Source organism: Acinetobacter sp. YH12100, assembly GCF_013419135.1.
Lineage (GTDB): Bacteria > Pseudomonadota > Gammaproteobacteria > Pseudomonadales > Moraxellaceae > Acinetobacter > Acinetobacter pseudolwoffii.
Genome location: NZ_VPAQ01000005.1, coordinates 1 through 57,671, shown reverse-complemented (window position 1 = coordinate 57,671; position 57,671 = coordinate 1). Strand labels below are relative to the sequence as shown.

The 57,671-nt window shown below is 43.2% G+C and carries 49 protein-coding genes and 1 pseudogene; 28 read left to right on the top strand and 22 right to left on the bottom strand.

Features of this window, described 5'->3' with window-relative positions:
• Positions 1–23: 23 nt before the first annotated feature.
• Complete coding sequence (purL, locus tag FTU40_RS05040; RefSeq protein WP_180040041.1) at positions 24–3,857, bottom strand: phosphoribosylformylglycinamidine synthase; 3,834 nt, start codon at positions 3,855–3,857, stop codon at positions 24–26.
• Between the two features lie 1,355 nt (positions 3,858–5,212).
• Between purL and FTU40_RS05035 the strand changes: the two genes are divergently transcribed.
• The 5 genes from FTU40_RS05035 (at position 5,213) to ruvB (ending at position 10,460) form a co-directional block, all read left to right on the top strand.
• On the top strand, positions 5,213–6,850 hold the full coding sequence (locus FTU40_RS05035) for a hypothetical protein (protein ID WP_005170049.1): 1,638 nt from the start codon (positions 5,213–5,215) through the stop codon (positions 6,848–6,850).
• An 11-nt stretch (positions 6,851–6,861) separates the two neighbouring features.
• On the top strand, positions 6,862–6,993 hold the full coding sequence (locus FTU40_RS15115; protein ID WP_005097597.1) for a putative transporter small subunit: 132 nt from the start codon (positions 6,862–6,864) through the stop codon (positions 6,991–6,993).
• Between the two features lie 173 nt (positions 6,994–7,166).
• The gene (locus tag FTU40_RS05030; RefSeq protein ID WP_005097598.1) at positions 7,167–8,507 is read left to right on the top strand and encodes a deoxyguanosinetriphosphate triphosphohydrolase; all 1,341 of its coding nucleotides are present in this window, start codon (positions 7,167–7,169) and stop codon (positions 8,505–8,507) included.
• Positions 8,508–8,627: 120 nt separating this feature from the next.
• Positions 8,628–9,230 carry a Holliday junction branch migration protein RuvA gene (ruvA, locus tag FTU40_RS05025; RefSeq protein WP_005097599.1) on the top strand — a complete coding sequence of 201 codons (603 nt, stop codon included), beginning with the start codon at positions 8,628–8,630 and terminating at the stop codon, positions 9,228–9,230.
• A 222-nt stretch (positions 9,231–9,452) separates the two neighbouring features.
• A complete protein-coding gene (ruvB, locus tag FTU40_RS05020; protein WP_005097600.1) occupies positions 9,453–10,460 on the top strand; it encodes a Holliday junction branch migration DNA helicase RuvB in 1,008 nt (335 codons plus the stop codon).
• A 13-nt stretch (positions 10,461–10,473) separates the two neighbouring features.
• On the opposite strand, the gene FTU40_RS05015 is transcribed toward ruvB, so the two are convergent.
• Positions 10,474–11,211: a hypothetical protein gene (locus tag FTU40_RS05015; protein ID WP_257223519.1), complete on the bottom strand. Its 738-nt coding sequence runs from the start codon at positions 11,209–11,211 to the stop codon at positions 10,474–10,476.
• Positions 11,212–11,406: 195 nt separating this feature from the next.
• Positions 11,407–11,676 (bottom strand): annotated as a pseudogene (locus FTU40_RS05010) (acetamidase); the annotation flags it as partial.
• A 249-nt stretch (positions 11,677–11,925) separates the two neighbouring features.
• Between FTU40_RS05010 and FTU40_RS05005 the strand changes: the two are divergent.
• The 7 genes from FTU40_RS05005 (at position 11,926) to pal (ending at position 18,549) form a co-directional block, all read left to right on the top strand.
• Positions 11,926–13,269, top strand: coding sequence for an amidohydrolase (locus FTU40_RS05005; protein WP_180040107.1), 1,344 nt, complete (start codon positions 11,926–11,928; stop codon positions 13,267–13,269).
• 266 nt (positions 13,270–13,535) lie between these two features.
• Entirely contained in the window at positions 13,536–13,943 is a 408-nt protein-coding gene (gene ybgC / locus FTU40_RS05000) for a tol-pal system-associated acyl-CoA thioesterase (RefSeq protein WP_004731733.1), read from the top strand.
• A 26-nt stretch (positions 13,944–13,969) separates the two neighbouring features.
• Positions 13,970–14,668 (top strand): protein TolQ, encoded by a 699-nt coding sequence (gene tolQ, locus FTU40_RS04995; protein ID WP_004279111.1) that lies wholly within the window; start codon positions 13,970–13,972, stop codon positions 14,666–14,668.
• Positions 14,668–15,117 carry a protein TolR gene (gene tolR, locus FTU40_RS04990; RefSeq protein ID WP_005170046.1) on the top strand — a complete coding sequence of 150 codons (450 nt, stop codon included), beginning with the start codon at positions 14,668–14,670 and terminating at the stop codon, positions 15,115–15,117. Before tolQ ends, tolR begins: the two co-directional genes overlap by 1 nt.
• Positions 15,118–15,120: 3 nt before the next feature.
• Complete coding sequence (gene tolA / locus FTU40_RS04985; protein ID WP_180040039.1) at positions 15,121–16,434, top strand: cell envelope integrity protein TolA; 1,314 nt, start codon at positions 15,121–15,123, stop codon at positions 16,432–16,434.
• A 204-nt stretch (positions 16,435–16,638) separates the two neighbouring features.
• Complete coding sequence (gene tolB / locus FTU40_RS04980; RefSeq protein WP_171255748.1) at positions 16,639–17,922, top strand: Tol-Pal system beta propeller repeat protein TolB; 1,284 nt, start codon at positions 16,639–16,641, stop codon at positions 17,920–17,922.
• 54 nt (positions 17,923–17,976) lie between these two features.
• Positions 17,977–18,549 (top strand): peptidoglycan-associated lipoprotein Pal, encoded by a 573-nt coding sequence (pal, locus tag FTU40_RS04975; RefSeq protein WP_005097609.1) that lies wholly within the window; start codon positions 17,977–17,979, stop codon positions 18,547–18,549.
• 75 nt (positions 18,550–18,624) lie between these two features.
• Here pal and FTU40_RS04970 read toward each other — a convergent pair whose 3' ends face one another.
• Positions 18,625–18,810, bottom strand: a complete 186-nt coding sequence (locus FTU40_RS04970) for an NF038105 family protein (protein WP_005097610.1) — start codon at positions 18,808–18,810, stop codon at positions 18,625–18,627.
• 181 nt (positions 18,811–18,991) lie between these two features.
• On the opposite strand from FTU40_RS04970, the gene FTU40_RS04965 reads away from it, so the two are divergent.
• The 5 genes from FTU40_RS04965 to FTU40_RS04945 all read left to right on the top strand — a co-directional run bounded on the left by FTU40_RS04965 (position 18,992) and on the right by FTU40_RS04945 (position 22,294).
• On the top strand, positions 18,992–19,966 hold the full coding sequence (locus FTU40_RS04965; protein WP_180040038.1) for a class 1 fructose-bisphosphatase: 975 nt from the start codon (positions 18,992–18,994) through the stop codon (positions 19,964–19,966).
• 52 nt (positions 19,967–20,018) lie between these two features.
• Positions 20,019–20,795 (top strand): RNA methyltransferase, encoded by a 777-nt coding sequence (locus tag FTU40_RS04960; RefSeq protein ID WP_180040036.1) that lies wholly within the window; start codon positions 20,019–20,021, stop codon positions 20,793–20,795.
• A gap of 167 nt (positions 20,796–20,962) precedes the next feature.
• On the top strand, positions 20,963–21,577 hold the full coding sequence (locus FTU40_RS04955) for an RNA polymerase sigma factor (RefSeq protein ID WP_005097615.1): 615 nt from the start codon (positions 20,963–20,965) through the stop codon (positions 21,575–21,577).
• Entirely contained in the window at positions 21,574–21,891 is a 318-nt protein-coding gene (locus FTU40_RS04950; RefSeq protein ID WP_005097616.1) for a hypothetical protein, read from the top strand. The genes FTU40_RS04955 and FTU40_RS04950 overlap by 4 nt, the downstream gene beginning before the upstream one ends.
• On the top strand, positions 21,881–22,294 hold the full coding sequence (locus tag FTU40_RS04945) for a DUF3106 domain-containing protein (protein WP_005097618.1): 414 nt from the start codon (positions 21,881–21,883) through the stop codon (positions 22,292–22,294). Before FTU40_RS04950 ends, FTU40_RS04945 begins: the two co-directional genes overlap by 11 nt.
• A gap of 333 nt (positions 22,295–22,627) precedes the next feature.
• Here the strand turns inward: FTU40_RS04945 and FTU40_RS04940 are convergent, their stop codons facing one another.
• The 4 genes from FTU40_RS04940 to cxpE form a co-directional block, all read right to left on the bottom strand.
• The gene (locus FTU40_RS04940; RefSeq protein ID WP_180040034.1) at positions 22,628–25,051 is read right to left on the bottom strand and encodes a CSLREA domain-containing protein; all 2,424 of its coding nucleotides are present in this window, start codon (positions 25,049–25,051) and stop codon (positions 22,628–22,630) included.
• A gap of 9 nt (positions 25,052–25,060) precedes the next feature.
• Positions 25,061–26,860 carry a rhombotarget A gene (gene rbtA / locus FTU40_RS04935; protein ID WP_180040032.1) on the bottom strand — a complete coding sequence of 600 codons (1,800 nt, stop codon included), beginning with the start codon at positions 26,858–26,860 and terminating at the stop codon, positions 25,061–25,063.
• Positions 26,861–26,980: 120 nt separating this feature from the next.
• A complete protein-coding gene (hda, locus tag FTU40_RS04930; protein ID WP_005097624.1) occupies positions 26,981–27,685 on the bottom strand; it encodes a DnaA regulatory inactivator Hda in 705 nt (234 codons plus the stop codon).
• A gap of 14 nt (positions 27,686–27,699) precedes the next feature.
• Positions 27,700–28,920: a chloramphenicol efflux transporter CxpE gene (cxpE, locus tag FTU40_RS04925; RefSeq protein ID WP_005097625.1), complete on the bottom strand. Its 1,221-nt coding sequence runs from the start codon at positions 28,918–28,920 to the stop codon at positions 27,700–27,702.
• 135 nt (positions 28,921–29,055) lie between these two features.
• Between cxpE and purM the strand changes: the two genes are divergently transcribed.
• On the top strand, positions 29,056–30,126 hold the full coding sequence (gene purM / locus FTU40_RS04920) for a phosphoribosylformylglycinamidine cyclo-ligase (RefSeq protein ID WP_100357838.1): 1,071 nt from the start codon (positions 29,056–29,058) through the stop codon (positions 30,124–30,126).
• Between the two features lie 6 nt (positions 30,127–30,132).
• Positions 30,133–30,762 carry a phosphoribosylglycinamide formyltransferase gene (gene purN, locus FTU40_RS04915; protein ID WP_180040030.1) on the top strand — a complete coding sequence of 210 codons (630 nt, stop codon included), beginning with the start codon at positions 30,133–30,135 and terminating at the stop codon, positions 30,760–30,762.
• A 61-nt stretch (positions 30,763–30,823) separates the two neighbouring features.
• Here the strand turns inward: purN and FTU40_RS04910 are convergent, their stop codons facing one another.
• Complete coding sequence (locus tag FTU40_RS04910; protein ID WP_005170030.1) at positions 30,824–31,627, bottom strand: alpha/beta fold hydrolase; 804 nt, start codon at positions 31,625–31,627, stop codon at positions 30,824–30,826.
• Positions 31,624–32,646 (bottom strand): signal peptide peptidase SppA, encoded by a 1,023-nt coding sequence (sppA, locus tag FTU40_RS04905; RefSeq protein WP_005097629.1) that lies wholly within the window; start codon positions 32,644–32,646, stop codon positions 31,624–31,626. The genes FTU40_RS04910 and sppA overlap by 4 nt, the downstream gene beginning before the upstream one ends.
• Before the next feature lie 126 nt (positions 32,647–32,772).
• On the opposite strand from sppA, the gene FTU40_RS04900 reads away from it, so the two are divergent.
• Positions 32,773–33,747 (top strand): lysophospholipid acyltransferase family protein, encoded by a 975-nt coding sequence (locus FTU40_RS04900; protein WP_074383365.1) that lies wholly within the window; start codon positions 32,773–32,775, stop codon positions 33,745–33,747.
• Here the strand turns inward: FTU40_RS04900 and FTU40_RS04895 are convergent.
• The 3 genes from FTU40_RS04895 to FTU40_RS04885 all read right to left on the bottom strand — a co-directional run bounded on the left by FTU40_RS04895 (position 33,736) and on the right by FTU40_RS04885 (position 38,199).
• The gene (locus tag FTU40_RS04895; protein ID WP_180040028.1) at positions 33,736–36,201 is read right to left on the bottom strand and encodes a DNA internalization-related competence protein ComEC/Rec2; all 2,466 of its coding nucleotides are present in this window, start codon (positions 36,199–36,201) and stop codon (positions 33,736–33,738) included. The genes FTU40_RS04900 and FTU40_RS04895 overlap by 12 nt on opposite strands.
• Before the next feature lie 86 nt (positions 36,202–36,287).
• Positions 36,288–36,971: a lipoprotein-releasing ABC transporter ATP-binding protein LolD gene (gene lolD, locus FTU40_RS04890; protein ID WP_005097632.1), complete on the bottom strand. Its 684-nt coding sequence runs from the start codon at positions 36,969–36,971 to the stop codon at positions 36,288–36,290.
• The gene (locus tag FTU40_RS04885) at positions 36,964–38,199 is read right to left on the bottom strand and encodes a lipoprotein-releasing ABC transporter permease subunit (RefSeq protein ID WP_005097633.1); all 1,236 of its coding nucleotides are present in this window, start codon (positions 38,197–38,199) and stop codon (positions 36,964–36,966) included. Before FTU40_RS04885 ends, lolD begins: the two co-directional genes overlap by 8 nt.
• Positions 38,200–38,225: 26 nt before the next feature.
• Here FTU40_RS04885 and FTU40_RS04880 point away from each other — a divergent pair, with 26 nt between their 5' ends.
• Positions 38,226–38,789 (top strand): PilZ domain-containing protein, encoded by a 564-nt coding sequence (locus FTU40_RS04880; RefSeq protein WP_005097634.1) that lies wholly within the window; start codon positions 38,226–38,228, stop codon positions 38,787–38,789.
• A 9-nt stretch (positions 38,790–38,798) separates the two neighbouring features.
• Here FTU40_RS04880 and FTU40_RS04875 read toward each other — a convergent pair whose 3' ends face one another.
• Both FTU40_RS04875 and FTU40_RS04870 read right to left on the bottom strand, forming a co-directional pair.
• Entirely contained in the window at positions 38,799–39,713 is a 915-nt protein-coding gene (locus FTU40_RS04875; RefSeq protein WP_180040026.1) for a DMT family transporter, read from the bottom strand.
• A gap of 12 nt (positions 39,714–39,725) precedes the next feature.
• Positions 39,726–40,211: a YaiI/YqxD family protein gene (locus tag FTU40_RS04870; RefSeq protein WP_005097638.1), complete on the bottom strand. Its 486-nt coding sequence runs from the start codon at positions 40,209–40,211 to the stop codon at positions 39,726–39,728.
• 239 nt (positions 40,212–40,450) lie between these two features.
• On the opposite strand from FTU40_RS04870, the gene FTU40_RS04865 reads away from it, so the two are divergent.
• Complete coding sequence (locus tag FTU40_RS04865; RefSeq protein ID WP_100534844.1) at positions 40,451–41,383, top strand: hypothetical protein; 933 nt, start codon at positions 40,451–40,453, stop codon at positions 41,381–41,383.
• A gap of 594 nt (positions 41,384–41,977) precedes the next feature.
• Here FTU40_RS04865 and serC read toward each other — a convergent pair.
• Positions 41,978–43,057 carry a 3-phosphoserine/phosphohydroxythreonine transaminase gene (gene serC, locus FTU40_RS04860; protein WP_074383369.1) on the bottom strand — a complete coding sequence of 360 codons (1,080 nt, stop codon included), beginning with the start codon at positions 43,055–43,057 and terminating at the stop codon, positions 41,978–41,980.
• Positions 43,058–43,319: 262 nt separating this feature from the next.
• Between serC and FTU40_RS04855 the strand changes: the two genes are divergently transcribed.
• The 5 genes from FTU40_RS04855 to FTU40_RS04835 all read left to right on the top strand — a co-directional run bounded on the left by FTU40_RS04855 (position 43,320) and on the right by FTU40_RS04835 (position 49,471).
• Complete coding sequence (locus FTU40_RS04855) at positions 43,320–44,501, top strand: type I restriction endonuclease (protein WP_005170006.1); 1,182 nt, start codon at positions 43,320–43,322, stop codon at positions 44,499–44,501.
• 137 nt (positions 44,502–44,638) lie between these two features.
• A complete protein-coding gene (locus FTU40_RS04850; protein ID WP_180040024.1) occupies positions 44,639–46,105 on the top strand; it encodes a TolC family protein in 1,467 nt (488 codons plus the stop codon).
• Between the two features lie 11 nt (positions 46,106–46,116).
• Positions 46,117–47,244, top strand: a complete 1,128-nt coding sequence (locus tag FTU40_RS04845) for an HlyD family secretion protein (protein WP_180040022.1) — start codon at positions 46,117–46,119, stop codon at positions 47,242–47,244.
• Positions 47,244–48,371: an ABC transporter permease gene (locus FTU40_RS04840; protein ID WP_180040020.1), complete on the top strand. Its 1,128-nt coding sequence runs from the start codon at positions 47,244–47,246 to the stop codon at positions 48,369–48,371. The genes FTU40_RS04845 and FTU40_RS04840 overlap by 1 nt, the downstream gene beginning before the upstream one ends.
• Positions 48,371–49,471, top strand: a complete 1,101-nt coding sequence (locus FTU40_RS04835; protein WP_100329070.1) for an ABC transporter permease — start codon at positions 48,371–48,373, stop codon at positions 49,469–49,471. The genes FTU40_RS04840 and FTU40_RS04835 overlap by 1 nt, the downstream gene beginning before the upstream one ends.
• A gap of 33 nt (positions 49,472–49,504) precedes the next feature.
• Here FTU40_RS04835 and FTU40_RS04830 read toward each other — a convergent pair whose 3' ends face one another.
• From FTU40_RS04830 to FTU40_RS04805, 6 genes are all read right to left on the bottom strand, one after another.
• Positions 49,505–49,924: a hypothetical protein gene (locus FTU40_RS04830; protein ID WP_005169984.1), complete on the bottom strand. Its 420-nt coding sequence runs from the start codon at positions 49,922–49,924 to the stop codon at positions 49,505–49,507.
• Between the two features lie 68 nt (positions 49,925–49,992).
• Positions 49,993–52,986 (bottom strand): DNA gyrase subunit A, encoded by a 2,994-nt coding sequence (gene gyrA, locus FTU40_RS04825; protein WP_180040018.1) that lies wholly within the window; start codon positions 52,984–52,986, stop codon positions 49,993–49,995.
• A gap of 320 nt (positions 52,987–53,306) precedes the next feature.
• Positions 53,307–53,966, bottom strand: coding sequence for a hypothetical protein (locus FTU40_RS04820; protein ID WP_180040016.1), 660 nt, complete (start codon positions 53,964–53,966; stop codon positions 53,307–53,309).
• 153 nt (positions 53,967–54,119) lie between these two features.
• Positions 54,120–55,052, bottom strand: coding sequence for an FAD-binding protein (locus tag FTU40_RS04815; protein ID WP_005169982.1), 933 nt, complete (start codon positions 55,050–55,052; stop codon positions 54,120–54,122).
• Positions 55,053–55,070: 18 nt separating this feature from the next.
• On the bottom strand, positions 55,071–55,823 hold the full coding sequence (locus tag FTU40_RS04810) for an electron transfer flavoprotein subunit beta/FixA family protein (protein ID WP_005097655.1): 753 nt from the start codon (positions 55,821–55,823) through the stop codon (positions 55,071–55,073).
• Positions 55,824–56,344: 521 nt separating this feature from the next.
• On the bottom strand, positions 56,345–56,950 hold the full coding sequence (locus tag FTU40_RS04805; RefSeq protein WP_005097656.1) for a LysE family translocator: 606 nt from the start codon (positions 56,948–56,950) through the stop codon (positions 56,345–56,347).
• A 112-nt stretch (positions 56,951–57,062) separates the two neighbouring features.
• On the opposite strand from FTU40_RS04805, the gene FTU40_RS04800 reads away from it, so the two are divergent.
• Positions 57,063–57,575: an Lrp/AsnC family transcriptional regulator gene (locus FTU40_RS04800; RefSeq protein ID WP_180040014.1), complete on the top strand. Its 513-nt coding sequence runs from the start codon at positions 57,063–57,065 to the stop codon at positions 57,573–57,575.
• The last annotated feature ends 96 nt before the right edge of the window (positions 57,576–57,671 follow it).

The window sequence follows — 57,671 nt, the reverse complement described above, 5'->3', positions numbered from 1 at the left end:
CCCTTTTCATCATCTAAAATCGATTAACCAATAAACTTACGTGCATTACGGAACATACGTAACCAAGCACCATCTTGATCCCAGTCTTCTGGTTTCCAAGAATGCTGAATCGCACGGAAGTTACGTTCAGGGTGCGGCATCATAATTGTTGCACGACCGTCTTGAGAGGTTACACCGGTAATACCTTCCGGTGAGCCGTTCGGGTTCAATGGATAATGTTGTGTTGCATTCCCCAAGCTATCTACATAACGCAGAACCACCTGATTCGATGCGTTGAGCGCAGCAAAGTTTTCCGCAGTTGCAACCGCACGACCTTCACCATGTGCTACAGCGATCGGCAGAATCGAACCTTCCATGCCCTGAAGCAATACAGAGTTTGATTTTTCCACACGAACATTCACCGCACGTGCTTCAAACACTTCAGAAGTATTGCGGTGGAAACGTGGCCAAGCATCAGCACCCGGAATCAGCGGAGCCAACTGAGACAACATTTGACAGCCGTTACAGATACCCAGCGAGAAGGTTTCCTGACGGTTAAAGAATTTCTCAAACTGGTCACGCAATTTAGTATTGAACAATACTGATTTTGCCCAGCCGCCACCAGCGCCCATCACGTCACCGTAAGAGAAGCCACCACAAGTCACTAAGCCTTCAAAATCATCCAGGCTGATACGACCTGCCAGCAAGTCACTCATATGTACGTCAACGGTATTGAAGCCGACTTTATCAAATGCTGCTGCCATTTCGATATGACCATTGACACCCTGCTCACGCAGAATCGCCATGTTCGGACGACGTGAATTAATGTACGGCGCTTCAATCGCTTCATTCAAATCAAATGTCGGTTTCGCAATGATACCTGCATGAGATTTGTCAGTGATAAGAGCAAATTCCTGATCCGCAGTTTGTACGTTGTCACGTAGGCGCTGGATTTGGTGGGATACTTCCGTCCAAGCCACTTGCAGGTCAGCCCGTTCAAGTACCAGACCATTTACAGACAATTGGTCAGTAGTATTTACAGTACCAACCACTGCAATTGCATCTTTCAGGGTAGATGCTGCAACTTCAGCTTCTAATGCTGCCCAATCTGCTTTGCTAATTTGAAGCACTGCACCGATTTCTTCTGCAAACAGGCTTGCAGTTGATTGATCTTCTAGTGCTACACCCAAACGTGATGCGAACATCATTTCTGCAACAGTCGCCAATAAACCACCATCACCGATGTCATGATATGCCTTGATCAGACCACGGTTGTTCCAGTCTTGAACCAAAGCGAAAAATGCTTTGAAGTCATCGAAGCTGTCGACATCAGGCGTCACAGAACCGATTGCTTTATACACCTGAGACAGAATCGAACCACCTAGACGGAACTGACCTTTAGACAAGTCAATACGAACCAGTACCGACTCTTCATTTTTCAATTCAGGGGTCAATGTTTTACGAACATCGGTCACAGGTGCAAATGCAGTAATCACGCCTGACATTGGAGAAGTCACAGACTTGTCTTCGCCTTCGTCATTCCAGGTGGTACGCATTGACAATGAGTCTTTACCGACTGGAATTGCGATACCCAGTGCTGGACACATTTCCATACCGATGGCTTTTACACCTTCGAATAGCGCTTGATCTTCGCCCGGTTGACCTGCAGCAGCCATCCAGTTTGCAGACAATTTAATGTCGCTGATTTTTTCAATCTTTGCAGACATGATGTTCGAGATTGATTCAGCCACTGATAAACGTGCCGATGCAGCAGGATTGAGCAATGCGACTGGTGGACGTTCACCCATCGCCATCGCTTCACCGGTGTAGCCTACTAGGCTTGTCGTTGTTACCGCAGCATCCGCCACCGGAACCTGCCAGCGACCGACCATTTGATCACGTGCCACCATACCAGTAATCGAACGGTCACCAATACTGATCAGGAACGACTTGGATGCAACTGTTGGATTTTTCAGAACACGATAAATCGCATCTTTCAGATCTGTGACTTTAGCCGCGTCGAAATCATCGCCTTTGCGTTCAATGGTTTCATATGAACGGCTCATACGCGGTGTACCACCAAGCATCACCTGCATTGGCATATCCACTGGCTTGTTGCCAAATAACGGATCTTCAACGGTTAAGTGACGCGCTTCAGTTGCTTCACCGAGTACCGCAAACGGACAACGTTCACGCGCACAGATCGATTCAAATAATTCTAAAGAAGATGGACGAATCGCCAGTACATAACGCTCTTGCGCTTCATTTGACCAGATCTCCATAGGCGACATGCCCGGCTCAAGCGATGGAATCTTACGCAGATCCAGCACCGCACCGAGTTCATGGTCATTCACCAGTTCAGGCATGGCATTCGATACACCACCTGCACCCACATCATGTACAGACACAATCGGGTTCTGGTCTTCCATGCGCCAGCAAGTATCAATCACTTCCTGACAACGGCGTTCCATTTCCGGGTTTTCACGTTGTACCGAAGCGAAATCCAGGTTTTCGCCGAGTTTACCGCTGTCTACAGAAGATGCTGCACCACCGCCGAGACCGATCAGCATGGCAGGGCCACCGAGCACGATCAATAAATCACCGGGCAAGATTGGATCTTTTTCAACGTGATCTGGACGGATGTTGCCATAACCACCGGCAATCATGATTGGCTTGTGGAAACCTTTAACATCGCCATTGATGTTTTGTTCAAAGGTACGGAAGTAACCATTTAAGGCAGGACGACCAAATTCGTTGTTAAACGCAGCACCACCCAGTGGGCCTTCAATCATGATTTGTAGCGGCGATGCCATACGCGATGGCTTGCCATAGTTTTCTTCCCAAGGCTGTTCAAAGCCCGGAATGTTCAGGTTAGATACTGTAAAGCCGGTTAAACCTGCTTTAGGCTTACCACCACGACCGGTCGCACCTTCATCACGGATTTCACCGCCCGAACCTGTCGCAGCACCGGCAAATGGTGCAATCGCTGTCGGATGGTTGTGAGTTTCCACTTTCATCAAGATATGCGCGGCTTGACTCTTATATTTATAAACCTGCTGGCCATTGTCTTCTTTGGTTGGATAAAAACGCTGGGTATCCGAACCGACAATCACCGAAGCATTGTCTTTATAAGCCGACAATACATCTGTAGGTGATTCTTTATAAGTATTCTTGATCATCTGGAACAATGACAATGGCTGAACTTCACCATCAATGGTCCATTCAGAACCGAAGATTTTATGACGGCAATGCTCAGAGTTTGCCTGTGCAAACATCATCAGTTCGATGTCATTTGGATTACGACCCAGCTTGATAAACGCTTCAGTCAGGTAATCAATTTCTTCCATCGACAATGCAAAACCAAATTCGTTGTTGGCCTTAACCAGTGCTTCTTTACCTTCACCCAGAATATCAATCGAGTTCAGTGGTTTTGGTGCTGTTTCAACAAATAATACCGCAGCATCTTCAATCGCATTAAATACGCTTTCAGTCATACGGTCATGCAAAATCTGTTGAACTTCATTTGATACGTCTTTTAGACCCTTCAACGTAAATAAAACGCCGCGCTCAAGACGATGAACCGGCGTATTACAGTTTTTGAAAATGTCTGTAGCTTTAGAAGACCAAGGCGAGATGGTGCCGACACGCGGTGTCACTAAAATTTGGATTTCATCACTTGCAGCCTGGTGCAATTCAAAAGATTGCCCATCGTTGAGAAGCTGTAAAGCTGATTGCTGTTGTTGCTCGCTGAGCGCTTGGTCAAAGAGGTAGACCCATTGACTTTCAATTGATTGAACAGAACTAATTGACGTCAAACGCGATAATAGTTGAGTTTTCTTAAAAGAAGAATGTGCGGGTGCACCGGCAACGATAAACATGCTGATTTTGGCTCCACGGGATGGTCTGAACAACCATGCCACAATGTGACTTGAGAGAGCGCATATTCTACTGTGAAATAAGGAAATCGGCTAGATGGCAAATACGAAAACTACGGCTGAAATATTCTGTATTTTTAAAATATTGTGTTTATTTTCAGGCAGGAAAATTGAATGTAGTCGCGTAGATTAACACAATTTGTTAAAGAAAAATCAAAACCGATTAACAATAATTTCACTTAAGAAAATTGTATTATTTTTCAACAGCAAGACCACTTAAAATGCGTACAGAACTTATTCTTGAGCCGTTATAAAAAACTTATTAAGGCTAGGCTAAAGCTTCTCGGGATAGACTGAAACAGTCGAGTTCATTTTTTAGCTCATCTCTCTGTCGGCGAGTTGCACTACTGAAATAATTTTGTATCCAGCTATCCCCATTCCGGGCTCCATTGCAGGATTTAAGACTCTGCCCCGCTGTTCTCCCTTTTCGAGCCTGTCTGTATGAGCAAACTATATCGCCTGCTTCAATCGACTTCCAGTAATATCCGGTAGCCCAGATTATTCCGATCACTCATCTTAATATATGAACTCTATTCAAAGATACCTAAATCTCACATATAAGACCCCACCATAGTTTCTAATAAAGAGTGAGAATTAAAATCAATAGATCTACTTTAGTAAATGGATTTCCAGGATATTAAGTCTTTTTTTCACCGATATATTAACCAAAAATATTGATTCAAATATTTCTTAAATTCTTCGCTAAAAAGAGCGAAATTACATGCTAATCAATTGAAAATATAAAGCTTAAATTCAAACTGATTCTCGGCCTCTATTCTTATGCAAAAATTCAGAATATATAAGCATCATCAGACATGAATTAATGAAAGTTTTTTAGGCTATTATGAAAAAAATCACTACTCATAATGAAGAAAATAAGAAATATTAAAATTTTGTTACTTTTTCATTTTCTGACTGACATCCATCTTTATTCTAATAAAAAACCATGCAATAAATACCTGTAATTCCTATAAAAATATATAACCAACAGATCTACATTTTATAAGATGTTGAAATCAAAAATAGCCTTATATCAGCAAAGAATCTACATAATTAATGACTTCATCAGTAAATTTGATGATTTTATGTTAACCTCTACGCCAATTGCTGAGGAAATGTCCACATTCAGGACGCATGAATCATCCTCTTTTCTGCTGCAGATATGAATATCCAATTGATATTCAGACGCTGGTTTTTTTATTTTCTGTAGCTTCACTGCTCTGTCTAATCTAGAGCCTTAATCTGTTGCCAATGATTTAATTTTCAAAAACAAAAGGTGACCCGCTTAAGGAGTATGTATGTTTCAATTCACTAGTACAGCAACTGTACTATTGATGGTGCTTTTCTATGGCATCACCTTTCTATTGTCGTTACGCATTAAGCAAAAAAATGAAAATGTCGATGGATATATGGTCTCGAATGGCTCCATCGGATTTGGAATGTCTGCGGCCAGTATGACCGCCACCTGGATCTGGGCCGCTTCATTTTATGCAGCAGCTTCGTCCGGATATAAATACGGTGTTTCCGGTGCCTTACACTATGGTTTGTGGGGTGCACTGATGATTTTATTTATCTACCCATTCGGCAAACGTTTCCGCGACCTGGCACCCAATGCACACACTTTGGCAGAAATCATGCATGCACGGCATGGTAACCAGAGCCAGATGATTCTGGCAGGCTCCAACATTGTCGGGAGCGTGATCAGTCTGATGGTAAACTTTACCGCAGCAGGTGCGCTGGTTGAAATTCTGTCTCCCCTCAGCTTTATCCATGGGGTCTTGATTACCGGAATTGGCGTCCTGTCCTATACTTTATGGTCAGGTTTCCGCTCCTCGGTATTTACCGACTTTGGTCAACTGGTCGCCATGATTGTGGCGGCAGTGATCATTATTCCGACGCTATTTTTCACCCTGGGCGGCCCCTCACTGTTCCAGACTGGCATGCATAATCTGCAACCGGAACAACTGGATTTCTTTTCGAAAACCGCATTTTTAGAACAGGGTGCACCATTTTTTGTGGCGGTACTGGCTTATGCAATTGGTAACCAGACCATCGCCCAACGCCTGTTTGCAGTGCGTAAAGACTTGATCAAACCCAGCTTCATTACTGCAACCATCGGTTATGCCGCGATTGTCGTCGGTTTGGGAATGCTCGGATTATTGGCACTATTTGCCGGGATTCAGCCGATTGATGGCAACCTGAACAACCTGATTCCACAAATGGCAGCAACGTATCTGTCTCCATTTATGGTGGCCTTACTCTTTGTCATGGTGATTGGCGCGCTTTCGTCAACGGCGGATTCGGATTTATCTGCCCTGTCTGCCATCGTAATGACCGATATTTATGGCAAACAGATTGCTAAAAATCGTCCTGATCCGAAGAAAATGCTGTTTATTGGCCGGATGACCATGATTGTAGCCACCATGCTCGGTATTTTAATTGCCACGCTTAAATTCGACATTCTAGCGATGCTGATTTTCGTCGGTGCACTCTGGGGTGCCATCGTATTCCCGGTGATTGCCAGCCTGTACTGGGACAAGGTCAATGCCCGTGCCTTTAACTGGTCTGTCGGTATCGCATTTTTAAGCTTTCTGGTGGTTCGATTTGAATGGCTGCCAATTCAGGGTCTGATCGCACTCAGTTTTGAGCTTATGGCCACCATCGGTATTGGTGTGGTACTGGGTCTGATGAGCTTTGGCTTCTTTGGCAAGAAAGTCGGCCTGGTGGTCGGTATTCTGGCCAGTATCGGCTTCCTTCCATGGACCATCGGCTTCCTGCGTGATTATGGCACGCTATTGAGTTCCCTGACCGCCTACGGCAGCAGCGCCATTGTCTGTACCGTACTGACTTTAATGAATAGCAAAGAACGATTTGATTTTAAACAAATCAATAAGATGGTGATTGAATTTCACCAGGTATCTGAGAAAAGTAAATAAGGAGATTTCAGATGAGTAGTCAATTTATGACCCTATATGTACTTTTTTGGCCATTGGTGGCGACGATGATTTTGTTCGTCATTTGCATGGGGGTCTATAAAGACATCCAGGAAGCCAAGATCAGTGGTGAAGATTTGCTTTAGTCCACTTCTATCATGAGATAAAAACAGGTCAATATGACCTGTTTTTTTATAGCGATTGTTCAGCTGAAATTTCCACAGAGTTTTGTTTGTTCCGACAATTCATGTCGCAGCACTCTAGTGCTGTTGCTACTTTTTTGGCATGATGCACTTAGCAAAGAATTGAATAATGATAAATGACTCAAATGCGTTGGTTAGAGCTGCTTTCGACAGTTCGGATTGGTAGTAAAAAGCAAAGTACTGAACTGGCACGTAGCCCGTTCCACAAAGATTATGACCGTATTATTTTTTCACAAAGTTTCCGCCAGCTGAACCGTAAAACTCAGGTTCACCCTTTAACCCAGCACGATGGTATTCATACACGACTCACACATTCACTTGAAGTGTCCTGTATTGGGCGTTCACTCGGGATGCTGGCCGCAGAGAAAATAAAAGATCAGTTACCGCCCTGGATTTCCCCGGCCGATGTCGGTGCCATTATTCAGGCTGCCTGTCTGGCACATGATATTGGTAATCCCCCTTTTGGCCATGCCGGTGAATATGCCATTCGAGAATGGTTCGACGATGCATCGCATACCGATTTTTTAAAAGATCTCAGTCCTGAACAAGAAGCCGATGTACGTCAGTTTGAAGGCAATGCCCAAGGTCTACGCCTGTTGACCAAAATCGATTACCATCCCAATGATGGCGGCATGCGTTTGACTTATGCCACGTTAGGGGCTTATTTAAAATATCCGTGGCTGTCAAAAACCATGGCATCTCAAGTCGATTTACCTGCCAGCAATCGGGCCAAGTTTGGCTGCTATCAGGCCGAGAAAGAGATTTTAAAGCAGATTGCAGAACAACTCGGACTGATTCAGTTAGCTGAATATCATTACTGCCGTCATCCACTGACCTATCTGCTCGAAGCGGCTGATGATATCTGTTATGCCCTGATTGACCTTGAAGATGGTATTAGCCTGAATATGCTCAGTTATGACGAAGTTGAGCCGGTCTTTTTAAATCTGCTCGGTGATTATGGTATTCCTTCTGAAATCGCCATGAGCAATACCACCTGGCAGCAAAAAATCGCCGCCTTGCGTGGTCGGGTCATGAAACGTCTGGTCGATGAAGTGACAACGGCTTTTGCCCGTCATCATGACCAGATTTTATCGGGTCAGTTACAAGGTACTTTATTGCAATATTGTACTGCGGACATTGAAATCGGGATTAATCGCGCCAAAGAACTGGCACGGGATAAAATTTTTGAGCATCCGCAAAAAGCAGGACTGGAAATTATCGCGCATCAATGTTTGCAAAATATTCTGGATGCCTTTATTCCCTTAACAACGCCGCATAAAAACCTGAGTTTTAAAGAACAGCGCTTGATGTCGATTCTGCAACGTTCAGGGGCGAATTTTAGCGCCAGCCATTATGACAATATCATGCAGGTGCTGGATATTGTTTCGAAATTTTCTGATCATCAGGCTTATAACCTGTCGCAGGAATTACAAGGCAATAAAGCCGGATTGTTATAAAATATTCTGCTGTATAGGAGGATGATTGTAATAAAATCATCTATTTTACAGCGGCAGATTTTGCCTTTCCGGAAAATGCTGACTACTATGCAGCAAAACTGAATTTAGTGATGATAAAAGATGATTGGATGTCTGATTGGTGAAGTACTGGCTTTAGAAGCACCGACCGTACTGTTAAATGTAAATGGCGTCGGTTATGAAATTGATACGCCGCTGACGACTTTCTGCCAGCTGCAAAAAGGACAACAAGTCACACTCTGGACCCATCTGGCCGTGCGTGAAGATGCACAGTTGCTGTATGGCTTTATCAATGCGCAGGAAAAAACCATTTTCCGCACCTTACTCAAAGTCAACGGCGTTGGCCCCAAAATGGCCTTGGGTATTCTTTCAACTTTAAGTGTGGAAATGCTGATTCATACTGTTGAAAATGAAGATGTGAATACCTTGGTCAAAGTTCCCGGTGTCGGCAAAAAAACCGCTGAACGTTTAATGATTGAATTACGTGACCGTTTTAAAGCCATGGCTTCAGGTGCTGCGCCAAGCAATTCAACTGCACCACAGATTCAGTTTATGGGCAATTCAGCCGTGGCTGAAGCAGAAGCTGCATTACAGTCTTTGGGTTATAAACCTGCTGAAGCACAAAAACTGATTAATGCGGTTAAAGCAGATTACACTGAAGCCAGCGACATTATCCGCGCTGCATTAAAGTCGATGAATCGTTAATACTGATTTAAATATTCGCTGCAAAATGAAGATGAGAAGGCAGCATGGATACTGCCGCAGAAATATGGCATAGGATGTGCCATTATTTCTGCAAAGGGTTTTGTTACTTTTGCCCTGTCAAAAGTAAGAGCATGCCTGCACAATGGCATACGAATTGTTAAAGCATTTTGAGGCTATGACTTTATTCACCTCAAATAAACCATAGAGATTAACTCAAAAGATATGCAAGACCGTCTCATCAGTGGTTCTGAAAAACCAGAAGATCATTTTGATCGTGCCATCCGTCCAACCTCACTCGATGACTATATTGGTCAGCCGGTGGTTCGAGAGCAAATGGAAATCTTTATTGGCGCAGCGCGTGGTCGTGAAGAAGCACTGGATCATACATTGATTTTTGGCCCGCCCGGCCTGGGTAAAACCACGCTGGCGAATATTATTGCCCGCGAAATGGGCGGTAATCTTAAGTCGACTTCAGGTCCGGTGCTAGAACGTGCCGGTGATTTGGCCGCCATGCTGACCAATCTGGAAGAAGGTGATGTCCTGTTCATTGATGAGATCCACCGTCTTTCACCGGTGATTGAAGAAATTCTCTATCCAGCGATGGAAGACTACCAGCTCGACATCATGATTGGCGAAGGGCCTGCTGCACGATCAATCAAACTGGATTTGCCACCCTTTACCCTGGTTGCAGCAACCACACGTGCAGGTCTGCTTACCTCTCCTTTGCGTGACCGTTTCGGCATCGTACAGCGTTTAGAATTTTATTCAGTTGAAGATTTGACCCACATTGTCAAACGTTCAGCCAACCTGATGGATGTACCCATGACCGGTGATGGCGCAAAAGAAATTGCCCGTCGCTCACGGGGTACACCGCGTATTGCCAACCGCTTATTGCGTCGTGTACGTGACTATGCTCAGGTCAAAGGCACTGGTGAAATTAATCAGGATATGGCGCAACGTGCTTTGGACATGCTCAAAGTCGATAAAGATGGTTTAGATACTTTAGACCGCCGTTATCTATCGATGTTATTAGAACGTTTTGATGGTGGCCCTGCTGGTGTTGAAGCGTTGGCTGCTGCCATGGCAGAAGATTCTGGTACGCTGGAAGATGTGATTGAACCATATTTGATTCAGCAAGGTTATGTGATGCGTACTGCACGTGGCCGTATTGCCACCAATATGGCCTATTTACAGTTTGGATTGACACCACCTGAGCCAAAAGAAAAGTGATTCAAAAAGCAGCTTAGGCTGCTTTTTTATTGAATATAGATTTCAAATTTTGAATAAGAGAATCTACTACAATGTTTAGAGCTTTGAAACTATCAGCAATACCTTCTTTATCAATTACCGCGGTAATACACATGATTTGTAGCTGAGTGAGATAACGCTCAAATTCGTCCCATTCAGATACTAATTCATGATCTTCCTCTACGAACATTTTTAAATGAGTACTAATACGAGCTATTAAAGGGAATATATCATCTTCTAAACTCTTTAATCCTGAACGCATATCTTCGTATTCATTATTTTTGAACCAGTCTTTCACATCATTTAGTACTAAAGCTACAGAGCCTAACAATGTAATGTATTTATGCACTAATGGTTTCAATACAGCAAGATCGTCTATTAACTTAAGTTTCCAACCTCTATAAAATTCTTCTTGTAATTCAACTCTTTTTAAATTTTCTTGACTTTCTATAAGTTGTTTAGTCATATTTCTATGAGATTCTGCTGCTTCTTTAATATCTTCACTTACTACTTTAAAAGATAGTTCTGTGAGTTGAAAACTCTTACATCCATACCAATAAGCAAGCCAAGTTGCGAAACTACCTAAAATAAGCGCAATAATGACAGATAAAGTAAATGATGAAATTGCTGTCGTATCTGTCGAATGATTGAGATCAAGCTCCATCTTTCTATTTGGATTCTCTACAACACTTGCCGTTTGATCAAAAGGCTGCTGTGGCACTGTCCATGGCAATTGAAATCATCACTGCATTATTATTCTGCTCTGCCACAATTTCCCCATTTCATTTCAATAAATTTTTATTATTGATATTCTAAAAATTTTCAAACCATTACAAAAGAAAAAGCCAACTGACATGTCTAAATCAGTTGGCAAAAGCACAAAACAAAAAACTAAATAAAAAAATTACTTCTCTTTTTTCTTAAACTCCTAAAAGTCCGCTTTACGAATCATCGCGTGAATACCTTTGGTTTTATCTACCACTTGCGATACTTCAAAATCCGTTGCAACACTTAAGTATGTATAAGCAATTTCTTCTGAAATTCCGTATTCATTGACCAAAAAACGGATTGCTTCACGCGTAGACTTACGCATGGCTTCATCAAGGTCTTCATCTAAACCTGGAGTAATCTAGAACTCATCATTTTCGCCCAAAGGTTGCGTTAATGATTGTCGCGGAATCTTGTCCTGATCTATTTTTGATATTTGTTTTTATTTTGTCTTATTGATAATTTTGATACCTTTAACATATAGAAAATAAATAAGGGTACATAATTTTACAATGTAAAAGCATTCATAAAGCTCTTTTAGAACAAGGTCTAACAAGCAATATACCTTAAAGGTATTATCATAATACTTAGAGAGTTTTGGTCAAATTTAAATCAATATGCCATCCTAAAGAATCCCTTTAACCATTTCAAATTCTTAAGGTTCTCCCGAAGTATGAATATGTATAAGCAGATATCCCTTTGTCTCCCTCTTCTTTTCTGTAGCCAGTTCAGTCTGGCCGACTGGATTGATGATTCTGTACAAGCTGCTGAAGCACACACCATCAAATTACGCCAGCATATCCACCAGCATCCTGAACTGGGCAACATGGAATTCAAAACCTCGGAGCTGGTCCAAAAAGAATTAAAATCCTATGGTATCGAAGTACGTAAAGGCTATGCCAAAACTGGTGTGATCGGTGTACTAAAAGGTGGTAAACCCGGCCCGGTCATGGCATTGCGTGCAGATATGGATGCATTACCAATTAAGGAAACTGCACCGGTATCATTCGCCAGCAAACAAAAAGCCATTTATCAGGGCAAAGAATCTTATGTGATGCATGCCTGTGGTCATGATGCGCATACCGCCATGTTACTGGGTGCAGCCAAAGTTCTGGCCGCCAACAAAGATAAAATTGCAGGAACGGTGGTATTTGTGTTCCAGCCAGCCGAAGAAGGTGGTGCAGATATTGATAACTTCACTCATGGCGATCAGATTGGCTCACGTAAAATGATTGCCGACGGTGCCTTAAAAAATCCAAAACCTGAAGTCATTTTCGGGATGCATGTAATGGCAGGTATGCCAAGTGGCAATATCTTCTACAAAGATGGTGCGATTTTAAATAGTGCCGATCATTTACGTATTCAGGTGAATGGCAGTCAGGTTCATGGCTCCATGCCTTGGGCAGGTAAAGATCCGATTTATGCCTCTGCCCAGATGGTCACCAATTTACAAAGCCTGATCAGCCGTAAAGCCGACCTGACCAAAGGAATGGGCGTGGTGAGTATTGGCAGCATTCAGGGCGGCACCACCGGTAACGTCATTCCAGATCAGGTCAATATGGTCGGAACTATTCGCTCCAATAGTGAAGATGTGCGTCAAGGCATTTTAAAAGACTTGCCAAAAATGCTGGAACACAATGCCGCAGCCAATGACGTCAAGGTGAAAGTCGAAATTGCACCTTATGCACCAGTGACCACCAATGATAAAACCTTGACTGAATTGATGCGCCCGACATTAGCGAGCGTGCATGGTGAAGATAAATTGCATGTTTTAGACAACAATGCCAGCGCCAGTGAAGACTTTGCTTACTATGGCCAGCTCATGCCATCGCTCTTCGTGTTTGTTGGTGCCACACCAGCAGATCAGGATCCGGCAAAAGCCGCACCGAACCACAACCCGAATTTCATTGTCGATGATGCAACCTTAAAAACCGGTGTCGAAAGTCATGTGCGCTTTATTCTGGATTATCCAAAAGTGGCTGAACAGGTTCAGGCCAACTGGAAACAGAACAATAAAGGTTAATTGCCTGCTATAAAAATGCGCGAGTTGATGAGCTCGCGCATTTCATCATCTTCTACTGTTTTATAAATGAGCTATCAGGTGCTCTGCGCTTCCTCTTGACTATTTCTAGCCAGATTTGACATCTTGTGCCATTGGTCTCAAAACTCAAAATGCTAAACTTTGTCCCGCTAAATTGCTTGACTTTGGACAGGAATCCGGCAAATTCAAGGATTTTCCTCTCTCCAAAAAACAAGCAAAAATTTCGAACATCTGCATGGAACAAAACTATGGCGAATCATTTTGAATTCAATATCCGCGTATATATTGAAGATACTGATCTAGGTGGTATTGTCTACCATGCTAACCACATTCGCTATATGGAACGTACCCGTACCGAATGGCTGCGTGCTGCCGGAGTCAGTCATTACTGGCAACAGGCAGAATATAATTTTGTGGTACACAAAATTAATGTCAAATATATGCGCCCCATCCTGATGGATGATTTAATTACTGTTACTGCACGTGTGATTTCATGTAAAGCTTCATCATTTGTATTGCAACAAAATATTTATCGTGGTGAAATCATGCTTGCATCGGGTGAGGTTGAGTTGGCATGTATCAGTGCAGAGATGCGACCACGTCGACTCCCGGATGAAATACGCGAACTAATTCAAAAAGAATTGGAACAAGACTAAAAAATTTATTGGCACACGTAACAACTATGGCGACTCAGTTAGAATCATCTCTTCAAGTTTCAGATCTTATTTTACAAGCAAGCCCTGTCGTACAACTGGTGATGCTTTCTCTTCTGTTAGCCTCAATATATAGCTGGTATCTGATTGCCAGACTCTATATGAGTTATAAAAAAGCCCAGGCCGATGATGAACATTTCCAGAAAATCTTCTGGTCTGGCGCTGAACTGAATACCCTGTATAACAATGCCCAGCTCAACTCTAAACGCACTGGCCTTGAAGATATTTTCTATCAGGGTCTGGGTGAGTTCCTGAAACTGAAAAAACGCCATGCACCGACTGCCCAGTCCATTGAAGGAACAGAGCGTATTCTGCGTGTCGGCCTGAGCCGTGATCAAGGTCATCTGGAGCAAGGACTCGGTGCTTTGGCCAGTATTGGTTCGGTTGCACCTTATGTTGGTCTGTTCGGTACCGTCTGGGGCATCATGAACGCTTTTATTGGCCTGGCAGATGTCGATCAGGTGACGCTGGCGACGGTTGCACCTGGTATTGCTGAAGCCCTGATTGCAACTGCCATTGGCCTGTTCGCAGCTATTCCAGCGGTGTTGGCCTTTAACCATTTCACGGCCAAAGGTGAAACCGTTTACTCTGATCGTGCCCTGTTTGCCGAAGAAATGGTGGCACTGCTACAACGTCAGTCCGTGGGCATAACTCAGGACAAAGACTAATGGCGATTCAAGGTTCAGGACGCTTTCAGCGTATTAAAAAGCCACTGAAAAGTGACATGAATGTCGTACCTTATATTGATGTGATGCTGGTGCTTCTGGTGATCTTTATGGTCACTGCACCCATGATCACCAGTGGCATCAAGGTCGACCTACCTCAGGCCAATGGGCTACCGATTGAATCTAAAGATGCACCGACCATTGTCACCCTGAAAGAAGATGGTTCATATTATTTAGAACATAAAAATCAGGCCACTGGCCCAGTCACGCTGGATGAATTGACTGCTGCCCTTGTTGAAGCGCAAACACAGGCACAAAATGACAATAAAGTGCTGAATGTCGTGATCAATGGCCACAATACCCGTCCTTATGGCGATGTCATGGCCTTGATGTCCAGCCTGCAGGATGCCGGTTTATCTCAGGTCGGTTTACTGACCCAGCCATTAGAATAATGTATGAAAGATTATAAAAAGCCACCATTTCAGAAAAAAGCCATCGCGATTGGATTCACCTTAGGAATCCATGCCGTGGCTTTGGTGGGTTTACTTTATCTTGGCATGAGTAAACCACCTGAACCGCCGAAGCAGATTAAAACGATCCTGATCAAACCTGAGGACCTCAAACCGGTCACCCGAGAAGAAACGCCGTTTGAGGAAACTGCACATGAAAATGTCGCAGAAGAAATTACTCAAACAGCTGAACCTAGTCCTGAGCCTGCGCCAGTCATTCCGACAGCGGCGCCTGCCACACCTGCTGCTCCGCCTGCACCGAAAGTGGATACACAAAAAGCCCAGCAGGAACTCAAAGAGGTAGCGCAAGCCAAGGCTGTACAACAAGCTGCTGAAGCAGCGAAACGTGCCGAAGCTGCCGAACAGGCGAAACAGGCAGCAGCCAGAGCAAAAGCGGAGGCAGCACAAAAATCCAAGGCAGATGCCGAAGCTGCTCGTAAGGCTGAAATCGATGCACAGCGTAAAGCGGACGCTGCACAGAAAGCCAAATTAGATGCTCAGAAAAAAGCGGATTTGGCCGCCAAACAAAAAGCCGATGCCGCTGCGAAAGCCAAGGCAGATGCTGCTGCAAAGGCGAAAGCTGAGGCGGCAGCTAAAGCAAAAACTGACGCGGATGCAAAACGTAAGGCAGATGCGGAGGCGAAACGTAAAGCTGATGCGGATGCAAAAGCCAAAGCAGAGGCGACAGCTAAAGCAAAAGCTGAGGCGGATGCAAAACGTAAGGCGGATGCCGATGCAAAAGCCAAAAACGATGCTGCAGCAAAGGCCAAAGCAGAGGCGACAGCTAAAGCAAAAGCTGAGGCGGATGCAAAACGTAAGGCGGATGCCGATGCAAAAGCCAAAAACGATGCTGCTGCAAAGGCAAAAGCAGACGCGGATGCAAAACGTAAGGCAGATGCCGATGCAAAAGCCAAAGCAGAGGCAGATGCCAAGGCTTCAGCAGCCAAACAGGCTGCTGAAGAAGCTGCTCAGAAAAAAGCGGAATCAAAACGGATTGCGTCTACTGCAAAACGCGATTTTACCAATAAAATTAAACGTGCTTGGGATACCCCAGTGGGATCGTCAGGTCAGCGCGCTACTGCTCGTGTGACCTTGAATGACAATGGCGGTGTGGTTTCTGTCATCGTGAACTCAAGTGATGCAGACATGAAAGCCAGTGTCGAAGCTGCGGTGCGGGCTGCTGCGCCTTATCCGATGCCTTCAGATCCAGATGCACGCCGAGAAGCACGAAGTTTTACATCAACCTTTACCGCACAATAAAAACCAAGCCATCACACATTATTGAGGTGATGGCTTTGATTTTTTCAGCTAAACTTCACTTTAATATGATTAAATAATATTCATTTTTCACAGTGTCATAACAGTTTGGTCATAAAATCCTGGTTTTATTCTATTAAATCCATGCGATGATGTAGCCCAAGCTACCTATACAATAAATCCGTTGATTTGAGTAAATAACGAATGATGGAAAAGACTCGCAAACACCTACTCTGCCTCGCAATCATTGGCGCTTTAAGTCCTGTATTGGCAACTCAGTCCTATGCCCAGTTGCATCTGGAAATTACCAAGGCACCTGAGGCAGCACCTAAAATCGCCATTGTGCCATTCAGTCAGGATCAGAGCATCTATCCTATTGTTGAAAATGACTTGAATCGTTCAGGCAGATTTACCAGTGCTTCAAAAAACCTGCCTGCGACTGCCACATTAAATAACCCGAATGCAGAAGCTTGGGCATCCGCTGGCGTTCCCTATGTCGTGACCGGTTCATCAAAAACCACAGCGGATGGTTCTTTTGAAATCCAGTATCAGTTATACGATATCGAAAAAAAACAATATCTATTAAATGAATTACTAACTGTTCCAGCCTCACGTACCCGTCAGGCAGCGCATATGATCAGTGATGCCATCTATCAGGCATTAACTGGCATTCCAGGTGATTTTACTGGACGTATTGCTTATGTACTGCGTAATCCAGCAACACCAGAACAACGTTATACCTTGCAAATTGCCGATACCGATGGCGAACAGCCAAAAACCATTTTGACTTCGCGTGATCCGATTCTTTCTCCAGCCTGGACACCGGATGCTAAAAAAATTGCTTATGTCTCGTTTGAAACCAAACGTCCGGCAATTTATGTACAGGATCTGGCTACAGGACAACGCGAAAAACTGGCCAGTTTCCGTGGCTTAAATGGCGCGCCAAGTTTCTCTCCAGATGGCAAGAGCATGCTGTTTACTGCATCCATGCATGGCAATCCGGAAATCTACCAGATGAATCTGGAAACACGTCAATTACAACGTATGACCAATGACAGTGCGATCGATACCGAAGCACGTTATGCTCCAGATGGAAAATCCTTTATCTTTACTTCTGATCGTGGTGGATCTCCACAGATTTATCGCCATGATCTCGCTTCAAGTAGCAATAAACGTCTGACCTTCCGTGGTGCATTTAATGCACGTGGTACGCTGAGCGCAGATGGCAAGAAACTTGCATTGGTTCATCGTCCAAGCGGCAGTAACTATCGGGTTGCCGTTCAAGACATGAACTCTGGTGTAAATAATATTCTGACACCAACAACTCTAGACGAATCACCAAGTTTCTCGCCAAATGGCCAGATGGTGGTGTATGCCACACGTGAAGGCGCGCGCGGACTTCTGTCGATCATGTCACTAGATGGTCGTTTCCGTATGAACTTGCCAAGTGAAACGGGCGAAGTCCGTGAACCGGCTTGGGCACCAAAATAACATTGGTATCTGTATAAACCTTTTACCCCATAATCAAACTTCATGGAGATGAAGATGAACAAAGTAAAATTATTTGCCTTACCACTTTTAGCAGCAGCTGTCGTCATGACAGGTTGTGCGAGTCGTAAGCCTGCCGCTGAAGTTCAAACCGGCGGTTTAGATACAACCAGCTCAACCACAGTGGATACGCAAGGTCTGAGTGAAGATGCTGCATTAAATGCACAAAACATGGCGGGTGCATCGGCAAAGGGTGTCACTGCGGAAAACAAGGCTTTCTTGGCAAAACGTGTCGTACATTTTGACTATGACAGTACTGAACTCAGCAATGAAGATCTTCGTACCCTACAAGCACATGCACAGTTCCTGATGGCCAATGCCAATTCACGTGTCGCACTCACCGGTCACACCGATGAACGTGGTACCCGTGAATACAACATGGCGCTTGGTGAGCGTCGTGCCAAAGCTGTTGAAAGCTTCCTGGTGACTACTGGTGTAAATGCTGCTCAATTAGAAGCCGTCAGCTATGGTAAGGAAATGCCAATCAATCCAGGTCATGATGAAAATGCCTGGAAAGAAAACCGCCGTGTTGAAATTAATTATGAAGCGGTACCACCATTGTTAAAATAACTTTCAATGCTGGCGTATCAAATAAAAAGCACTCATGATTGAGTGCTTTTTATTGGGTTGAATGAACAAATCTGTTTATTCTACGGTCTGGCCTGGTTCAACTGCTTGCATCGATTCAATCAGGTCGTGTTTATTGAATTGTTTGTACTCTGGTTTTGCTTCATAATCCCGCCAGGCTTCTTTCATCTTGTCTTCAGAGATATCATCTAAAGTAATGCCTTCACTTGGCGTTGGAGTCGCATCAAACTTTAATGTTGTCATATCTGTGCTCCTATTCTCAATTTTCCCTTGCCTTCAACATAGCACTTTCCACAGGAGTTGCAAGGGCAAAATCGATACAAATAATCCAGTTTAATTTTTCTTTTAGTACGTTCTCATCTAAAATATAGCCGCATATCGTTTTGATCATTTTTTCCCGATTTAAGTCTTGGAGTTTTCCCTTATGTCATACTGCACCTTATCCCAGTTTTTACAGCAACAAAGCGGGAATCTCACACCTGAACTTGCACAAGTTATTGAAACGATTGCAAACACTTGCAAGGACATCGATCTGTTGCTGCAAAAAGGTGCTTTAGCGGGTGTATTGGGAAGTGCACAGCATGAAAATGTTCAAGGCGAAGAGCAAAAGAAACTGGATGTCATTTCCAATGATTATCTGATTGATGCTTTACAGCAACACCCGAATGTCGGTGGTTTGGCCTCAGAAGAACTGGATGAATTCACCCCTGCACAAGAAAATGGTCAATTTCTGGTCTTGTTCGATCCACTCGATGGTTCAAGTAATATCGACATCAATATGTGTGTGGGTACGATTTTCTCGATTCTTCCTGCGAAAAATGCCGTGACTCAGGCCGAAGACTTTATGCAAGCCGGTGTCAATCAAGTGGCTGCAGGTTATGTACTGTATGGTCCATCGACCATGATGGCATTGACTGTCGGTGCAGGCGTAGTGTTCTTTACCTTTGACCCGGAAACTCAAGAATTCCTGCTAACTTCTGAAGCGATTCAAGTCGCTGCAGATACCAAAGAATATGCGATCAATGCCTCGAATCAACGCCACTGGGAAGCACCAGTACAACGTTATATCGATGAATTGTTAGCAGGCAAAACCGGTCCTCGTGAAAAAGATTTCAATATGCGCTGGGTTGCCTGTATGGTGGGCGATATTCACCGTATTCTTTGTCGTAGCGGTATCTTCATGTATCCATACGACTTTAAAGATCCGGCTAAAGCTGGTCGTCTGCGTTTAATGTATGAAGCCAACCCAATGAGTATGCTCATGGAGCAGGCTGGCGGCGCATCCACCACAGGCCGTGTCCGTATTCTGGAGATCGAACCAACCGATCTACATCAACGTGTGCCAGTGATTATCGGTTCTAAAAACGAAGTTGATCTTGTGACCAGCTATCATAACTAATTTTTTATAGCGGTAGCCGATATGGAATCGGCTACCGTGGATTATATCTCCCATGCCAACTTTTTTTCTTGATTCAAAAGACAATCCAAAAATTAAACACTTACGTGGTTTGATTGAACAAAATACCTATCGCAAAAAACAGGGGCAAACTGTGCTGGAAGGCACGCATCTGTCTCTCGCCTGGCTGCATGAAAACCGTAAAATTGATTCGATTTTTACCACTGAACATGCACTTTCGCATCCTGATTTCGAAAAAATTCTCGCAAAATACACAGGGATGGTCTTTGTTTTAAGCGAATCTTTATACAAAGATTTAAGTACCTTAGGAACGTCTTTAGCCTGTTTAGCTGTGGTCACTTTACCGACAGCAAATTATGCACTGGATTTTAAAGCCGACACTTTAATTCTGGAAAATGTACAGGATCCGGGTAATGTCGGTACCCTGCTTCGCTCTGCAGCAGCAGCCGGTATTGAACAGATTGTCTGCACCAAAGGTTCTGCCTCACTCTGGTCACCACGAGTATTACGTGCCGGTATGGGTGCGCACTTCACGCTGCAAACTTTTGAAAATATTGCACTTGAACAAATTCTTGAGCAATTTCGAATTCCTGTATACGTCACCAGCTCACATCGTGCCGAAAGTCTGTACTCAAAAGATTTAGGTAAACCTTGCGTATGGATCTTGGGCAATGAAGGTCAAGGCGTTTCTGATTATGCAATGCAACACGCAGAAGCTGTCAGTATTCCGCAGCCGGGTGGTCAGGAATCCTTAAATGTTGCGATTGCAGGATCGATCTGTTTCTTTGAAATGGTACGTCAACGTATCTAATTAGGGATTTAGGTTACAGTGTTTTAATTCGGCCCTGCCCGTTTATAAAATAGATTACACTACAAAAATAATAAACTTAATTGTCAACCAAACCATAATTCCCAACGTTATATGATTATGAACTTGGGAATCATGGTGGGTGTCCAATGACAGGATTTTCCATCTCTATGGATTTAGCACCAAAACAGTTGCAATCACACGATGTAAGTATTCTGAAGAGTACGGCTGAAGCACGTCTGAAGAATTTTATGCAAGATGTGACTGGACGCGCCTTGGTGATGATGGAAAGTGCAACTCAAGGTCATCATGGTATTGCCATGGATCTGGTTCAGGAAGCTTTCATTTCCTTACATAAATCCTATGCGGAAAAAAGTACTGAAGAATGGTATCCCCTATTTTATACAATTCTGAACAACAAATTACAGGATTGGCGTCGTAAAGAAGCACGGCGTGGTCAGATGTTTTCATTTTTTAAGAAAGTCAGTCTGGATGATGACGAAATTGAACTTGAGGATATCGTGGACGAAGCTACACCGACGCCTTTGGACTTTCTGGATCAGGCAGTGACAGCTGAAGAAATCCAGGAAGCCATTGCCAAACTACCTGTACGTCAGCAGCAGGCATTTATGCTGAGAGCTTGGGAAGGATTTGATACGCATACCACCGCACAAATTATGGACTGCTCAGAAGGCAGTGTAAAAACTCATTATCACCGTGCTATTCAAGGCTTACGTACCTCTTTGGCACATTTAAATCCATATCTGGGAGGGTCATCCGAATGAATCAAGATGATTTCTTAAAACAAGTAACTTCCAAACTCGATGGACTGGCACAACAACATAAACACAAACCTGTTGTCATGCACCATGTTCTTGAAGAAATTCAGGATTCTAAACATTCACGTTTTGCATTTTTAAAAATGTCAGGTTTTGCCTTGGCAGCAGCAATTGCAGGTGTTGTAGTATTACCCAATATTTCTAGCCACAATGAGCCGCAAACCCAAATGGTGTCAGTACCGAAACTGTCCCCACAAATGCTTGAAGATTTAGAAATGCTAATGGTTCTAGGTGAGGACAAAGTTCCACATGGCAGCTAAAAGATTGGCAATTGCTTTTTGTGCATTCAGTTTTCTGCAAACCAGTTTTGCAGGATTTGAACGTTTTTGGATCTTTTCTAAAGATGCAAATACTCAGGTTTCCGATACCTGGGATAGTCTTTCTGATTCCGAACAGTTGGCACTTATTAAACGCTATCAGTCCCTCAAGGAAATTCCAGAACAGCAGAGCGTCAGCTTACAGCAGCGTATGGACTGGTTTACCCAGCTTCCTGAGGTTGAAAAACAAAGAATGCGTGAGACTTGGCAAATGATGAGCAGTCAGGAACGTCGAGAACTTGGCTTACGCATGCAAAATGCCAAACCTGAAGAACGACTTGCCATTCGGGAAGAGTACATTCTCAAATACCAGCAAACGACTCAACCACCCTCTAGCTCACATTAAGCGACCCATATAAAAAGCCTCCAAATAGATAATGCCAGTCAGTTAAACAATTGACTGGCATTTTCTTTTTTAAATTCATGATCATATTTGCCAGGTGGAAAAGTCATCCGCAACTGTTGGATGCATGAGGTGTATTGCTCCGCAAGATGCCTTCCTTGTGAAACTCCGCTTCTCATTTGAGCAAAACCAAAGTCACAAATGATATGACAAATATTTGATTTAAAACCTTAAGACTCCATCGTGAACCACTAAAAAGTTAAAGCGTCTATTGCTAAACTCCTTAACTGATCAGCATTCTTCCAAATGGAGGCTTTTGAATTTTCCAATTAGGTTTTATTTTCTTAGACGGCGATAAGCGACCAGCCCAAATAATCCGAATAGTCCCCAAATTCCGAATGAGCCACCGCCACTTGATGACGTATTGGTATTTTTTACCGTATTTCGTAGCAGGATCGTTGCTGTTTCAGACATTTTTTCATCTGCATCAAAAATCGTATACTGCATGCTGTAATCTGCCTGGCTTAAGTTATTTCTCACACTAAATGTCAGTTTTCCACCATAGCAGGTCTCGCGCTGATAAGTATCAGGACAAGGGCCTTGTCGCTCTGCATTAAGAGAAACTCCGGCAGGAATCTTCACAATACGAATTGGAATCTCTTTCCCCTCTTTATCCTGATAAAAAGCCGACTTTCCTGAAGGTAGAGGCCCATCACCATCATCACTATCATTTTCAAGTGGATTCACAGTCACTGTCAGATTATTCTCTGGGCTAATCCAATATTCATCACTCTTGGCAATCGGTGCAATATTGTTAAAAGCTGCTTTTAAAATTCCAGCACTGCTGATCCCCGTGGCCTTATCTTTGAGAGTATAGCTGAGAGTATAGCTACAGAATTCCATATCTGTTGCCTTGGTCATTTTCCCATCGGTACGATACATCATGATCCGGTTGAGATCAGGCTTCCATTCACACTTAAGATTGGGGTCATTCGGATCACCCTTCACACTGGTCGAACTACCGGTACCAATTAACTCACCTACTCCTAAAGACTTAACACTAATATCATAATTTTGTGCATTCAAGACTTTGGTTTGAACCGTATTGCCCATCAAGGTTTCCTGAGGCATGGCCAGCACAAAGGGATTGACATAAATTGCACGGTATTGCTGATATTGCTTGGTATATTTAAGTAAATCTTCGTATTCTTTTAACTCTTCCTTTAAACCAGGTATTTCCTCTGCTGGCGTATTCTTATTTGTAATAATACTTTTTATGTCAGTTATATTGTCCTGATAAAAATTATTCAAATCGACCAAGCTGCTATTTTTCAGATCTGTGATATCTGCTGCGGTCAGACGTCGGATTTCGATTGAACCGATTTCACAGCTATTTTTTGCATCTGGATTTAAGGTAAGAGTAGATCCCACCACCCGATCAATGCCACGTTGATCCTGTTCAGCACAGCCACTTACCCCCACATCTACCAAATCTGTAGCTGTTCCATTATCACGTGGGTAATACATGCCTAGAAAACGGTTATCAATTGCAGGCTCAATATAGGCTGTTAATAAGTTGTTTATCGTGCTGTCAGAAACGTCAAGATTGTTTGAAGTTTCATCCGCATCTAACTCTGGCAATACACAACGTGATAGTCCAGTGGTTTGTATGGCATTTTTAACAGTAGTAAATACGACGCTTTGCTCCTTAGTCGGATTCCCCTGATTTAAGGCATATTCACAAGATAAGCCCTGATTAAATACTAAAACATTAAAATAGAAATATTTAGAACCTGTTTTGTCATAAAATAAAGTAGATTGAGCTGCATTCTCAACAATAGTATTACTTAAGGCAGTTAAACTGGAAAAGGCACTGAGAGGGCGATTAGCTTGATTGGTCATACGCAAAATATGTCCTGTCTGACTCGCAGTATTTTTGGCAATGGTAGAATTATTCAACTCTACGGTTGCATAACCACAAAAATCAAGAATGCTGGCCGTATTTTCTGACCCATTTTTAACAATACTACTAGAACTAACTTTTACATTGGTTTGAGTCGTCCCTAAATTCCCCTGGCAATCCATAGCCAGCACACTACCATATGAACTTGCCTTATTTTGGTGAAGCAGCGAATCCTGGATGATCACACTCCTTTCGGTATTCATCGCCACCGTATAAATAGCCCCCCCTTCTGCCTCTGCCCGGGAATTTACGATTTCACTGCTATTAATGCTTAAGGGGCCCGCCACATAAAAGGTACCGCCATTGCCCTTATCCTGTGTATTTTTTGCCGCATAACCATCTTTTAAGATGAGATGATAGACTTCCAGACTGGATTGACTGGCCATACTGTTAAAGAGACGGGTTTTTCCCTGACCTGAAATCGTGGTTTTTAAAGCATCACGGGTTGGGTATAAATTCGTAATCGGACTACGACTGGTATAACTAAAGGGCGTTTTTCCATAAATTTTGAGCGCGGACTCAATGACAAGTTCGCTGTCTAATTTGTATTCACCCGCTTCAAGCTGAATCACGTCTGGGGCTGAACCATCCAGCCGAAGCGTACGGCCGACGTTACATCCACCATAGGATTTATCTAGTTTTGCAGTTTTAATCGCTTCTCGTAAAGAGCAGGCATTACTGTTCTCTCCGTCTTCATCCACCAAAGTGGTGACATAGATGGTTTTATCTTCGGCTGCCATCAAACTCATGGCAGATAAAATCATGGCCGCAAGCAGTCCTTTTTTATAATTTTTCATGATTTTTCCTTAATCTTTTAATTCACGGCGCAAACCCATTAACCCAATTAAAATCAGTAGCCCACCAAAGCCCCATGCGCCACCTGAAGTTTTGACTGATTTGTCTTCCATTTCATTTTTTGGCTCCTGCACGATTTGAGTGGTAATGGTCAGATAAGGTTTACTTTTATTAAATCGCGTGGATGTGGTTACCACTTGCAGCTCGAAGATATCTGCCCCATGCCAAGTCGAATCTGGGGTATACACCACATTGCCATGAATATCGATACGTGTTTTACCTTTGGACTCTGTTTTAGTTTGCACAACTTTCAAACATCCATCTTGCCAAGGCTCACCTGTCGGCTGTTGACCAACTATGACATTGCATTGTTCTTTTGGAATTAAATCACTATCACCCAAAAAGGATTCAATTGAAAATTTGGCAATTTCACCTTTTAACAGGTCTTGTCCAACCAGACTCCCTGAGGTTGGCACAGTGATTTCAATCGCACCACGGTCACAGAACAGATTATCCATTAAACGGTTGATACCACGCTGGTCAGCAGCTTCACATGCCACTGTCGGGGCTGCAAGATTAAGCGCTGTACCTCTATTTACAATAGATGAGTCGCTGACCTGATTATGACTTAATAAAATACGTGGACGCATATAACCAAGAAATTGCCCTTTAGCAACGCTGTATGGACAAAGTATGGCTGTGCTATTTTCACTCAAGGTTTGACAAACACCTTCACTCTTATTTGAAGCTTCGGCTAAGATTTGTGTACCATTCCAAAGCTCATTTGGAGCAACAGCATCCCCTGTACCGCAGGACACAGTCAGCAGATTGTTTTGAATCAGGGTTTTATCGCCGGTTTCAATTTGGCAGTCCTGTGCACCATTTCTTAAAATAATACTATTTGCCACATAAGCCCTGCCAGCCGGGGCATAGATGCGTAAAGCAGTATCAGTATTGTCAACGATGGTCAGATTATTCAATCCCATGCCATCCATGACATTGATGAGAACACCCTTATTTTTTAATAGGGTACTACTTAATACTTCGGCACTAATGTTTTGAAGATTCTCTGTGTCAGCAAACTGCCCGGCGCTATAAATATTGGCCGCCGAGTTATCTAAGGTCTGGTTATTTTTAAGGACACTTTGCCTGATAAGGAAAGCGGGCAACTCGCTATATAAAATGCCACCTCGTTGTGCTTTGTTATTTTCAATCAGGCTATTTTTAATTTCAACACGACTGAGAAAGTTCTGACCAAATTGACCCGTATTATAAATTGCCCCACCCAAATTGGCTGCACCATTAAATAAACGGCTATATTCAACCACCACTTGGCCTTTATTATGAATCAGACCACCTTGTTCAGCACAACTGACTTTGCCACAGCCTTCGAGGTCTAGTTCTTTTAAGTTAAGCTGAACCAGTGTATCTGTGCTGTTAAGGCGAAATAGATTGTCAGTTCCTTGCATTTGAATATGGGCATTATGCAGACCCAGTGTTTTTTCAGTTGTACTGAATTCTTCATCGCTATCAGCTACAGACCGAATGCTTAGAGATTTTTTGATTGCTATATGCTTATTGAGCACATAAGTATTTTTTTCTTTTAAAATAATGGTACTGGATGAATTTTCTCCACCACATCCCATAAAACCTTCTTTGGCTAAGCCCCGGTTAATATATCCAACGGCTTCTCGAAGTGAACATTCCTTGTCATCTTTTTCAATATCTTCTGTCGTGGTTACAATAATATCTGCACTATACGCCTGCCCTGCCATACACAGCAAAGCCATGCCTATGCTCTTCTTGAGCATAACCTTCTCCTTAATTTTTATTTCTTTCTTTTTCTTCTAAAGTTGCAGAATCCTTGCAACTGTGAATTATTTTGCCTTACTGTGGCATAGACTGAGCAATTACTCAAGAATTTTTATGATTTACCGATATTCGTCAATCAAGGCATAAATCTGTCGCAGATTGGCATTGCTGACCTTCAGTTTTTCTCCCTTAAGCAGTTGAATAATTTGCTCTAATCTCTGAAGAAGTACCGAAGTTTGATGTGGCCCATGACTCAGTAAATAGTCAAAAATTTGAGGATCTAAATGAATCCCCCGACGATCTAGTACGGATGAAACCAGCGCATAACGATCAGCATAAAGGCTACCACTCGGCACACGGGTACTCACCGCTTGTGTTAAGCGTGACTGTAGATCTGGCAGCTCAAGCTTAAGTTCAATCGGCGCAAAGCGTGAAGAAAATACCAGCTGTCCGCCGCCTTCATTATTATAATTAATCAGATGAAAGACCGCGCGCTGCCAATGCGGCACACCACTAATCGCTTCAATATCATCGAGTGCGACCAGATCAAAACGATCCAGCGAGGTAATCGCCTCGGTCGGTGCATCTAGAAGCTCAAGTAAAGAGACCTGAATCGCAGATTTCCCTACTTCAAGATAAGAGTCACAGATAGCAGACAATAAATGACTTTTTCCTGTACCCGCCCCACCATAGACATAAAAACGGCTGATTAAGCCTGCATGTAATTGACGCACTGCATCAATCACATGCCCCCAACCCGGCCCTGAAAAATCACTGATTCGGGCATCGAGCTGAGGTTCTATATCTAACTGCAATTGACGCATATGATTTTTTGGCCTTATGAGTCTCTACCATGGGGATCATGAATTTTACTTGAGTTCTCCTCTGCTTGCAGCGGTTTTTTCTCTGGCTTTTTCATTTCAATATCAACATCTAAGTCTGCTGTTTCGATATTGATTGAACCAGTAGAGGCATCTTGCATCACAATGGCCCGATCGCCATAAAATGTTGTGTGTTCATAGTACTCGCGTACATGCCGCAGTAGTACCACAATGACGGCTGCCACCGGTAATGCAATCAGCATTCCCAGGAAGCCTGCCAGCTGTGCACCTGCCAATACGGCAAATACTACGGCAACAGGAGAAAGACCAATTTTATCGCCCAGCAAGAATGGTTGCAGAATATAACCTTCAACTGCCTGTCCGACCATAAACACAATGCCGACCAATACCAGTTGCCACCAGTCAATCCCAAATTGCAGTAAGGTCGCAATCACCGCTGCGATAATACCGACTGCAAAGCCCAGATAAGGAATAATACTGGCCAGACCTGCCACCATACCAATAATCAATCCAACCTCAAGACCAATCAGTTGCAAGCCCACCGCATAGACAATTCCCAGCAAGATCATGACCAGAAACTGCCCTTTAACAAAAGCACCCAGCACGCTATGACATTCGCCCACAATTTTTAGTGTACTTTTTTCATAAGGACGTGGAATCAGGCGGCGCAAACTCCCCAGCATACGATCCCAATCCAGCAGAAAATAGAAGGCAATGATGGGAATTAAGACAATCGTACCGCCAATCTGGAGAAAATTAATTCCGGATTGAGCAAGGCGTAACAAGAATGCCTGAATACTGTCTGCGCTATAATTGGTTTGTACATAATTCATGACCACATCAGAAATCTGATTGGTATCAATTTCCATTTCAACGACATTAAAGGTATTGGACAACCATGGTAAAAAGGTCGAATTAATCCATCCAATGATCGCGGGTATATTGTCACGTGCATACATCAACTGTTGCCAGATCAGTGGCACTAAATACCAGATGGCCAAGGTCAGTACAATTCCGATTCCGATAAAAACGATACTAATAGAAAGCCAACGCGGCAGACCCACATCATGCAATTTATCCACCAGCGGGCTAAATAGATAAGCCACTAAAAGTGCTGCAACAAATGGAATTACAACGGGTTTTAATAAGTATAAAGTCCATAACAATAAAGCTATCCCAGCTAGGATAAACACGCGACGCAATGTGCGATCTACCATAAAGTTTCGCCTTTTCTCTATTAATCATTCTAAAAATTAAAATATTTCAATAAAGATAGCATTTTAGATCAGAAATACCATAAGAGTTTTATATATTCAGGTTATAATCGCCACCGCGAATGCGGAGACTTCATTATGAGCAACTCAACTTCTACCCCAAATACTGGTTTAAGCTACAAAGATGCAGGTGTCGACATTGAAGCGGGCGACGCGTTAGTCGATCGTATCAAATCTGTCGCTAAGCGTACCTCACGTCCCGAAGTTATGGGCGGTCTAGGTGGCTTTGGTGCACTTTGTAAAATTCCTAAAGGTTATGAAGAACCTGTTCTCGTATCTGGCACAGATGGTGTGGGTACAAAATTACGTTTAGCATTGAATTTGAACCGTCATGACACAATTGGTCAAGACCTGGTGGCAATGTGTGTTAACGACCTTCTCGTGTGTGGTGCTGAACCACTGTTCTTCCTCGACTATTATGCAACTGGTCATTTGAATGTGGATGTTGCTGCAAATGTTGTCACTGGTATCGGTACTGGTTGTGAGCTTGCTGGCTGTGCACTGGTCGGCGGTGAAACTGCTGAAATGCCAGGCATGTATGAAGGCGAAGATTACGATCTTGCAGGTTTCTGTGTCGGTGTCGTTGAGCAAAGCAAAATTATTGATGGCTCTAAAGTCAAAGCCGGTGACGTTTTAATTGGTGTTGCTTCTTCAGGTGCACACTCAAACGGTTACTCACTGCTTCGTAAAATTCTAGACGTGAAAAATGTTGATTTAACTCAAATCGTTGATGGTCGCCCACTTGCAGATGTTGCAATGGAACCAACCCGTATTTATGTCAAATCGATTCTTGAATTGCTTAAACATGTCGATGTACACGCAATGGCACACATCACCGGTGGCGGTTTGCCAGGTAACTTACCTCGCGTCCTTCCAAATGGTGCTCAAGCACTTGTGAATGAATCTTCTTGGGAATGGCCTGAGCTATTCAAACTTCTACAACGTGAAGGCGGTGTAGAGCAGTTTGAAATGTATCGTACCTTTAACTGTGGCGTCGGCATGGTGCTTGTGGTTGATGCAAATGAAGCTGACAAAACTGTTGAATTACTCAACGGTCTTGGTGAGAAAGCATGGACAATGGGTCAGATTCAAGACAATGCTGAATCGGTTGCAGGTGCAGACGAAAAAATTCGTGTGATCTTCGCATAATTTCGCATGATTAAAATTGCTGTACTTGTTTCAGGTAGCGGATCAAATCTACAAGCCTTGATTGATGCCAATCTTTCAGGGCAAATTGTCGGCGTGATTTCCAATAAACCTGAAGCCTTTGCTTTAACGCGTGCGCAACAAGCAGGAATTCACACTGCAGTTATTGAACACAGGCAATATCCAAACCGAGAAGCGTTTGATGATGTGATGCATCAGCAACTGCTGGACTGGGATGCGGATCTGGTGGTACTTGCCGGCTTTATGCGAATTTTAAGTGAAAAATTTGTAAAAGCCTGGGAAGGGAAAATGTTGAACATTCACCCTTCTCTATTGCCTTATTACAAAGGCATGCATACCCATCAGCGTGTACTCAATACCGGTGATGTTCTGCACGGCTGTACGGTGCATTATGTCACGGCTGAACTTGACGCAGGCCAAGCGCTTGCTCAAGGTGTTCTCAAGGTTTCTCACCACGATACGGTAGACAGTTTGGCAATGCGTGTGCATAGCCTTGAACATGTAATCTATCCTCAAGTCGTAGAATGGATTTGCAGCGGTGCGATTCAATACACTGAAGACGGTGTGCTATATCGAAACGAGAAAATGCAAGAACCTGTTCAATTCTGCAAGTTTTAACATCATTTAAATATAAAAAACGCATCCTCGGATGCGTTTTTTATATTCTCTTTTTAATGATTCAAACAGATTGTTGCTGAATCAATTGCTTTACCAAGTCCGCTACCTGATCGGGTTGTTCCAATGGAAACATATGTCCTCCCTCTACCACGGTAAAAGGAATACCAAATTTCTTTTCGACCTGCTGCGGGAACTTGCGGGCCAGAAATGGACCTTGCTCAGCCACGACCAAATGTACCGGAACTTTCGGTTTCGCCTGAGGCAACCACCACAGTGAGGGATTGGTTCTAAACACGGCCACTTCATCCTTTTTAGGGATGGTGAGTTCTACTCCGCCCCGAATCGGATCATCTTGCAAAGCATGCTCAATATAGGCCTGGAAGCAATCGGCATCAAAGTCTTGATAAAAACCTTTAGGACGCAACAACGCTGCTGCCTGTTCACGTGAATCCCAATGATCACGACGGCGCTTGGACAGACCTGCCGGAGACATTCTGTCCAAAGCTTTTAAGCGCAAAGTTTTCGCAAGATGCAAGGCAAAGGCTTCTTTACCCATAATCATCGGCGGGTCCAGCATGATCATCTGCGAAAACAGTTCGGGACGCTGCAAGGTAGCCTGGAAAGTTAATACTGATCCTAGAGAATGTCCCAAACCAATCACCGGTCGACCTTTTGACTGACGCACAATACTGTCAATCACTTGCTGAGTCAGGCTTTTCCAATGATTATCCACTGGATAACGTTTATCAGGCCCTAAGAGCGGCACATAGATAATATCGTAATCATCTTGCAGTCCATCAAACAGCTTTTGATAGACTTTCGATGGCACGCCATTGGCGTGCGCGAAATGAATCAATGGTTTCATTGCAATGTCGTACTGTTTTCTGACTGAAGTTTCTGCGCAACTGAAGTGGCAATTCCGTCACCAATCGATGAGCCCATGCGACCCAATACGGACTCAAATGGACTATATTCAATGGTATAATTCAAGGCTCTTTCAGTTTTCAGTTCGCGCTTCAAGGTATTTAAACTTCCGATCCGATCTGCGATTCCTAGTTTCACCGCCTGATCACCGGTCCAGAACAAACCAGAGAAAATCGCAGGATCGGTTGATTTCAGTTTATTACCACGCCCCTGTTTTACCGCATTAATAAAGTGACTATGCACATTATCCAAGACACCTTGTACATGGGCTTTTTGTGCAGGATCGACTGGTTGAGTCATCGACAGCAAGGCTTTATTGTCACCTGAAGTCATGGTGCGATCTTCAACACCAAGCTTTTGCAGCAAATTACTCACGCCATAATTTGGCATGATCACACCAATCGAACCGACTAAACTCGATGGATTGACAATGATCTCATCCGCAGCAGAAGCGATATAATAAGCACCTGAAGCACCGGTATCACCGATCACTGCATAGAGTTTTTTCTCGGGATACTGCTTTTTCAAATACTGAATTTCTTGCCAGATTTCATCGGACTGTACCGGTGAACCACCCGGCGAGTTGACATTCAGCACTACGGCTTTACTCTGTTTATTTTCAAAAGCTTTTTTCAGCGATTTAATCGTATTGCTACTGTTGACACTCTGCTTGTCGGCAGCAATCGTACCAATAATATCGACGACGGCAATATGAGCACCTGCGCCAGCGCTGGCATCTGAGGAAACTGAACTACAGCTCTTGCCGAGTGCCAAAATCACCACAAGCAGATAAGCAAAAGTCAGGAATTTAAAGAAAATTCCCCAACGGCGCGCACGGCGCTGCTCTTCAACCGAAGCTAAAACCGCTTTTTCCAGCAATTTCCATTCCGGACCAGTCGGTTGAACTGGCTGTTGCGTATTTTGTATTTGATTTTCAGGTTTTGGTGGCCAATCGGACATAAATAATCCAATAAATTGATTTATATTGAACCCATTATATACACTGAATCGGGTAATTCTGTCTAAACAAAACGTTTTCGCCTATAATAAATTTTGTTCTCTTTTTATTGTACTTAGACGAAATCAATGACCAAACAGGACTCACGGAATTCAGCTTACGGTTTACTCAAATACATTAGCCGCCAACCGCTTCCGGTTTCTCGATGGATGGCCCGTCTTCTGGCCTTTATTGTGAACAGTTTCAAAGTCACCAAAACTTCGGAAATCATTCGCCTCAATCTCGAGATCAGCCTTTCTGAACTGTCCAATGACGAACGTGAGCGTATTAACCGTGCTGCGGTTCGCAATGAATTAATGTCATATTTCGAGTTTTTTACCATTTGGGGCTCAACTAATCAGAAAAATATCAAACGGGTGCATCGCGTCATTGGCGAAGATCTACTGCATGATGCACTGGCACAAAATAAAGGCCTGGTGTTAATCGTGCCACATTTTGGTACCTGGGAAATCATGAATGCCTATGTCGCCCAGTTTACTTCCATGACCATTATGTATAAACCTGTAAAAAATCAGGCAGCGGATCAGTTTGTACGGGCTGCGCGTAGCCGCGAACAGGCACATCTGGTGCCGACCGATGAATCTGGCGTCCGTCAGATTTTTAAGGCCTTAAAACAAGGTGGCACCACCGTGATCTTGCCAGACCATACCCCAAATGTCGGTGGTGAATATATACCGTATTTTGGGGTGCCTTTGGCCACCAGTAATTTAAGTGCCAAGCTGATTCAAAAGACCAAAGCCCGCGCCCTGTTTCTATATGCCCTGCGGAATACCGAAGATGGTTTTGATATCTTCATCGAGGCAGTTGATGAGAAAATTTATAGTGGCAATGCCAATCAGGGTACGCAAGTTATTATCAACAGTATTGAAGATTTAATCCGCCGCCATCCTGAACATTATCACTGGAGCTATAAACGCTTCAATGCGCATCAAGATTTGGGTAATCTTTATACACTGGAGCATGAACAGGCTTTGGCCAAAGTGAACGCCTTGAGAATGCAAGCTCTGCCTAAAGATCAGCCTGCTCTAGAATCAGTAATTTAAAGACTGACGATATAACCATTGCCATTGATGCCGTTCGGCAGAAAGTATCAGTTTGGAACCTTGTTGCTGAAAGTGCAAACTGCCCTGTTCGGCTGTAGTCAGTAATGGAATATTGAGTGCTTTGAGCCGTTGCTGCGTCAGTTGGCTCGGATGACCATAACGGTTAAATTTTCCTGCCGAAGCAATTGCCAGTTTGGGCCGTAAAGCTTCTAAAAACTGATAGGCTGAGCTGTGCTGACTGCCATGATGTCCAAGCACCAGCACATCAACTTTAAGCTCAGGATAATCTTGGAGCAGCTGATACTCAGTCTCCCAACCCGCATCGCCCATGAGTAAAAAATTTTGATAAGGCCCGGCATTTTTAACTTGCAGATATACCACACAAGACCGGTCATTTTTATTGAAATGGGCTGTATTTAACTGCTGCTGCCGAGGTGCCAAAATTTTAAACTGAATATCTTCAGACCATTGCCACTGCTGACCTTGATGACAGAACTGAAAACGGGAGGAGTGCGCTATTTCAGGAATCTGATTGGACGATACCTCTTTAATTTTCAATTGATGTTTAATACTGTGATAAGCGCCACTATGATCTTGATCCAGATGGGTTAAAATCAGTTGATCCAGCTTACCCACACCTTGCACAGACAGAAATGGCAGAATCACCTGTCGACCGATACTGAATTTTTCTTCATCATAATAGCCGCCCATATCGACCATCATACTGCGTGCTCCATCCCGAAGAAAAATTGCTTGTCCCTGCCCCACATCCAGAATAGAGAGCTGAAATGCATGCTGATTGAGCTGAGGAATGCACAGCGGCACACAGGCAAGCACCGTCCAGCTTTTGGGCAATAGGCCACGCGGTAAAAATACAATCATTAAGGCCAGAATACACAGCGCAATCATCCAGACATTCATCGCCACCGGAATCAGTTGTGGAGCAAACAGCCGATCAAGCAGATCCAGAAATGCCAGCAGCATGTGAATGAAAACATCATTCAATTGAAATACCACACTGGAAAGTGGCTCTGAAATAAAAAACAACAAAGCCGCCAGAATATCTATAGGCACAATCAGCAGCCCAATCCATGGAATCGCGACCAAGTTACTGAATGGGGTAATCCAGGCGATTTGCTTAAAAAACAGCATCATCAAGGGAAATAGCGCCAGAAAGATTTTCCATTGTGATTCCAGCAGCACTTTCAACGCAAAATACAACCGTTGTAATAAGGTTTGTTCTATCTGACGCGGTTGCTGTTGAATGGTCTGATAGATTCGCAGCAAAACAAAACAGGCCCCATAAGACAGCCAGAATGCAGCCGACAAAATACTGAAAGGATCAAAGAGCAATAATAAGGCAGCACTCAGAATCAGTAATTTTAAAGCTTGCACATTTTGCCTGAGCAACAAGGTAAAGGTCACAATCACGCAGATCAATAAAGTGCGTAGCGCTGGAATTTCAAAGCCCACAAAGGCGCAGTACAGCAAGACACATAGTAAAAAAGGCAGGCTCAAAAAATACTGCCTTGGCCATTTCAGATAAATATGCGGCATAAATCTTGAAATCAGATATTGCAAAGTACCACAGACCATCAAGGCAAAGATCAGAACGTGCGGCCCGGAAATGGCTAATAAATGGCTCATACCAAAACGCTGGAATTGTCGCTCTGTCGCCGGATCTAACAGGCTTTCATCACCGCTTAATAAGGCCAATAACAAACCTTTATGCTGTACGGGTTGCCTGGCTACGAATTCTCTTAATGCCAGTCGCTGCCGCTCTACCCAAAGTAAAATTCGCGGACTTAAATTTTGCTGCTGGCGTAAATATTTGCCATGACCAAGCGCATAAAGTTGTTGCGGTTGTAACTCCTGAATGCTCTTGATTCGGAAACCGGCCATGATATTTTGCTGTAATGCCCACTTTTCAGCATCAAAAGATCCGGGGGTGGCATAACTATGATGAGGTCGGATTTGGCCTTGAATTAAGTAATATCGTCCAAGTTCAAGGAGGTGCTGCTTTATCTGCGCATTTATCAAACTGGATTGAGTCACGGGTTCTTGGACAGGCAAAAAGCCCATCCATTTAACTGTACTGCCATCAGGACTGAGCACATGCAGAGCTTGCTGGATATTCTGCTCACCAAGTTTATTCAGGTCTTTGATATGCACCACAATCTGTTTTTCGGAGACTTCATGTTCACGCGTCGACAAGCGTTCAGACAGTTGCAGATTGGCATAGCCATGGCCTAGAAATAATCCTAACAGCAGGCTTGAACCAGTCATGGCCAAATTACTGAATGGTGTGTTGAAAATGTGCTTTAATTTACGGCAACCCAGATACCACAGTAATACCGCGATTAGAACGACCGTGCTGCTCAGTTGAACAGACAGAAAACTTTTCCCCATACAGGCCAGACCTAAAATCCAGCCGATACACAGCCACTGCAACATTGGATCTTATTCTTTATGGTTATTATTTCACCCAATAATAAAGCCCACCGGAGTGAGCTTCAATCAAATGCGAATATTCTCTTGATTTAGGGTGTGACCCACAGACCATCCTGCATATGTAAAATTCGGTCTGCAGCATGTGCCAGTTGTTCATCATGCGTCACAATCAGCATCGCCATATTGAATTCACGTTGCAATTCGGTGAGCAGTTCAAAAATCTTTGCTGCAGTCTTACGATCCAGATTTCCGGTCGGTTCATCCGCCATCATCAGTTTAGGTTTGCCCACCACTGCACGCGCTAAGGCCACACGCTGGCGCTCACCTCCAGATAATTCACCTGGCTTATGTGTCAGACGATGCGAAAGACCAACCCGCTCCAGCAAGTATTCAGCCTGCTGTTTGGCTTCTTTAAACTTCACATTATCGCGGAGCATCAGGGGCATGGCTACATTTTCCAGTGCCGTAAATTCTGGCAACAGATGATGAAACTGATACACAAAACCCAAATGCTCATTGCGCACATAGCCACGCTCTGCTTCGGACAAGGTATCGAAACGGCGACCATTGACCATCACTTGCCCTGATGTTGGTCGATCCAGTCCACCCAAAACATGCAATAAGGTACTTTTACCAGAACCACTCGAACCGACAATCGAGACAAACTCACCTGCTTTGACCTGCAGCGACAAGCCTCGAATCACATCGACGGTGGCTTTGCCATCGGTAAAGGATTTGTGAATATTCTGGGCATCTAAAATCAGATTACTCATAACGCAAAGCCTCTGCCGGTTGAATTTTTGCTGCACGTAAAGCGGGGTAAATCGTCGCGACAAAACTTAAGGCCAATGACAAGCCGACAATCACCAAGACATCCTGCCAGCGTAAATAAGAAGGTAGATAATTGATAAAATAGGCATCAAACATATTCAGACCCAAAGTATTGTTTAACCAGCCGATAAAGCTACTGATACTGGTCGCTGCAATAATCCCGAGGATTGCGCCGGCACATGTCCCAATCACCCCAATCACCGTGCCTTGCACCATAAAGATTTTGGTAATGGTGGCAGGCGAAGCACCCAAAGTCCGTAAAATCGCAATGTCCGATTTTTTATCCGTCACCACCATCACCAGTGATGAAACGATATTAAATGCCGCTACCAGCACAATCAGGAATAATAACAAGCTGACCATGGCTTTTTCCATCTGGATCGCGCTGAACAGATTACCATGGGTATAAGTCCAGTCAGATGCGTAGAAGTTGGCTGGTAAATCCCGCACGATTTCCTGAGACACTTGCGGTGCGACAAAAATATCATCCAGTTTTAAACGCACGCCTTGTGCACCATCTGGTAGACGCAACAAAGTTGAAGCATCATTTAAAGCGATATATCCCATCATCGAGTCGACTTCAGCACCAATACTGAAAATTCCCACCACTTTAAAGCGCTTGAAACGAGGCACCACACCTGCTGGTGAAGGGGTCGCCTCTGGCAATACCAAGGTAATATTATCGTTTAAACCGACCCCCATGGCATCGGTCATCTGCTTGCCCAGAACAATACCAAATTCACCTTTTTTCAGGCTATCAATACTGCCCTCGACCATATGGTTTTGTATAATGGATACTTTTTTCTCATACTCGGGTTCAATCCCGCTGACCATAATCCCGGCAACCTGTCCCTGTGCCGTCAGCATGCCCTGTAATTGGGTAAATGGTGCGACCCCCTGGACATGCTCATGCTGCTCAATCTGCTTTGCAAGTTCGGGCCAATTTGTTAGAATTTGCGTTGAAGAAACAGTAGCTTGAGGTATCATTCCCAAGACACGATTTTTCAACTCTCGGTCAAACCCATTCATCACAGACAAAACTGTAATGAGGACTGCTACACCGAGCGTGAGACCGATCATTGAGACCAATGCAATAAAAGAAATGAAGTGGTTACTACGCCGTGCGCGAGTATATTTCAACCCTATATACAGCGAGATTGGTTTAAACATAACCATCTAGTCCGAGGTAATAAATTATGGAAAATGTACAGCATCCAAACGGATACACGGAAAGACGCGTTATGTCTCGCATCGATGCTGCCTTACGAATTAATTATCAGATTATTTCCGATGATGTTGCCTTAAATGATCCTTATGACTCTAACTTTGTCTTGCCCCGCTATTTTCTACTACTTGCAGAGCTAGATCAATTTGATCATGCGGTTAACTACGAATTAGAACAATTATCTGAAAAAGATCAACAAATTGCTCGAATCTTATCCTTATTCAACCAAAAATTAAACCTTATTACCGGTTCTTTGTATGACGCAATTGTACAAAGCATGTTACCTGTACCAGAGCAGGTGAACTTTTCGGAAACCGGTTTTAGTTTCTTTAGTGACCGCCCCATCACTGAAGGCACCTATCTGCACGTGACTTTAAGCCACCCGGAAAATTTCTTCCATATTGCGGCAACCGCCCAAGTGGCCTACAGTCGTGAAGAAGAAAATAGCAAATTCCGGACCGGTGCTTATTTCATTACCATGCACCCACAAGACCGTGTCAAACTGGGTGAATGTGTCAAAGCCAACTTTGCTTAAATCACTGATTTAGTCATTGTGAATACTGGATGGAAGGCGAGCTGCATAGCTCGCTTTAATTTCTCTGGAAAAATATAACAATAAACCAGCCAGCAAGATAACAACACCAAAGACAGCCCCACCCGATAATTTTTCATCATTCAGAATTACCCCGACAAATAAGGCCAGCATCGGCGTCAATACGGTGGTCAATGACAAAGTAGTCGCCTTGATTTTCTGTACCAGTTTAAAATAACAGAACATCGCAATCAGGGAAGCCATGATTACAGCATAACTGAGTCCAATCAGCGATTTAGCCTGCGGAATCTGGGTCGGTGCAAATTGCCAGATAAACGGCAACATGGCACAGGCCATGACCGCTGAAACTGCAATAGAACCCGCAGCTTGCGCCATGGGTTCTAAAGGTGCATTGACTTTTTTCACCCAGAACATCGAAACACAGTAAATAAAAACACTGAGCAACATCAGGCCTATGCCAATCGGCTGAACATGCTGGTCTTTACCACCCACACAGATAATGCCCAGCCCCAGCAGCGCAATCGCCATACCTCCCCACTGCGAAGGATACAGCTTGAGCTGAAATACAAAACGGCCAATCAATCCGGTAATAATCGGTGCCAGACCGAACATTAGGGCAATAATGCCTGAACTCAAATAATCCGTGGCCAGATAAGTGAAAATCTGTGAGCCGATAAAACTGCATGCGCCAGCCAAATAACTGTGCATCGAGAGAGAATCGACAGGAAAACGGGTTTTAAACAGCCACAACAAGATAAATGCAAAAGGCAATGCCAGAAAAAATCGCAGTGCCAGTGCCCAGAGCGGATGCAGATCGCTTACACTCCAGACAATGGCTAGCGGTGTAGTGGCCCAGATAAAAACCAATAAAAGATAGGTCACAACCATATTGGTGTGTGTTGGCATGCGCGATTGCTCTTAAAGTGCAGATGTTTTACGTTTTTGTTTTTGAATGGTTTGATCCAGTGCGCTTGAAAATTCACGCTTATCCCGCTCTGAAATCGGAGGTGGCCCACCCGTTTGTACACCGGCACCACGCAAACTATCCATAAAGTCTCTTAGATGTAAACGTGCTTTGACATTGGCCGTGGTATACACTTCACCGCGTGGATGAATGGCAATCCCGCCCTTTTCAATCACTTCTGCCGCCAGGGGAATATCTTGGGTCATGACAATATCATGCTCTTTCATGCGCAGAATAATCTCTTTATCTGCAGCATCAGCGCCACTCATCACCTGAATTGAATTAATCCGGACTGAAGGCGTAATGCCCACCGACTGATTAGCCACAAAAGTCACTTCCAACTGATAGCGATCCGACGCACGGATAATCACATCTCTTAAAATACGGGGTAATGCATCAGCATCGACCCAAAGTTTGAATGGCAACACAGGGTTTCCCATTAAGGTATAAATCCTGGGTATTCTAGCAAATTGAGAGGATCAGGTTGATGATTAAATCGTTGCATTTTCATCGCTGCTGTCGCTCATGTTTTTTTGAATCTATTTGATTTGAGCAACGACTGTGATTTAGTCTAGAAAAAAATTGGCTGCATTTAATTTGAAAATTCATTCGATTGACTTGAAAAATCGCAATGACCCTCGATTAACTATAAATAAGTCATCCAAGATCAATTGTGCATATGAAAAATCAGAATAGCCCAGAGATCATCACCATTGATGATCAGAATTTCGGTAGTCACGTCGAACACTGGACATTACTCACCGAGAATCCAGGTACAGATGTGCCACAGTGGTTAGGCAAAGCTCTTGATGCGCCTATTATGCCGATGGGCATTTGCACACAAGAATGTGATATGGATGAAAATACCTGGCTGATTCAGGGGCCGAGTAAAGCTGCGGTGCAATTGAGCCAAGTGATCGCCATAGAAAATAATAAGCCACAGGCCGTAAAAACTGCATTCCCCTGCTTTGACAGTCCTTATCAGGTCAAAGCGACCATCGACCGAATTATTTCCTGCAAATCCAATACTCAGGCGGTATTACGTCTGAATCTGGGTGCCAACAATATTATTTATGCTTTCGATAGTCTGTATAGCGTCAATCATCCGCATTATGAAAAAGACCAGTCCTATGTGGTGAATCTGAATGCTTGGGCCTATGAGCTTGAAGCAGTGGCTGACCATGAACATCTGGTGGTGGATGATCCGGCTTCGATCAAGCATCACCGTGCCTTGAATGATATTCTGGCAGCCAACCAAGGCGTGGCACCCGATAATTTGCAGGAACAGATTGATGCCTGGCAGCCACAGTCAGAAGAAGATAAAGCACCTGTTACTGTAGATTTCTCTAAAATGGTGGCTTATCTTTATGGTGAAACCATGGGCCAGGAAGATGAAGCCTGGTTTCAGGGCAATATTGTCGGTAAAACTGCCATGCAGTTTATGGATCAGGACTATACCCTGTATGATGTCACGCTGATTCATGATGAAGGTCAACCAGCCACCTTGATCCGGATTGCAACGCGGAATGAGCAGCATAAAAATTTCCAGATTGGTCAATATATTCGTGGAAATCTGTGGATTCAGGCCAATATTTATAGAAAATCGGCTTAAGTTAAAATAAACAAAGAAGGTCTTCTTTTTGATGGGGATCTTCTTTGTTTAATCCGTATTTTCTGTTTTTAATTTTATTTTTTTGATTATTTTTTACCCATTTTTTCTAGCTTAACAACCTATTTAAATCATTTAAAAAATCGAGTTATCCACATTGTTAAATTCACATGAATTCATTTTATACATGCAATCGAATCCTAAAAATCTTGTAAAAATAAGACTTTGATTTCGCATACGAATAAGTTCAGACAAATCCAAAGCTGATATTTAAATAAAATGAAAATTTATGAACTTTAATCAAGAATGTACTTTATTTAATCAATTTTTTATGATAAAAATACTCACAACAAATAGTATTAACGATAAATAGATCGGACAATAAATATCTATGAAAATCGTGCAAGAAGAAACATTAGACCAGGTCGAGCATCATCTTAGCTCTCGCTATAATATTGATATGATGTCATGCCTTTTTTTCATGTTGGGAATGCTGATCTGCGGCTTTACCCTGCATACTTTTATTTTTTAAATTCCCTGACATAACCGAATGCATAAAAAAAACCCAGCCTATGCTGGGTTTTTACATTTCAGGGATTAACCATTGCGTTTTGCAAAGTCATCCATAAAATTCACCAAGGCTTGTACGCCCTCTAATGGCACTGCATTATAAATACTGGCACGCATACCACCGACAGAGCGGTGACCCGCAAGATTCAATAAATGCTGGGCTTCTGCTTCTTTCAGGAATTGTTTTTCAAGATCTGCATTGGCCAAAGTAAATGGCACATTCATGATTGAACGATTTTCTTTGAAGATTGGATTGGCATAAAAATCGCTTTGATCGATATAACCATAAAGCAGATTGGCTTTTTCCAGGTTCACTTTATGCATGGCCTCTACACCACCATTTTCCAGCAACCATTCAAATACCAGACCAGACAAGTACCATGCATAAGTCGACGGCGTATTTACCATAGAACCATTTTTGGCTTGATCTGAGTATTTTAAGATACTTGGAATTTCAGCTTTGGCTTGATCCAGTAAATCTTCACGAATAATCACCAGGGTTAAACCCGCTGGGCCGATATTCTTTTGCGCACCTGCATAGATCACACCAAATTTTGATACATCAAGTGGCGCAGATAAAATGCTTGATGAATAGTCACAAACAAGGGGCTTATCTGTTTCAGGAATAGAGGCAAACTGCAGACCACCAATGGTTTCGTTGTCTGCATAGTGCACATAGGCGGCATCGGCAGACAGCTTCCATTCGCTTTGCGCGCTGATGGCATGTTTAGCATCAATTTTGATACCTGCTTCTACCACATTGATATCGCCATAGCGTTGCGCTTCTTTCAAGGCCTTTTCAGACCAGATTCCGGTATGGATATAGTCCGCTTTGTTATTTTTACCCAGCAAGTTCAATGGAATTGCCGAAAATTGTAAGGATGCGCCACCCTGCAAGAACAATACTTTGTAGTTCTCGGGAATATTCATGAGTTTGCGTAGGTCTGCTTCCGCTTTTTCAGCCACGGCCACATAGTCGGAACTACGGTGGCTCATTTCCATGATCGAAAGACCTTTGCCATGCCAGTCAAGCATTTCAGCTTGAGCTTTTTCAAGTACGGTAGTCGGTAATGCAGCAGGACCAGCACAGAAGTTGTACGCGCGCATGAGTTTTCCTTATCTATGTGAGACACAATAAAATGATGGCATTTAACCATATCTGGCAAGGTCTTGCACAAAATTATTTCAATCTCAAACTGTAATTACAGTCAAAAAATCAATGTAGATTCACAAGATAAGTTGACCATTTATAGGATTAATTAAACTTATTATGCCTATTTTTATTAAATGTTTGAGTTTAAAAATAAAACTATTATGATGAACTCACAATGATTAAAAAATAATCTGAAAAATTATAAGTAGGGAAAAAATGGATAACTTTATTAATCGCCTCAAATTACATATTGAGCATGTTAAACGTGTCGGTGCGCATTGCTCAACTGAAGAAACCACCAAACAAGCACTTATATTGCCACTTCTGGATATTTTAGGCTTCAGTCCTTATGATCCAACGAAAGTACTGGCAGAGTTTGCCGCTGATTTTCCTGGTGTCAAATCAACAGAGCGCGTTGACTACGCGCTATATTGTAATGGTCAACCGGTTATGTTTATTGAAGCCAAATCTTATGCAAGTAATTTAACAAATCACGCACCACAACTCTCCCGATATTTTAACTCTACTCTGGGAGTGACCATTGGCGTCATTACCAATGGACGTGAATGGCGTTTTTTCACTGACCTCATTAATCCAAATATTATGGATGAAAAACCTTTTCTGGTTGTTGATTTCACTAAACATCAAGCCGAAGAACTGACTCAATTAGCAGAATTCAAACATGATAATTTCCATGTAGAAAAATTACGATTTTTTGCCGAAGAGAATCAGTATATCCAACAGTTTAAAGCGGTAATCAAAAAATCAATTAATGAAGTCGATATTGATTTTGTACGTTATGTTGCTCAGCAAGCCAATATTCCAAGACAGCTCAATACAAAATTCCTTGAATCAATTCAACCCTTCGTTAAACAAGCAGTCGAACGTGCAATTAGCGATACGGTTTTAAAAGGCTTATCTGCACCCACCATCATTACAGCACAACCCATTGAGCAACAAACTGAATTAAGGACTGATGAAGTTTCAGAAGAACCGACTCCCTCAAATCTTCAACAAGACATTATAAATCCTCAGAATCAAAGAATTGTTACCACGGTAGATGAACAAAGCTTACAAAATATTATCCATGAACTTTTTCCAGACCATGAACTCACCGGAAAAGATACGGAGAGCTATTATTCCATTCTGTATCAAAGTAAAAATAATAGATGGTTATTCCGCTATGATGTGAACCGAAAACGTCCTACTGTTCAATTTATTGTTCCCATTGATGAGAGACATAAACTTGAATTAAATAGAGCGGGTCTAGAAGTGTTAAATAATGGACAAATTTATCTGGATAAACCGGAGCATATTTATAGAGCCGTAGGGGTTTTAAAAGATTGTTTAGATTTTTGCATGAATGATGAAAATTTCAAAAGAACCGCCCTAAGTTAGTCAGGACGCGCAAGCGTCCTTAATGCTAGACAGATGTAAAATAAACAATACTACAACCATGCCCCTTACTGAGCTGCAAACCACTGATTTATAATGTACACAAATCAACTTATTCTTCACTTTGGCCATCTGCTTGCATGAATATGACGAACTATAAAAGTAAATTATTTTTGGGGTGTGGATTATTGTCAGGTCTATGGTTGAATAGCCAGGGTCTATACGCCCAGACTTTGAGTTTTCAAGACGCCGAAAAACAGTTATTGCAGTCTTCTTACAGCAGTCAGGCCTATCAAAGCTTGGAACAAGCCTCGAAACTTGAAGCTGAAGCGGTAAAAGGTTTGGGATTACCACGTGTCGATCTGAATGTGCGTGCTTATGCCTTTCGTAATGAATTAGATATTCCTTTGGGTGCTCTTAAAAACAACCTGGAGCAATCTCTCACCAATGGCTTAAATAATAAAATTGATGAGTTTAATTTAGCTGCGAATATTGCCAATCCTTTAAAAGAAGGTTTACAACAACCGATTCATGCTGGTGTAGGCTTAATTCCCGATACCTCCAAGGTCGTACTCGAAGATCAAGTGATTCGTCCTACCGTGTCCATGATGATGCCGCTTTATACCGGTGGTTTGACTCATAGCGCCAAGGAAATTACCAATATTCAGGTCGGTCGCAGTCAGCTCAGTAATCAACAGCAACAAGACACGCAGCGTTTTGAACTGATTCAAAGTTATTTTAATGTGCAGTTGCAAAAGCAACTCCATGCAGCAGCAGTATTTAATCTGAATGCCATGCAACAGCATTATCGCAATGCCTTAAAAATGGAACAGCAAGGTTTTATTAGCAAAGGCCAGCGCATGCAGTTTGAAGTGGCGCGTAATAATGCCGAGCGCAGTCAGCAAAATATGCAAACCAATTTAAATGCCAGTCTATTTCAACTGAATAATCTGCTGCAACAAAGCAGTATCACTGAACTGTCGACACCTTTATTTGTCAATCAGACCGAGCCACAGGCTTTAAATCAACTACTGAAAACCTTTAGTCAAAACTCTGCGCTGATTCAAAAAATGCAGCTAGATACCCAATTAGCACAAGCCAATGTCAAAGCTCAGCAAGCAGCAAAAAAACCCAATGTCTTTGCTTTTGGTGAATATAGTTTGGATCAGAATCAAAACTGGATTGTCGGTGTTGCCGCACGCTATAACCTGTTTTCAGGGATTGATAAAAACAAAAATATTCAGGCGGCCGAGCTCAAACGCTATGCCACAGAACTGCTCACCTCACGCACCCAGCAAGAGATTGAAAACCTGATTTATAAATCTTATAGCGAAGCCTTGAGTGCACAGCAAAGTCATGCTTTGTTGGAACAAAATCTAAAAGCTGCGCAGGAAAATTTACGCATTCAAGAGTTGTCCTTTAAAGAGGATATCGGAACAGCAACACAGGTCATTGATGCCCAAAACATGCTTAGCGGGCTACGAGCCGAAACTGCATTGAATGCCTATAAATATGTGATGTCACTGGCCACCCTGTTACAAAGCCATGGCTCGATTGCAGAATTTCCCAATTATATTCAACACACCAATACCCACTATATTCGCTAATGGAGCCGAACATGAACGACGATCAAAAACCCAATGATCCTGTGAATGAAGCGGTTTCATCTACCGAAACAGAAAGCTCTCCCGCTCCACAGACCCAATCAGCAACGCTAGAGGAAAATCACGCGCCGGCCTCAACCGATGAGCAGCCTCCTGAAATCTCCAAAAAGAAAAAATATCTACTGCTGGCGTTGCTGCCTATTCTGCTGGCCGTGATTATTTTTGGATTATGGAAAAGCTATCAACCGACGCCGATTGAATTGCAAGGTCGTGTCGAGGCTGAAACGATTCAGGTGGCCACCAAAGTGCCAAGCCGGATTGAAGAAATCTATGTGGAAGAAGGTCAGCGAGTTAAAAAAGGCGATGTTCTGGTTCGCTTAAATAGCCCGGAAATTGCAGCCAAAAAACAGCAAGCTACAGCAGCCTTACAATCGGCTTTGGCCTTACAGTCCACAGCTGAACGTGGCTCGCAGGAAGAAAATGTCGCGAGTCTGTATGCCAACTGGCAATCGCTAAAAGCACAGCAAAATCTCGCCACAGTATCTTATCAGCGTGGGGAAAATCTATTTAAGGAAGGTGTGATTTCACGTCAGCGCCGTGATGAACTGTATGCAGCCAGTCAATCTGCGCTAGAAATGACTGAGGCCGCCTATCAGCAATATGCACGTGCCAAGCGTGGCAGCACCCCGCAGCAAAAGAGTTCAGCCGATGCACAAGTAGACATTGCCCAGGCTGCTCTAAACGAAGCCAATGCGCTAGAAGCAGAAACCGAATTGCTGGCCCCCGTCAATGGAACGGTGTCTAAAACTTATGGCAAAATATCTGAGCTGGTCGCAACCGCAGTGCCCGTGGTCAGCCTGATTGAAGAGAAGATGTGGGTAAGCCTGAATATTCGCGAAGACCAGTATGCTCCATTTCAAAAATTAGAAAGCATTCAAGGTTATATTCCAGCCTTGGATCAAACAGCCAGTTTTCAGATCAAAAGTATTAGCGCTGAGGGTGAGTTTGCCACCATTAAAACCACCCGCCAAACCGGCGGCTATGATGTGAGAAGTTTTAAACTGCATTTGCTACCGACACAAACCATGCCTGAACTGAAAGTCGGTATGAGCGTATTATTTAAACTTAAAGAGACACCCTAATGTGGCTGGGTATATGGCGCGAACTACGCTATTTGCTCCGAGAAAAATGGGATCTGTGCCTGGTTACGCTGGCACCTGCTCTAGTAATTATTTTATTCAGCAGCATGTTTGCGCAGGGCAAGCCTACTCATTTACCGATTGCCATTATTGATCAAGACCGAAGTGCGTTCAGCCAAAGCATCTATCGACATGTCTCGCTCAATCATACCCTTAAAATTGAAACGGTATCCGAGCAAGCTGCTGAAGTTGAACGCCTACTGAATAAAAATAAAATTTGGGGTTATATCCATATTCCAAATGGTGCCGAACAACGTTTTGTTCGTGCTCAGGATGCAGAAATTAGCATTGCCTTTAACCAGAGTTATTTCAGTATCGGCAATACAATTTCTTCAGCCATGCTGGTGAGTACCTTACAAGCCCTGGCTGAGTTTACTGAACAGCACTATCTGGTGAATCGACTGCCCTATATCCAAGCACCGACACCACAGATCAAAATCTCACCTTTGTATAATCCGCAATTGAATTATGAGTTATATCTAGAACCTTATGTCATTCTCGCAGTTCTGCATTTACTGCTGTGTTGTTGTGTGGCATTTTCCGTCGGTCAGGAACTGAAGCGGCAGACCTTAACAAGCTGGATTAGCAACTCATCCATCTGGATGGCTTTAGTGTCTAAAAATCTGGTCTATGTGGCTATTTTTAGTCTATGGACTTGGGCGTGGATGTTTTGGATGATTGAAATTCGCGGCTGGTTTGTTGCCGGTTCGCTTGGTCTGATTTTATTGGCACAATTGCTGCTGTATAGCGCCTATGCATTTTTAAGCGCTGCGGTGGTGCTGACCACCCAAGATTTAAGTAAATCTTTCGGCTTGATTGCTGTATATGGTGGGTCATCATTGAGCTTTGCCGGGGTGACTTTACCTTTAAATAATGCACCCCTATTCACCCAGTTTTGGGCCAATATTATCCCCTTTACTCCTTATGCCAAATTACAAACTGAACAATGGATGATTGGCAGTCCAGTGCAGATCTCACTGCAAGCTGTATGGATCTTGCTGGCCTATGTGGTGGTGTACGCACTGCTAGCCTATATTTTTCTCAAGAAAATAGCCAAAGGAGCAGCCTGATGAAATCCCTTTGGTTTTATTATCTGCGCAGCTTTAAAGATATTGCCAGCCACGGCGCTATCTTTACCACGCTGATTTTATCAGTGGTGTTTTATAGCTTCTTTTATCCCTTTGCTTATCAGGCACAGCAAGCCGAAGCCTTACCGATTATTATTGTTGATGCAGAACAAAGTCACTTGAGCGCGCGGATTATTAGCCAAGTCCGTCAAAGCCCGGATGTTGAAATCAAGGCGATTACCAGCAATTTCGCCGAAGCCAAAACATGGGTTGAATCGCAACAAGCGGATGGGATTTTGCTGCTACCGGACAATTTATCGCAAACGTTAAGGCATGGTGAAACGGGTGGAATAGGACTGTACTTAAGTGCTGCCAATTTTTTAGTCACCAAACAGATGGGGATCGGTTTAGCGACCTCTCTTGAGCAGACCTTGGCAGACTATGCTGAACGTTTTGGCCAGGTTTCAGATTTTTCTCCTGCCCTATCAGTGCATCAGATTCCATTGTTTAATCCGCTCTCCGGCTATGGCAGTTATGTCTTTCCTGCGGTCGCCCCTCTCATCATTCATCAGACCATTTTTTTAGGTTTGAATATGCTGATTCTGGTGTACCGCGAAAGAAAAGTGCAGTTAAACTCAAATGCGTTGATTGGGCTATGTTTAGCGATATTGAGCATTGGCTGTCTGGGTTGTTTTTATTTATTTGGATTTACCTTTTGGTTATTTGATTATCCGCGAGGGGGTAACCTATTCGGCATGCTGCTGGCTGTGCCGGTTTTCGTTTACACTGTGATTGGAATCACCTGCCTATTTGCCAGTTTTCTGGATATGCCGGAACGCGCTGGACATGTAATTGTTTTTACTTCTATCCCTCTATTTTTTTTATCCGGTGCTGCCTGGCCACATGCAGCTATGCCCATCTGGATGCAAGTGATCGCTGAGATACTGCCTTCTACCCAAATGGTGCAGATGTTTATTCAACTGAATCAGATGGGTGTACCGACCGCACTGATTTTGCCTAAACTGATATATCTGGGGCTGATAGGCAGTTTATGTTTTTTCTTGGCTTATCGACGTTTGATTCAAGTGAGTCAAAGCAGATAAAGCATTGGATTTATGCTGTCATCAACTTATGGATTAAGATTCGCCAAAGACCTGAATATTAAAATTACGAATCTTGTTGCTACCATTCGGCTGGTCGAAACTGACATCATACTGCACCAGATTATTTGGATAGGCAATTTCATAGCTGATCTTATATTGGCCAGGCTGGTTGGTTGCTTCTTCAATCTGCTTGGTCATTAAAGTTTTAGACTTGTACTCACCTTTCGGAATTGAACGTGAAAAGCGTTTCATCAGCTTTTCGTTGTCCTTAAACTGTGTTTGCAATTGCGGCTCTAGCTGATCCAGAAACTCGTCATACTTCCCATCACGCAAATCCTCATAGGCCAGCTGTGCTGCCTGTTCCTGCTCAGGACTTGGGTTTGGGATATTGTCCATTGAGTTACAGCCACTTAATGCAACTGCTGCCGCTAACAACATTGATTGGGTTTTCATCGCTTACCTTCATTCAGTCAAGATTTATAAAAAAGGACGCCGAAGCGCCCTTTTTATCAATAGAACACTTATTCTTCTACTGAGTTTTCACCATCTTTTTCAACATGTTCAGCTACTGTATCTGTTTCAGTCGCTACATCTGTTTCTGCTACTAAAGATTCTTCACCTTCAATCGCTTCAACAAACTCATCTTCTTCAACAGCTTCAACTGAAACCACACCAACCAGTAACTCTTCATTACCGAGACGGATCAGACGAACACCTTGTGCATTACGACCGGTTTGAGCCACTTCAGAGGCACGGGTACGAACCAAAGTACCGCCATCAGAAATTAACATCAGCTCTTTAGATGCATCAATCGCTACTGCACCGACTAACTGACCATTACGTTCTGAGGTCTTGAGTGCAATCACACCCTTACCGCCACGTTTCTTGGTCGGGAAGTCATCCACCGGGGTACGTTTACCATAACCATTTTCAGAAGCACACAATACTTCGCCAGTTTCAGGGACAACAACTAAAGATACAATCCGGCTGATCAATGCTGAATCTGCAGCATCTTCATCATCAGACTCGATCTCAGTTTCTTCGCTTTCTTCCAGCAAGGCTGCTGCACCGATGGTCACGCGCATACCGCGCACACCTTTGGCTGAACGACCCATTGAACGTACATCAGTTTCTGCGAAGCGAATGGCTTTACCTTCGTTCGAGAACAACATGATTTGCTGTTCGCCGTCAGTAATCGCAACACCAATTAAAGTGTCATCGCCATTCAGTTCAATCGCACGTAAACCGTTTGAACGCACATTCGAGAACTGTTCAAGTTCTACACGTTTAATCGTACCGTATTCAGTCGCCATAAACACATAGAAGTTTTTACGAACCGCTTCAGCCTGCTGTGCAAAATCATTGATGATGTCATCATCAAGATCGGTCGTTGAAAGTTCTAAACCTAGCTCTTTCAATTGAACACGAAGTGCATCAGAAATATCATCCGCACCCTCTTCAGATTCAGCAAGTGCCGCTTCAAGTGCCGTAAAGTGACCATTAATCACTTCATTGCTTTGCAGTTGTGCAGCATTGGCTTTTACGAAGGCTTTGAAGTCCGCCAGACGTTCTTTGAATTTCTTCGGTGCATCAATCACCGGTAAAATTGCGGTAATGGTCTCGTTTTCGTCTAATGGCAACAAGTTCACCATTGGGCGACCTTTGGCACCACGTGATGCTTGTGGCACTTCATACACTTTCAGACGATAGACTTTACCAACGTTGGTAAAGCAAAGTACCGTCGCATGACTTGACGTCACAATCAGATGTTGAATGTAATCGTCTTCTTTCATGCTGGTTGCAGACTTGCCACGACCACCACGACGCTGTGCGGCGTAGTCAGACAATGGTTGAGTTTTCGCATAACCTGTTTTTGAAACCGTCAGCACCATTTGCTCTTCAGGAATCAGATCTTCACGAGAGAAATCGATACGTGATTCAACAATCGAGGTTTTACGTGCATCACCATATTGCTGAAGAATCAAAGCCAATTCTTCACGAATTACGTTCATCAACAGATTAAAGTCATTTAAAATTGCAGTCAGTTCAGCAATTTGCGCCAGAATTTCACTATATTCAGCATGTAACTTGTCTTGTTCAAGACCGGTTAAACGATGCAGACGCAGTTCCATAATCGCATTGACTTGGGTGGGTGACAGACGATAAATATCGCCATCCAGACCAAACGGACGACTTGGGTCTTCACCTTCAATCTCATCCGGACGTACAGAAACTGAGCCAGCTTTTTCTAGCAATGCCAATACACCGCCACCTGTCCACTCACCTGCCTGCAAACGCTCACGTGCTTCAGCCGGGTTTGCAGAACTCTTGATAGTTTCGATGATGGCATCAATATTCGCCAGAGCAACGGTTAAACCTTCCAAGATATGACCACGTTCACGCGCTTTGCGTAATTCGAACATGGTACGGCGCGTTACCACTTCCTGACGGTGACGGATAAACGCTGCAATAATATCTTTCAGGTTCATCAGTTTAGGCTGGCCATTATCTAGGCAGACCATGTTGATGCTGAAAGAGTTTTCAAGTTGCGTGTTCTGGAACAGGTTGTTCACGATTACTTCGGCGTTTTCGCCACGTTTCAAGTCAATCGCGATACGCATACCGTCTTTGTCCGACTCGTCACGCAGCTCGGAAATACCTTCCAGTTTTTTCTCTTTAACCAGTTCAGCAATACGCTCAATGGTTTTTGCTTTATTGACCTGATATGGAATTTCCGTAAACACGATCGTGGTACGGCCATTCTTTGGATCTTCTTCGAAGTGATACTTGCCACGGATGTGTAAACGGCCTTTACCGGTACGGTAGGCATCCACGATGCCCGATTTACCGTAAATAATACCACCTGTCGGGAAGTCCGGACCAGAAATGTGTTCCATCAACCCTTCGATGCTGATCTGGGGATCATTGGCATAGGCCAGACACGCATTCACAACTTCAGTCATGTTATGCGGCGCCATATTGGTCGCCATACCCACCGCAATACCGGTTACACCATTAACCAGTAAGTTCGGTACACGGGTGGGCATCACCTGAGGAATACGCTCAGAGCCATCGTAGTTGTCTTCCCACTCGACGGTATCTTTTTCAAGATCCGCCAAGAGTTCGTGGGTCAGTTTACGCATACGCACTTCGGTATAACGCATCGCTGCTGCGCTGTCGCCATCGACCGAACCAAAGTTACCCTGACCATCGACCAACTGGTAACGCAAACTGAAATCTTGTGCCATACGTACAATGGTTTCGTATACGGCAAAGTCACCATGCGGGTGATATTTACCGATCACGTCACCGACGACACGTGCAGACTTTTTATAAGCTTTGTTATAGTCATTGCCTAATTCGTGCATTGCGAAAAGCACACGACGATGAACAGGTTTTAAACCATCTCGTACATCGGGCAATGCACGTGACACAATCACGCTCATCGCATAATCGAGATATGAGCTTTTAAGTTCATCCTCAATGGCAATCGGTCTAATTTCCGATACGCTCATGCATACTCCTTATTCTACAAGCCAGTTTTGGCTTGTATTTATATGTCGTAAAACTAGCAAAATCATTAACTCAAACGACTGAGTTAAAAACTAAAATACAGCCCTAAATTATAGCATAAACACTTGTATTTTTGTGTCGAAATATTCAGCTTAACCTTGTTAATTATCTTCATTTTAGTGGTCATTTTCCTGTTATTTCAGCGTCAAAAACAAGTGCACCACATCCATATTTTTTTGCACCCAAAATATACATAAAAACAGCAGTGCAAAAAAAAGATGCACACACAAAATGGGCATCTTCCTTAGATTTAATCTGTCTTTTAATGCGCTTGATTCAGTACCTTGCGATAAGTCAGCACCGCCACAATCAATAGAATCGGCAATAGCATCTCCACCCCTTCCTCAATGGTCATGATCATGACCTGCGTATGTGGTATGAGCTGAATATTGAATTCCTCCCTGAGGGTTGACGTCGTGCGATCCAGAACCTTGCTCAGTCCGCCACAGGCAATGGTCAGGAAGATAAAAAAATGCGCAATATTCAAAGAATCTTTCATGCTGCGTATGGTGTTTACCAATTTTTTTGCCAGTACCAGAAAGACAAAAATAATGCCGAGCAATAAAATAAAGCCCAGCAGCTTGTCCATGAGCGGAATTTCAGCACTGCGATAGAAATTGGTTTTAATAAAGCTGTCGTCAAACAGTCGCTTATGAAAGTCCATTTCCCTGAAGCCCAACAATATCGCAGCAGCAGCGGTAAATATCCGGGTATTCAGTTTAATTTCAGTATTTAGCAGACACAGCATGGCCAGCAAGTACCATAGCCAAGGACTAAGCACTTCAAAAGCGCCCGACTCACTGAATAAATACTGGGTTACTGACAGCGGTGCATTCAACGCAGTATGCACACAAATACTCACATAGAGCGCAATCAGCAGGAAACTAATAAACAGGATATGAGCGATTCTGGAAAAGGACATGATCAAAACAGGAGAAAAAGCAAAGCAGGATTTTATCACTTTTCATCCAAATCACATACTCTAGTTTCGACTGCCGAGTATCTTTAAAAATTTTCCAATAAAAAACGCCTCTTGGTACAGAGACTAAGAGGCGTTTTAAACTGTATTCAGGAATTAGATTTTAGAAACCAATTCAGGAATAACAGTGTTCAAGTCACCAACTAACCAGTAGTCAGCCACTGCATTGATTGGCGCTTCTTCATCTTTGTTGATCGCAACGATCACTTTAGATTCTTTCATACCGGCCAAATGCTGAATTGCACCAGAAATACCGACAGCGATGTACAGGTCAGGTGCAACGATTTTACCGGTTTGACCAACCTGCATATCGTTAGGAACGAAGCCAGCATCTACTGCAGCACGTGATGCACCTTGTGCAGCACCAAGCTTGTCCGCCAATGGATCAAGGATCGCGTGATAGTTCTCACCAGAACCCACACCACGACCACCAGACACCACGATGCGAGCAGCTGTTAATTCAGGACGCTCAGACTTTACGATTTCTTCGTTGATAAACTTAGAAATGCCTGCATCGCCAGCAACAGTCGCAGCTTCTACAGAGGCAGAACCGCCTTCAGCAGCAACAGCATCAAATGCTGTACCACGAACAGTTGCCAGTACGACATTTTCGCCTGACTCTACAGTTGCAATCGCGTTGCCTGCATAGATCGGACGCTTGAATGTTTTAGGACCATCGACTGCGATGATGTCGGTAATCATGCTCACATCAAGAAGCGCAGCTGCACGTGGTAAAATGTTTTTACCAGTGGTAGTCGAAGCAGCAAGAATATGGCTATAACCTTTACCTAATTCAGCAACCAGTTTCGCTACGTTTTCAGCCAGCTGGTTTGCATAAGCAGCATCATCAGCAAGTACGACTTTGCTTACACCCGTAACTTTCGCTGCTTGATCAGCAACTGCTTGAGCGCCAGAACCAGCAACCAATACAGTGATATCACCACCGATTTTTTGCGCCGCAGCAACAACGTTTAAAGTAGCAGCGTTTAATGCTTTGTTGTCGTGCTCAGCGATAACTAAAATACTCATGATTTTTATCCTTCTGTATTAGATCACTTTCGCTTCGTTTTTCAATTTTTCTACAAGCTCGTCTACAGACTTCACTTGTACGCCAGCTTTACGCTCTGCAGGTGATTCAACTTTTACTGTTTTCAGTTTAGTTGTGGTCGTTACACCAAAATCTGCAGGCGACTTGTTATCAAGCGGTTTTTTACGCGCTTTCATGATGTTTGGAAGCGCTGCATAACGTGGCTCGTTCAAACGCAAGTCAGTGGTAATAATGGCTGGAAGTGCAAGTTCAACAGTTTGTAAACCACCGTCTACTTCACGTGTTACTTGTACTTTGTCGCCATCTACTTTCACTTCAGAAGCAAATGTACCTTGGCCCGCACCCATTAGAGCGCCAAGCATCTGACCAACCTGATTAGAGTCGTCATCAATGGCTTGCTTACCTAGAAGGATTAATTGTGGTTGTTCAGCTTCAACAACACCTTTCAGGATTTTAGCAATTTCTAGCGCACCGAGCTGGCTGTCATCAGCTTCAACCAGAATACCGCGGTCAGCACCAAGCGCCATTGCAGAACGGATCTGTTCTTGCGCTTCTTTAGGACCAATAGAAACAACAATGATTTCTGAAACAGTTCCTTTTTCTTTTAAACGAACCGCTTCTTCCACTGCGATTTCACAGAATGGGTTAATTGACATTTTAACGTTGGTTAAGTCAACACCACTGTTGTCCGGTTTAACACGAACTTTAACGTTGGCATCAACCACACGTTTTACAGCAACAAGAGCCTTCATGTAATCCTCGGCTGTTTTAGCAAATGTAAATGTTGAGAAAAGTTAGTGTAACTCTTCACTTAAATTTTTTTAGGTGCCCTATCTTGCAATGTGTACGGCATTTCGGTCAAGTCACAATTCAACAAAGAGCTGTAAAAATGCGTAAATTTACCTGAACGATGCGTTCACAATTAATTGTTATCCATTTATTACAATGAAATGTATAAACATTTACTTAAAATTTAAGCATTGATTTATATTATTTTTTTATTTGATTAGTCACATCAATAGTTCTGATTGAAAAGCTGTACGCAAAATAAAATGAAAGTAGTTGGCAGCAAAACTGGCAGGATGAACCCACAATCATATTTGTCATTTTAGACAGAAATCTTCTTTGAAACGGATTTGGCCCACTAAAAAGACCAATTGACTGAATAAGCAACCCGCTCACTTATAGATACGCCAGGAAAGTCATCTCTTTTTCAAGTGCTTTTAACTATAAAAAAAGCATACTGTGAAAAGTATGCTTTTTTGAATCGGGCTTAATTGATGATGAGCCAGCTTGCTGCAAGCGCCAATAAACCACCAGAAGTTCCGTCTACCCATTTTTGTTTACGTTCATCAATCTGGGTTTTCTGGCTGATTTTGCTGAACAAAATACTTAAGCCACAATACACCACAAAAATCAGACCAATAAAAATAAAGGACAGAATCAAACCTTGACTGACAGTATTGGCCGATTTATCAATAAACTGCGGCAAAATCGCAAAATAAATCAGCATGCCTTTCGGGTTTAATAACGCAGTAAAAAAACCTTTTTGAATCGGATTGGCTGACGTCTTTTTCTCAATGTTCAGCACATTTTTACTGAATACTGACTTGAACAGGCCAAAGGCCAGATACAGCAGATAAGCAATTCCGAGCCAGCGAATCGTTTCAAACAGCACCGGAAAGGACACAATAATCGCGGCAATTCCGAGTGCGACCAGAATCGAATGCACCAGATAACCACAACACACACCGACAGTCGCCATCATGCCTGCTTTTGCATCTTTACCCATCACTTGAGACAGGATAAATAACATATCGGGTCCAGGCGTAAAAATCAGGGGAAGCACGGTCAGTGCAAAGAGTACAAATACAGACATTTCCTTTTCCTTTCAAACTCCAGAAAGTGAAACAAGTATCTGCGATTTTTTACAAAATTGGCTTTCAATTTATTTTATAATAAGTCTTATTTTTCGAATATTATTCTAATTTATGAAAATATCCACCAAGTCTGTGCGAGTAAAACTTGATCGAATTGATAAAAATATCATTCGACACTTACAAGCCAATGGCCGTATTCAGAATAATGATCTGGCGCGGGAAATTGGACTTTCACCTTCCTCCTGTTTGCGGCGGGTCAAATTACTGGAAGATGCGGGTGTGATTCAGAATTACACCACCATTGTCGATCAACAGAAAATTGGCTTTCAGCTGATTTTGTTTTCACGGATTTGGCTGGTCGGTCAAGATGCTGAAACCATTGACACCTTTATTGAGGCCATGAAAGAACTGCCTCAGGTGATGGAGTGCTATATCATTTTGGGAGAGAGTGATGCCATGCTGAAGGTTGTGGTGCCTGATCTGGAAAGTTACCGTAAATTCCAGTCGACCCATCTGACTAAAAAAAATGGTATTACCAGTGTTAAAACCGATTTACCTAGTCAGATTATTAAACAGAGTTTCCAATTGCCTTTGGCTTTGTTGCATAAAGGTTTGAAAGGCTGAGTTCCCTTAAGCTACTCAAATTTAAGAGACAACTTGGGTATGAGGGCGACCTAATTCTGTGAATTTATTCAAGACTGCCATGCGTGCATGGATCTC

Excerpts from the sequence above, each read along its gene's own strand:
- purL (WP_180040041.1), bottom strand. The coding sequence starts at position 3,857 with ATGTTTATCGTTGCCGGTGCACCCGCACATTCTTCTTTTAAGAAAACT.
- FTU40_RS05035 (WP_005170049.1), top strand. The coding sequence starts at position 5,213 with ATGTTTCAATTCACTAGTACAGCAACTGTACTATTGATGGTGCTTTTC.
- FTU40_RS15115 (WP_005097597.1), top strand. The coding sequence starts at position 6,862 with ATGAGTAGTCAATTTATGACCCTATATGTACTTTTTTGGCCATTGGTG.
- FTU40_RS05030 (WP_005097598.1), top strand. The coding sequence starts at position 7,167 with ATGACTCAAATGCGTTGGTTAGAGCTGCTTTCGACAGTTCGGATTGGT.
- ruvA (WP_005097599.1), top strand. The coding sequence starts at position 8,628 with ATGATTGGATGTCTGATTGGTGAAGTACTGGCTTTAGAAGCACCGACC.
- ruvB (WP_005097600.1), top strand. The coding sequence starts at position 9,453 with ATGCAAGACCGTCTCATCAGTGGTTCTGAAAAACCAGAAGATCATTTT.
- FTU40_RS05005 (WP_180040107.1), top strand. The coding sequence starts at position 11,926 with ATGTATAAGCAGATATCCCTTTGTCTCCCTCTTCTTTTCTGTAGCCAG.
- ybgC (WP_004731733.1), top strand. The coding sequence starts at position 13,536 with ATGGCGAATCATTTTGAATTCAATATCCGCGTATATATTGAAGATACT.
- tolQ (WP_004279111.1), top strand. The coding sequence starts at position 13,970 with ATGGCGACTCAGTTAGAATCATCTCTTCAAGTTTCAGATCTTATTTTA.
- tolR (WP_005170046.1), top strand. The coding sequence starts at position 14,668 with ATGGCGATTCAAGGTTCAGGACGCTTTCAGCGTATTAAAAAGCCACTG.
- tolA (WP_180040039.1), top strand. The coding sequence starts at position 15,121 with ATGAAAGATTATAAAAAGCCACCATTTCAGAAAAAAGCCATCGCGATT.
- tolB (WP_171255748.1), top strand. The coding sequence starts at position 16,639 with ATGGAAAAGACTCGCAAACACCTACTCTGCCTCGCAATCATTGGCGCT.
- pal (WP_005097609.1), top strand. The coding sequence starts at position 17,977 with ATGAACAAAGTAAAATTATTTGCCTTACCACTTTTAGCAGCAGCTGTC.
- FTU40_RS04970 (WP_005097610.1), bottom strand. The coding sequence starts at position 18,810 with ATGACAACATTAAAGTTTGATGCGACTCCAACGCCAAGTGAAGGCATT.
- FTU40_RS04965 (WP_180040038.1), top strand. The coding sequence starts at position 18,992 with ATGTCATACTGCACCTTATCCCAGTTTTTACAGCAACAAAGCGGGAAT.
- FTU40_RS04960 (WP_180040036.1), top strand. The coding sequence starts at position 20,019 with ATGCCAACTTTTTTTCTTGATTCAAAAGACAATCCAAAAATTAAACAC.
- FTU40_RS04955 (WP_005097615.1), top strand. The coding sequence starts at position 20,963 with ATGGATTTAGCACCAAAACAGTTGCAATCACACGATGTAAGTATTCTG.
- FTU40_RS04950 (WP_005097616.1), top strand. The coding sequence starts at position 21,574 with ATGAATCAAGATGATTTCTTAAAACAAGTAACTTCCAAACTCGATGGA.
- FTU40_RS04945 (WP_005097618.1), top strand. The coding sequence starts at position 21,881 with ATGGCAGCTAAAAGATTGGCAATTGCTTTTTGTGCATTCAGTTTTCTG.
- FTU40_RS04940 (WP_180040034.1), bottom strand. The coding sequence starts at position 25,051 with ATGAAAAATTATAAAAAAGGACTGCTTGCGGCCATGATTTTATCTGCC.
- rbtA (WP_180040032.1), bottom strand. The coding sequence starts at position 26,860 with ATGCTCAAGAAGAGCATAGGCATGGCTTTGCTGTGTATGGCAGGGCAG.
- hda (WP_005097624.1), bottom strand. The coding sequence starts at position 27,685 with ATGCGTCAATTGCAGTTAGATATAGAACCTCAGCTCGATGCCCGAATC.
- cxpE (WP_005097625.1), bottom strand. The coding sequence starts at position 28,920 with ATGGTAGATCGCACATTGCGTCGCGTGTTTATCCTAGCTGGGATAGCT.
- purM (WP_100357838.1), top strand. The coding sequence starts at position 29,056 with ATGAGCAACTCAACTTCTACCCCAAATACTGGTTTAAGCTACAAAGAT.
- purN (WP_180040030.1), top strand. The coding sequence starts at position 30,133 with ATGATTAAAATTGCTGTACTTGTTTCAGGTAGCGGATCAAATCTACAA.
- FTU40_RS04910 (WP_005170030.1), bottom strand. The coding sequence starts at position 31,627 with ATGAAACCATTGATTCATTTCGCGCACGCCAATGGCGTGCCATCGAAA.
- sppA (WP_005097629.1), bottom strand. The coding sequence starts at position 32,646 with ATGTCCGATTGGCCACCAAAACCTGAAAATCAAATACAAAATACGCAA.
- FTU40_RS04900 (WP_074383365.1), top strand. The coding sequence starts at position 32,773 with ATGACCAAACAGGACTCACGGAATTCAGCTTACGGTTTACTCAAATAC.
- FTU40_RS04895 (WP_180040028.1), bottom strand. The coding sequence starts at position 36,201 with ATGTTGCAGTGGCTGTGTATCGGCTGGATTTTAGGTCTGGCCTGTATG.
- lolD (WP_005097632.1), bottom strand. The coding sequence starts at position 36,971 with ATGAGTAATCTGATTTTAGATGCCCAGAATATTCACAAATCCTTTACC.
- FTU40_RS04885 (WP_005097633.1), bottom strand. The coding sequence starts at position 38,199 with ATGTTTAAACCAATCTCGCTGTATATAGGGTTGAAATATACTCGCGCA.
- FTU40_RS04880 (WP_005097634.1), top strand. The coding sequence starts at position 38,226 with ATGGAAAATGTACAGCATCCAAACGGATACACGGAAAGACGCGTTATG.
- FTU40_RS04875 (WP_180040026.1), bottom strand. The coding sequence starts at position 39,713 with ATGCCAACACACACCAATATGGTTGTGACCTATCTTTTATTGGTTTTT.
- FTU40_RS04870 (WP_005097638.1), bottom strand. The coding sequence starts at position 40,211 with ATGGGAAACCCTGTGTTGCCATTCAAACTTTGGGTCGATGCTGATGCA.
- FTU40_RS04865 (WP_100534844.1), top strand. The coding sequence starts at position 40,451 with ATGAAAAATCAGAATAGCCCAGAGATCATCACCATTGATGATCAGAAT.
- serC (WP_074383369.1), bottom strand. The coding sequence starts at position 43,057 with ATGCGCGCGTACAACTTCTGTGCTGGTCCTGCTGCATTACCGACTACC.
- FTU40_RS04855 (WP_005170006.1), top strand. The coding sequence starts at position 43,320 with ATGGATAACTTTATTAATCGCCTCAAATTACATATTGAGCATGTTAAA.
- FTU40_RS04850 (WP_180040024.1), top strand. The coding sequence starts at position 44,639 with ATGAATATGACGAACTATAAAAGTAAATTATTTTTGGGGTGTGGATTA.
- FTU40_RS04845 (WP_180040022.1), top strand. The coding sequence starts at position 46,117 with ATGAACGACGATCAAAAACCCAATGATCCTGTGAATGAAGCGGTTTCA.
- FTU40_RS04840 (WP_180040020.1), top strand. The coding sequence starts at position 47,244 with ATGTGGCTGGGTATATGGCGCGAACTACGCTATTTGCTCCGAGAAAAA.
- FTU40_RS04835 (WP_100329070.1), top strand. The coding sequence starts at position 48,371 with ATGAAATCCCTTTGGTTTTATTATCTGCGCAGCTTTAAAGATATTGCC.
- FTU40_RS04830 (WP_005169984.1), bottom strand. The coding sequence starts at position 49,924 with ATGAAAACCCAATCAATGTTGTTAGCGGCAGCAGTTGCATTAAGTGGC.
- gyrA (WP_180040018.1), bottom strand. The coding sequence starts at position 52,986 with ATGAGCGTATCGGAAATTAGACCGATTGCCATTGAGGATGAACTTAAA.
- FTU40_RS04820 (WP_180040016.1), bottom strand. The coding sequence starts at position 53,966 with ATGTCCTTTTCCAGAATCGCTCATATCCTGTTTATTAGTTTCCTGCTG.
- FTU40_RS04815 (WP_005169982.1), bottom strand. The coding sequence starts at position 55,052 with ATGAGTATTTTAGTTATCGCTGAGCACGACAACAAAGCATTAAACGCT.
- FTU40_RS04810 (WP_005097655.1), bottom strand. The coding sequence starts at position 55,823 with ATGAAGGCTCTTGTTGCTGTAAAACGTGTGGTTGATGCCAACGTTAAA.
- FTU40_RS04805 (WP_005097656.1), bottom strand. The coding sequence starts at position 56,950 with ATGTCTGTATTTGTACTCTTTGCACTGACCGTGCTTCCCCTGATTTTT.
- FTU40_RS04800 (WP_180040014.1), top strand. The coding sequence starts at position 57,063 with ATGAAAATATCCACCAAGTCTGTGCGAGTAAAACTTGATCGAATTGAT.